Annotated in this window: 46 protein-coding genes and 1 tRNA gene (2 of these 47 cut by a window edge); 17 read left to right on the plus strand and 30 right to left on the minus strand. The window is 51.6% G+C overall.

Going from position 1 to position 57,671, the window contains the following annotated elements; all coding sequences use genetic code 11:
* The 9 genes from CBE72_RS06635 to CBE72_RS06675 all read right to left on the minus strand — a co-directional run.
* On the minus strand, window positions 1–124 hold the 5' end (the start) of the coding sequence (locus CBE72_RS06635; protein WP_100142860.1) for a DUF5694 domain-containing protein. Its footprint begins 1,052 nt before the window's first position; 124 of the gene's 1,176 nt are visible here — the first part of the coding sequence; the start codon lies at window positions 122–124; the stop codon falls past the left edge of the window.
* Window positions 125–943: 819 nt separating this feature from the next.
* Window positions 944–1,600: a CoA transferase subunit B gene (locus CBE72_RS06640; RefSeq protein ID WP_025009400.1), complete on the minus strand. Its 657-nt coding sequence runs from the start codon at window positions 1,598–1,600 to the stop codon at window positions 944–946.
* Window positions 1,601–1,615: 15 nt separating this feature from the next.
* Complete coding sequence (locus tag CBE72_RS06645) at window positions 1,616–2,317, minus strand: CoA transferase subunit A (protein ID WP_071476287.1); 702 nt, start codon at window positions 2,315–2,317, stop codon at window positions 1,616–1,618.
* Window positions 2,318–2,381: 64 nt separating this feature from the next.
* Window positions 2,382–3,272: a hydroxymethylglutaryl-CoA lyase gene (locus CBE72_RS06650; RefSeq protein ID WP_100142861.1), complete on the minus strand. Its 891-nt coding sequence runs from the start codon at window positions 3,270–3,272 to the stop codon at window positions 2,382–2,384.
* 2 nt (window positions 3,273–3,274) lie between these two features.
* Entirely contained in the window at window positions 3,275–5,332 is a 2,058-nt protein-coding gene (locus CBE72_RS06655; RefSeq protein WP_100142862.1) for an acetyl/propionyl/methylcrotonyl-CoA carboxylase subunit alpha, read from the minus strand.
* A gap of 13 nt (window positions 5,333–5,345) precedes the next feature.
* Complete coding sequence (locus tag CBE72_RS06660; RefSeq protein WP_229671902.1) at window positions 5,346–6,200, minus strand: enoyl-CoA hydratase-related protein; 855 nt, start codon at window positions 6,198–6,200, stop codon at window positions 5,346–5,348.
* Between the two features lie 11 nt (window positions 6,201–6,211).
* Window positions 6,212–7,819: a carboxyl transferase domain-containing protein gene (locus tag CBE72_RS06665; protein ID WP_100142864.1), complete on the minus strand. Its 1,608-nt coding sequence runs from the start codon at window positions 7,817–7,819 to the stop codon at window positions 6,212–6,214.
* Between the two features lie 68 nt (window positions 7,820–7,887).
* A complete protein-coding gene (locus CBE72_RS06670) occupies window positions 7,888–9,057 on the minus strand; it encodes an isovaleryl-CoA dehydrogenase (RefSeq protein WP_025889846.1) in 1,170 nt (389 codons plus the stop codon).
* 60 nt (window positions 9,058–9,117) lie between these two features.
* Window positions 9,118–9,525 (minus strand): MerR family transcriptional regulator, encoded by a 408-nt coding sequence (locus CBE72_RS06675; RefSeq protein WP_100142865.1) that lies wholly within the window; start codon window positions 9,523–9,525, stop codon window positions 9,118–9,120.
* A 381-nt stretch (window positions 9,526–9,906) separates the two neighbouring features.
* Between CBE72_RS06675 and CBE72_RS06680 the strand changes: the two genes are divergently transcribed.
* Window positions 9,907–11,823, plus strand: coding sequence for a propionyl-CoA synthetase (locus tag CBE72_RS06680; protein ID WP_100142866.1), 1,917 nt, complete (start codon window positions 9,907–9,909; stop codon window positions 11,821–11,823).
* Between the two features lie 241 nt (window positions 11,824–12,064).
* Complete coding sequence (gene sugE / locus CBE72_RS06685; RefSeq protein WP_100142867.1) at window positions 12,065–12,379, plus strand: quaternary ammonium compound efflux SMR transporter SugE; 315 nt, start codon at window positions 12,065–12,067, stop codon at window positions 12,377–12,379.
* Window positions 12,380–12,459: 80 nt separating this feature from the next.
* Here sugE and CBE72_RS06690 read toward each other — a convergent pair whose 3' ends face one another.
* Window positions 12,460–13,335 (minus strand): 1,4-dihydroxy-2-naphthoate polyprenyltransferase, encoded by an 876-nt coding sequence (locus CBE72_RS06690; protein WP_100142868.1) that lies wholly within the window; start codon window positions 13,333–13,335, stop codon window positions 12,460–12,462.
* A gap of 233 nt (window positions 13,336–13,568) precedes the next feature.
* Between CBE72_RS06690 and CBE72_RS06695 the strand changes: the two genes are divergently transcribed.
* The 3 genes from CBE72_RS06695 (at window position 13,569) to CBE72_RS06705 (ending at window position 15,813) form a co-directional block, all read left to right on the plus strand.
* Window positions 13,569–14,453 (plus strand): SDR family NAD(P)-dependent oxidoreductase, encoded by an 885-nt coding sequence (locus tag CBE72_RS06695; protein WP_100142869.1) that lies wholly within the window; start codon window positions 13,569–13,571, stop codon window positions 14,451–14,453.
* Window positions 14,454–14,523: 70 nt separating this feature from the next.
* On the plus strand, window positions 14,524–15,387 hold the full coding sequence (gene tesB / locus CBE72_RS06700) for an acyl-CoA thioesterase II (RefSeq protein ID WP_100142870.1): 864 nt from the start codon (window positions 14,524–14,526) through the stop codon (window positions 15,385–15,387).
* Window positions 15,388–15,399: 12 nt separating this feature from the next.
* Entirely contained in the window at window positions 15,400–15,813 is a 414-nt protein-coding gene (locus tag CBE72_RS06705; protein ID WP_100142871.1) for a YbaY family lipoprotein, read from the plus strand.
* Between the two features lie 50 nt (window positions 15,814–15,863).
* Here CBE72_RS06705 and CBE72_RS06710 read toward each other — a convergent pair whose 3' ends face one another.
* The 3 genes from CBE72_RS06710 to CBE72_RS06720 form a co-directional block, all read right to left on the minus strand.
* Entirely contained in the window at window positions 15,864–17,870 is a 2,007-nt protein-coding gene (locus tag CBE72_RS06710; RefSeq protein ID WP_100142872.1) for a methyl-accepting chemotaxis protein, read from the minus strand.
* 325 nt (window positions 17,871–18,195) lie between these two features.
* Window positions 18,196–21,279, minus strand: coding sequence for an efflux RND transporter permease subunit (locus CBE72_RS06715; protein ID WP_100142873.1), 3,084 nt, complete (start codon window positions 21,277–21,279; stop codon window positions 18,196–18,198).
* Window positions 21,276–22,361: an efflux RND transporter periplasmic adaptor subunit gene (locus CBE72_RS06720; RefSeq protein WP_100142927.1), complete on the minus strand. Its 1,086-nt coding sequence runs from the start codon at window positions 22,359–22,361 to the stop codon at window positions 21,276–21,278. The genes CBE72_RS06715 and CBE72_RS06720 overlap by 4 nt, the downstream gene beginning before the upstream one ends.
* A 239-nt stretch (window positions 22,362–22,600) precedes the next feature.
* Between CBE72_RS06720 and CBE72_RS06725 the strand changes: the two genes are divergently transcribed.
* Complete coding sequence (locus CBE72_RS06725) at window positions 22,601–23,215, plus strand: TetR/AcrR family transcriptional regulator (protein WP_100142874.1); 615 nt, start codon at window positions 22,601–22,603, stop codon at window positions 23,213–23,215.
* A 43-nt stretch (window positions 23,216–23,258) separates the two neighbouring features.
* Window positions 23,259–24,149: a DUF6268 family outer membrane beta-barrel protein gene (locus CBE72_RS06730; RefSeq protein WP_100142875.1), complete on the plus strand. Its 891-nt coding sequence runs from the start codon at window positions 23,259–23,261 to the stop codon at window positions 24,147–24,149.
* A gap of 90 nt (window positions 24,150–24,239) precedes the next feature.
* Here CBE72_RS06730 and CBE72_RS06735 read toward each other — a convergent pair whose 3' ends face one another.
* The 3 genes from CBE72_RS06735 to CBE72_RS06745 form a co-directional block, all read right to left on the minus strand.
* Window positions 24,240–24,803, minus strand: a complete 564-nt coding sequence (locus CBE72_RS06735; RefSeq protein WP_100142876.1) for a chalcone isomerase family protein — start codon at window positions 24,801–24,803, stop codon at window positions 24,240–24,242.
* An 81-nt stretch (window positions 24,804–24,884) separates the two neighbouring features.
* Window positions 24,885–25,364 (minus strand): DUF2947 domain-containing protein, encoded by a 480-nt coding sequence (locus CBE72_RS06740; RefSeq protein WP_100142877.1) that lies wholly within the window; start codon window positions 25,362–25,364, stop codon window positions 24,885–24,887.
* A 185-nt stretch (window positions 25,365–25,549) separates the two neighbouring features.
* Window positions 25,550–28,003 carry a 6-hydroxymethylpterin diphosphokinase MptE-like protein gene (locus tag CBE72_RS06745; RefSeq protein ID WP_100142878.1) on the minus strand — a complete coding sequence of 818 codons (2,454 nt, stop codon included), beginning with the start codon at window positions 28,001–28,003 and terminating at the stop codon, window positions 25,550–25,552.
* A gap of 386 nt (window positions 28,004–28,389) precedes the next feature.
* On the opposite strand from CBE72_RS06745, the gene pseB reads away from it, so the two are divergent.
* Complete coding sequence (gene pseB / locus CBE72_RS06750) at window positions 28,390–29,385, plus strand: UDP-N-acetylglucosamine 4,6-dehydratase (inverting) (protein ID WP_100142879.1); 996 nt, start codon at window positions 28,390–28,392, stop codon at window positions 29,383–29,385.
* Window positions 29,382–30,545 carry a UDP-4-amino-4,6-dideoxy-N-acetyl-beta-L-altrosamine transaminase gene (gene pseC / locus CBE72_RS06755; protein WP_100142880.1) on the plus strand — a complete coding sequence of 388 codons (1,164 nt, stop codon included), beginning with the start codon at window positions 29,382–29,384 and terminating at the stop codon, window positions 30,543–30,545. Before pseB ends, pseC begins: the two co-directional genes overlap by 4 nt.
* A gap of 89 nt (window positions 30,546–30,634) precedes the next feature.
* Here the strand turns inward: pseC and CBE72_RS06760 are convergent, their stop codons facing one another.
* The 10 genes from CBE72_RS06760 to CBE72_RS06805 all read right to left on the minus strand — a co-directional run bounded on the left by CBE72_RS06760 (window position 30,635) and on the right by CBE72_RS06805 (window position 42,924).
* A complete protein-coding gene (locus CBE72_RS06760; RefSeq protein WP_100142881.1) occupies window positions 30,635–32,344 on the minus strand; it encodes a cytidylyltransferase domain-containing protein in 1,710 nt (569 codons plus the stop codon).
* Window positions 32,341–34,296, minus strand: coding sequence for a glycoside hydrolase (locus tag CBE72_RS06765; protein ID WP_100142882.1), 1,956 nt, complete (start codon window positions 34,294–34,296; stop codon window positions 32,341–32,343). The genes CBE72_RS06760 and CBE72_RS06765 overlap by 4 nt, the downstream gene beginning before the upstream one ends.
* Window positions 34,297–34,336: 40 nt before the next feature.
* On the minus strand, window positions 34,337–35,233 hold the full coding sequence (locus CBE72_RS06770; protein ID WP_100142883.1) for a class I SAM-dependent methyltransferase: 897 nt from the start codon (window positions 35,231–35,233) through the stop codon (window positions 34,337–34,339).
* A 13-nt stretch (window positions 35,234–35,246) separates the two neighbouring features.
* Complete coding sequence (locus CBE72_RS06775; protein WP_167387649.1) at window positions 35,247–36,545, minus strand: ATP-grasp domain-containing protein; 1,299 nt, start codon at window positions 36,543–36,545, stop codon at window positions 35,247–35,249.
* On the minus strand, window positions 36,542–38,350 hold the full coding sequence (locus CBE72_RS06780) for a 1-deoxy-D-xylulose-5-phosphate synthase (RefSeq protein ID WP_100142885.1): 1,809 nt from the start codon (window positions 38,348–38,350) through the stop codon (window positions 36,542–36,544). The genes CBE72_RS06775 and CBE72_RS06780 overlap by 4 nt, the downstream gene beginning before the upstream one ends.
* Window positions 38,351–38,388: 38 nt before the next feature.
* Window positions 38,389–39,138 (minus strand): SDR family NAD(P)-dependent oxidoreductase, encoded by a 750-nt coding sequence (locus tag CBE72_RS06785; protein WP_229671905.1) that lies wholly within the window; start codon window positions 39,136–39,138, stop codon window positions 38,389–38,391.
* Window positions 39,139–39,147: 9 nt separating this feature from the next.
* Window positions 39,148–40,374, minus strand: a complete 1,227-nt coding sequence (locus tag CBE72_RS06790; RefSeq protein WP_100142887.1) for a polysaccharide pyruvyl transferase family protein — start codon at window positions 40,372–40,374, stop codon at window positions 39,148–39,150.
* A 68-nt stretch (window positions 40,375–40,442) separates the two neighbouring features.
* A complete protein-coding gene (locus tag CBE72_RS06795) occupies window positions 40,443–41,288 on the minus strand; it encodes an N-acetylneuraminate synthase family protein (RefSeq protein ID WP_167387650.1) in 846 nt (281 codons plus the stop codon).
* 62 nt (window positions 41,289–41,350) lie between these two features.
* On the minus strand, window positions 41,351–41,596 hold the full coding sequence (locus CBE72_RS06800; RefSeq protein ID WP_100142889.1) for a hypothetical protein: 246 nt from the start codon (window positions 41,594–41,596) through the stop codon (window positions 41,351–41,353).
* The gene (locus CBE72_RS06805; protein WP_100142890.1) at window positions 41,593–42,924 is read right to left on the minus strand and encodes a motility associated factor glycosyltransferase family protein; all 1,332 of its coding nucleotides are present in this window, start codon (window positions 42,922–42,924) and stop codon (window positions 41,593–41,595) included. The genes CBE72_RS06800 and CBE72_RS06805 overlap by 4 nt, the downstream gene beginning before the upstream one ends.
* 639 nt (window positions 42,925–43,563) lie before the next feature.
* Here CBE72_RS06805 and CBE72_RS06810 point away from each other — a divergent pair.
* From CBE72_RS06810 to CBE72_RS06825, 4 genes are read left to right on the plus strand one after another with little or no spacing between them, the layout of a single operon-like run.
* Window positions 43,564–44,394, plus strand: coding sequence for a phosphate ABC transporter substrate-binding protein (locus tag CBE72_RS06810; protein ID WP_100142891.1), 831 nt, complete (start codon window positions 43,564–43,566; stop codon window positions 44,392–44,394).
* Between the two features lie 6 nt (window positions 44,395–44,400).
* A complete protein-coding gene (locus CBE72_RS06815) occupies window positions 44,401–45,267 on the plus strand; it encodes a PstC family ABC transporter permease (protein WP_039034380.1) in 867 nt (288 codons plus the stop codon).
* The gene (locus CBE72_RS06820; RefSeq protein WP_229671907.1) at window positions 45,264–46,124 is read left to right on the plus strand and encodes a PstA family ABC transporter permease; all 861 of its coding nucleotides are present in this window, start codon (window positions 45,264–45,266) and stop codon (window positions 46,122–46,124) included. Before CBE72_RS06815 ends, CBE72_RS06820 begins: the two co-directional genes overlap by 4 nt.
* Before the next feature lies 1 nt (window position 46,125).
* The gene (locus CBE72_RS06825) at window positions 46,126–46,848 is read left to right on the plus strand and encodes a phosphate ABC transporter ATP-binding protein (protein ID WP_100142893.1); all 723 of its coding nucleotides are present in this window, start codon (window positions 46,126–46,128) and stop codon (window positions 46,846–46,848) included.
* Between the two features lie 69 nt (window positions 46,849–46,917).
* Here the strand turns inward: CBE72_RS06825 and CBE72_RS06830 are convergent, their stop codons facing one another.
* Window positions 46,918–49,254 (minus strand): leucine-rich repeat domain-containing protein, encoded by a 2,337-nt coding sequence (locus CBE72_RS06830; protein WP_100142894.1) that lies wholly within the window; start codon window positions 49,252–49,254, stop codon window positions 46,918–46,920.
* Between the two features lie 574 nt (window positions 49,255–49,828).
* Window positions 49,829–50,311 carry a hypothetical protein gene (locus tag CBE72_RS06835; RefSeq protein ID WP_157929045.1) on the minus strand — a complete coding sequence of 161 codons (483 nt, stop codon included), beginning with the start codon at window positions 50,309–50,311 and terminating at the stop codon, window positions 49,829–49,831.
* An 898-nt stretch (window positions 50,312–51,209) separates the two neighbouring features.
* Between CBE72_RS06835 and CBE72_RS06845 the strand changes: the two genes are divergently transcribed.
* Genes CBE72_RS06845 through CBE72_RS06855 form a run of 3 tightly spaced genes read left to right on the plus strand, consistent with a single transcriptional unit; the run spans window position 51,210 to window position 54,387 of the window.
* On the plus strand, window positions 51,210–52,424 hold the full coding sequence (locus CBE72_RS06845) for a DUF262 domain-containing protein (protein ID WP_100142896.1): 1,215 nt from the start codon (window positions 51,210–51,212) through the stop codon (window positions 52,422–52,424).
* 9 nt (window positions 52,425–52,433) lie between these two features.
* The gene (locus tag CBE72_RS06850; protein WP_100142897.1) at window positions 52,434–53,507 is read left to right on the plus strand and encodes an AAA family ATPase; all 1,074 of its coding nucleotides are present in this window, start codon (window positions 52,434–52,436) and stop codon (window positions 53,505–53,507) included.
* A gap of 1 nt (window position 53,508) precedes the next feature.
* A complete protein-coding gene (locus CBE72_RS06855) occupies window positions 53,509–54,387 on the plus strand; it encodes a type II toxin-antitoxin system RelE/ParE family toxin (protein WP_100142898.1) in 879 nt (292 codons plus the stop codon).
* Between the two features lie 1,005 nt (window positions 54,388–55,392).
* On the opposite strand, the gene CBE72_RS06860 is transcribed toward CBE72_RS06855, so the two are convergent.
* Window positions 55,393–55,468 (minus strand) — tRNA-Arg (locus tag CBE72_RS06860).
* Window positions 55,469–55,523: 55 nt separating this feature from the next.
* Complete coding sequence (locus tag CBE72_RS06865; protein WP_100142899.1) at window positions 55,524–56,681, minus strand: flagellar assembly protein T N-terminal domain-containing protein; 1,158 nt, start codon at window positions 56,679–56,681, stop codon at window positions 55,524–55,526.
* A gap of 766 nt (window positions 56,682–57,447) precedes the next feature.
* Here CBE72_RS06865 and CBE72_RS06870 point away from each other — a divergent pair.
* Window positions 57,448–57,671, plus strand: partial view of a FlgO family outer membrane protein gene (locus CBE72_RS06870; protein WP_100142928.1) — the 5' end (the start) only. 382 nt of this gene lie beyond the right edge of the window; the window shows 224 of its 606 coding nt (coding positions 1–224); the start codon lies at window positions 57,448–57,450; its stop codon lies beyond the right edge, outside the window.

The raw sequence follows: 57,671 nt of genomic DNA on the forward strand, positions 1-57,671 counted from the left end.
GTTGTTGCAGTGCACTTTTTGTACTCTCTATGCCTAAAGCGGCAGCTTCTGTGGCGGTTGCATGAACTTGGGCAATACTCGATGCCGCCAGGCAGGCAAGAAGAAGCAGTACTTTAGTGGCCAAATTGAGTCTCCAAATTATGATTATTTTTTTACCCTATACCCGTGTTGGATACGAGCGGCGCCGGACTAAGGGGCTTTGCAATATCGGCTGGGCAGTATTTTGGGGTTTCACTAAGAGGGGAGAGAGCCCGACTTTCCCTGTCGCATGCAGCTGCCTGAAGTAACAGGCAGAGAATTGAGCCATAGTCGTGAGCATCCAAGTACTAAAACATAAAGGCGTTAGCCGCTCTTGACTGGCGTCAGACTCGCGTCAAGCCATCCATTGCCAATGCCGTTTCAGGTTAATGGATAGCCACTGTGTATACAAGAGGGGAATACAAGAGGGGAATACAAGAGGGGGGATACAAGAAGATATAAAAACTATGGATGCTGGTGGGACAGAACAGTGAAGCTATAAGACTCTTTAGTTAGTGCATTTATTTTCTAAGCACAGTTGGAACTATGCCCCTCCGAGGCATGGAGAGTAACGCATTGCGTTGGCTACGAACGAGAGGCATGGACGCCGAACTGACTCATACCCGGGGAAGTGTATGGCCGAGGCAGGGCCTTGAGGGATAATGGGCCAGCTTCCCCTTCTTGGTTCACGCTCGAAAGCACCTTGCTACGTAACTAGCTATGTAACTCACTATGCAACTCGCTATGTAACTCGCGCCGCGTCACAGATGTGCCTGTGCGAAAATTTGCGGCAGGTAATAGGAAAATCCACTGCCGTAAGCCCTGCAAGTGTTGGTGGGGGAGTTGTCCCTGTTGACTGAATACAAAAACACCCGCAACGGCGGGTGTTTGGGATATCACATCTCTGCGGGGCAAAGGGTCTGATTTACAGTGCCATCTCTGGCACATGTTCCGGGACGATAAGCTTGCCGGCGGTTTTGGCAACTATCTCCTCGACACTCACACCAGGTGCCCGCTCCAGCAGGTGGAAGGCGCCGTCCTTGATTTCGATAAAGGCCAGGTCTGTCAGTACCCGCTTGATGCAGCCGTAACCTGTGAGCGGCAACTCGCATTTGCTCAGCAGTTTGGAGTTGCCGTGTTTGTCGGCGTGCATCATGGTGACTATGATATTGTCGGCGCCGGCCACCAAGTCCATGGCGCCGCCCATGCCTTTAACCAGCTTGCCGGGGATCATCCATGAGGCGATAGAGCCTTCGACATCCACCTCGAACGCGCCCAGTACCGTGAGATCCACATGCCCGCCACGGATCATGGCGAAGCTCTCGGCGCTGGAGAAGAAAGACGCGCCTTTGACGGCGGTAACGGTTTGCTTGCCGGCGTTGATCAGATCCGGATCTATAGTGTCTTCGGTGGGGAATTCACCCATGCCCAAGAGGCCGTTTTCCGATTGCAGCATCACCTGCATGCCCTCGGGGATATAGTTGGCCACCAGAGTCGGGATACCTATCCCCAGGTTGACGTAGTAACCGTCTTTGAGTTCCTTGGCGACGCGTTGGGCCAGTTGTTCTCTTGAAAGTGCCATTTTGCTCTCCTGCCCTTATGCCTGTTTGACTGTGCGCTGTTCGATACGCTTCTCGAACACACCCTTGATGACGCGATCCACATAGATGCCCGGGGTGTGGATATGATCCGGGTCCAGTTCACCCGGCTCGACTATCTCTTCCACTTCCACCACAGTGATCTTGCCGGCGGTGGCCATCATGGGGTTGAAGTTGGCGGCTGTCTTGCGAAATACCAGGTTACCCATGGTATCGGCCTTCCAGGCGCGGATCAGCGCGAAGTCGGCTGTCAGTGCCTCTTCCAGCACATAGTGGCGGCCATTGATTTCGCGGGTCTCTTTGCCCTCGGCCACCGGGGTGCCGTAGCCGGTGGCGGTAAAGAAGGCGGGGATCCCGGCGCCGCCGGCGCGGATCTTCTCCGCCAGAGTGCCTTGTGGGGTAAGGATTACATTGAGTTCGCCGCTGAGCATCTGCCGCTCAAAGGTGGCGTTTTCACCCACATAGGAGGCGATCATTGTGCTTATCTGCTTATGTTGCAGCAGCAGCCCCAGTCCGAAGTCGTCCACCCCGGCGTTATTGGAGATGGCGGTCAGGCCGCTGACGCCCAGCTTGACCATTTGATTGATAAGGCCTTCGGGAATGCCGCAAAGGCCAAAACCTCCCACCATGACTGTCATATCATTGGTGAGACCTGCGAGCGCTTCGTCGTAGCTGCCGACGACTTTATTGAGTCCTGCCATAGTGATGTCCTTGCTGTTTATTATCTGTCGTTTTACTGCTTATCTGTTGTGCCACCTGGAGGCCTTAAGCTCCCAGGGCTCTGGCTACTTTTGAACCGGTTTCCCGGCCAAGCTGCTGGCTTATCTGCCGTCCGGCCCGGGCCAGTTTGTTGAGATCTATGCCTGTGTCTATACCCATACCATGCAGCATATAGACAAGATCTTCACTGGCCAGATTACCGGATGCGCCTTTGGCATAGGGGCAGCCACCGAGTCCGGCGACCGAGGTATCTATTACACTGACGCCGGTTTCCAGGCAGGCGAGAATGTTGGCCAGCGCCTGACCATAGGTATCATGGAAGTGTAGCGCCAAGCGCTCTACCGGTACGCGCTCGGCCACGGTTTCCAGCATTTTGCGGGCCTTGAGCGGTGTACCTACGCCTATGGTGTCGCCGAGGGATATTTCATAGCAGCCCAATTGATGCAGAATGTCGGCGACCCGAGCCACTTCTGCCGGGGCGATTTCACCATCATAGGGGCAACCCAATACGCAGGAAACATAGCCGCGAACCCGAATGCCTTGCTCCTTGGCCCGGCTCAGCAGGGGCTCGAAGCGGGCGATGGACTCTTCGATGGAGCAGTTGATGTTCTTCTGGCTGAAGCCTTCGGAGGCGGCGGCAAATACCGCCACTTCATCGGCGCCGGCAGCCAGCGCCAACTCCAGGCCCTTGAGATTGGGAGTCAGGGCGCTGTAGCAGACGCCGGCGCGGCGTGAAATGCCACGCAGTACCTCGCCCGAGTCTGCCATTTGCGGCACCCACTTGGGCGACACAAAGCTGGCGGCTTCGATGCGCTTCACCCCGGCATCGGCCAAGGCTTCAATTAGGGCTATCTTGGCTTGAGTGCTGACCGAGGTTTCATTTTGCAGGCCGTCTCTTGGGCCCACTTCAAACAGGCTTACCTTGGGAGGCAGCATTTTTAAGCCTCCTTGAGTTGTTCGCTGAGCTCCAGCAACTGGGCGCCATCGCTGACCAGTTCGCCGGGCTGGAAGAAAAACTCACTCACAGTGCCATCGAAAGGCGCGGCTATGGTGTATTCCATCTTCATCGCTTCCATCACCATCAGCCCTTGGCCGGCCTTAACGTTATCGCCTACAGCCACCAGGTGAGTGACTATGGTGCCGTTCATCGGCGCCTTGAGCAGATCGGCATGGTTGGCCTGCTCCTCTTCCAGCTCATTCTGAATGGCGCGGAAATGACAGGCGCTAAGCTCGCCGGAGCGGCCAAGCAGGGTAAAGTCCATGCCCTGGCGGCTGATTCGCTGGCTGCTGATATGCCCATCGACCACACAGCGAAGCGTGTCACCACCGGCCTCATCTGTGCTCAGCTCGCCTTCGATAACCAGGGTTTGGCCATCCAGTGTCAGTTGCCAGCTATCGGCCTTGGCCAGCTCAGTCAGCTGCAGGTGATGAATATGGTGTTCATCGTCCATCAGGGCGATATCGTGGCGCTTGGCGCTGTTGAGTCTAAAGCCACTGGCGCTGCCCCAAGGCGAGGAAGGGTCCTGACTGTTTGTCTGTTTGGCCCGGGAGTCGCGTTTGCGCCACAGCATTTCATACAGTGCGGCTTTGGCCAGCAGCGGCAAGGGCAGAGTGCTGTCTTTCGCTTGAGGCAGCAGCTGTGCTTGATAACGCTCAATAAAATTTGTGCTGAAGTCGGCGCTGGCAAAGGCCGGGTGAGCGGCGATTTTACCCAGGAAACCGATATTGTGTTTCAGGCCGGTGAGCTGGAAGTCATCCAGAGCCCTTTGCAGGCGCTGCAGCGCTCTTGGGCGTGATTCATCCCAGACGATCAGCTTGGCTATCATGGGGTCGTAGAAGTTGGAGATTTCATCGCCTTCACGAACCCCTGAGTCGATGCGCACATGGCGAGATGGCTTGGGCTCGCGCAGGAAGTTGAGCTTGCCGCTGGCGGGCAGGAAGTCGTTATCCGGATCTTCGGCATAAATTCGCACTTCAAAGGCATGGCCATTAATGGCAACTTGCTCCTGAGTGAGGGGCAGAGGCTCTCCGGCAGCGACCAGCAGTTGCCAGTGCACCAGATCTGTCTCTGTCACCAGTTCGGTAACCGGATGCTCTACCTGCAAACGGGTATTCATCTCCATAAAGAAGAAGCTGCCGTCTTCTTCTGTGGCATGGGTGTCCAGCAAAAACTCGACCGTGCCAGCGCCCACATAATCGATGGCGCGGGCGGCGGCCACGGCGGCTTCACCCATGCGGCGGCGCAGGGCGTCGCTGAGGCCGGGGGCCGGCGCTTCCTCCACCACTTTCTGGTGGCGGCGCTGAATCGAGCAGTCCCTGTCTGACAGATAGATGGCATTGCCTTGGGTGTCGGCAAATACCTGCACCTCCACATGGCGCGGCTGCTCCAGGTAACGCTCCATCAACAGCTTGTCATTGCCAAAACTGGAGGCGGCTTCACGGCGGGCCGAGTCGATGGCCGACTTGACTTCCGTCAGGCTGCGGACAATCCGCATTCCCTTGCCGCCGCCACCGAAGGCGGCCTTGATCAGCAGCGGGAAACCGATTTTTTCGGCTTCACTGAGCAGCAACTCATCGCTCTGGTCATCACCGTGATAGCCGGGTACCAGCGGCACTCCGGCGCGGCCCATGATGAGTTTGGCGGCGCTCTTGCTGCCCATGGCTTCTATGGAATCGGCCTTGGGGCCGATAAAGGCGATATTGGCCCGTTCACAGGCGGCGGCAAAACCGGCGTTTTCCGACAGAAAACCATAACCCGGGTGGATCGCCTCGGCGCCACAGGCCTTGGCGATATCGATGATGGCATCGCCCCTGAGGTAGGAGTCGGCCGGCGCCGAGCCCCCCAGATAAAAGGCTTCATCGGCCATAGCCACGTGGGCGGCATGGCGATCGGCATCCGAGAACAGTGCGACAGTGCGCACTCCCAATGACCTGGCGGTACGTATGATGCGACAGGCAATTTCGCCGCGGTTGGCAATCAGAATCTTGTTGAACATCTTACATCCTTCCTTAGTCACGGCGCTGTGGCGGGTTTGAGCTATTGCCTGGATGGCAACTGGAGTTATTGCCCGGATTGTCACTTGAGCCTTGCCAGCTCGGCGGGCGTTTTTCGAAAAAGGCGTTCAGCCCTTCCTGGCCTTCAGCAGACACCCGGATCCGGGCGATGGCCTCGCCGGTGAGCGCCAGCGTCTGTTCATCTATCAGTCCGTGGCGGATATCGCTTATCAGCTGTTTGCACCAGTTGAGCGCCTGCGGACTGTTGCCCAGCAGCGATTCGATAAGGGGCGCGGCGGCGGCCTCGAGATCGTCTGCTACCTGATGCACCAGTTGCAAAGTCTTGGCGGCTTCGGCATCGAAACGCTCTGCGGTCAACATATAGCGTCTCGCCTGACGCTCGCCCATGGCGCGGCGCACATAGGGGCTGATAACCGCCGGGATCAGGCCAAGCTTCACCTCTGACAGGCAAAAGCTGGCCTTGGGCTTTGCTATGGCGATATCGCAGCAACACACCAGCCCAAGTGCCCCGCCAAAGGCCGCGCCCTGTACCAGTGCCAACGACGGCTTGGGGAATTGATCCAGAGTGGCCATCAACCGGGCCAGCTCGGCGGCGTCTTTGAGGTTGTCGTCAAAGTCCATCGCCGCCTGTTTGCGCATCCAGTTCAGGTCGGCGCCGGCGCTGAAATGTTTACCGTTGGCTTTCAGCAGCAGCACCCGGCAGGCAGGATCCCGGGCCAGGGACTCCAGCGCATCAATGAGCTCGGCAATCATCACCTCATCGAAGGCGTTGGCCAGCTGCGGGCGATTCATCACCAGGGATGAAACGCCGCGGGAGTCGGTGGTTAAGGTCAGATATTGATAATCCATACCGGCCTCCATTACATGCGGAACACGCCGAAACGTGTGTCCTCAATGGGCGCATTCAGCGCCGCCGACAATGCCAGGCCGACTACATCCCGGGTCTGGGCCGGGTCGATAATGCCGTCGTCCCACAAACGGGCGCTGGCATGGTAGGGATGCCCCTCTTTATCGTACTGGGCTATCACCGGAGCCTTGAAGGCGGCTTCTTCCTCGGCGCTCATGGTCTGCCCCTTGCGGGCCAGGCCGTCTTTACGCACTGTGGCCAGCACTCCGGCGGCTTGTTCACCCCCCATGACTGAGATGCGGGCGTTGGGCCACATCCACATCATGGTGGGGTCAAAGGCGCGACCGCACATGCCGTAGTTACCGGCGCCGTAGGAGCCGCCGATGATCACGGTAAACTTGGGCACAGTGGCGCAGGATACTGCGGTCACCATTTTGGCGCCGTGTTTGGCTATGCCTTCATGCTCATATTTCTTGCCGACCATAAAGCCGGTAATGTTTTGCAAAAACAGCAGCGGGATCTTGCGCTGGCAGCAAAGCTCGATGAAGTGAGCGCCTTTTTGTGCCGACTCGGAAAACAGAATGCCGTTGTTGGCCACTATGCCTACCGGGTAGCCATGAATACGGGCAAAACCGCACACCAGAGTGGCACCGTAACCGGCCTTGAACTCGTCGAAGTCTGAGTCATCGACGATGCGGGCAATCACTTCTTTGACATCGAAGGGCTTTTTCAAGTCGGTGCCGACTATGCCGTAGAGCTCATGAATATCGTACTTGGGTGGCTTTACCTGGCTCAGTGTCTGGGCAATCTGCTTTTGGTGATTGAGGCGGGAGACGGCATTGCGGGCCAGCTCCAGCGCGTGGTCGTCGTTTTGCGCCAGATGATCGGCCACACCGCTTATCTTGGTGTGTACCTCGGCGCCGCCGAGCTCTTCGGCACTGACCTCTTCACCTGTGGCGGCTTTCACCAGCGGCGGGCCGGCCAAAAAGATGGTGCCCTGTTCACGGACAATAATCGATTCATCCGCCATCGCCGGCACATAGGCGCCACCTGCGGTGCACAGGCCCATGACCACGGCGATTTGCGGGATCCCTTTGGAGGACATGCGGGCCTGATTGAAGAAGATGCGGCCGAAGTGATCCCTGTCCGGGAACACTTCATCCTGGCGCGGCAGGTTGGCACCGCCCGAGTCCACCAGATAGATGCAGGGTAGGTGACAGCGCTCGGCTATCTCCTGAGCCCGCAGGTGTTTTTTCACCGTCAACGGGTAGTAAGTGCCGCCTTTGACCGTGGCGTCGTTGGCGATAATCATGCACTCGACTCCGCTGACCCGGCCGATCCCGGCTATGATGCCGGCGGCGGGCACTTCTTCGTCATAGACTTCGAAGGCAGCAAACTGGCTCAGTTCCAGAAATGGCGAGCCGGGATCCAGAAGTTTCTCTACCCGGGTGCGCGGCGCCAGTTTACCGCGAGACAGATGGCGCTCCATGGCCACAGGGCCACCGCCTTCGACTATCTTGTTGAGCTTTTGTTGGACATCGGCCACCAGGTGGGACATGGCGGCTTGTTTTTCCCTGAATTCATCGCTGCGGGCGTTGATTCTACTGCTGATTTGAGGCACGGCTTGTCATCCTTTTCGACTGAATGGGGGAGCGTGAAGGGCCGCTTGAACGGCCCCGGCATTCGCCATTACTTGGTTTCGTTGAACAGCTCGCGGCCGATGAGCATGCGGCGGATTTCCGAAGTACCGGCGCCGATTTCATAGAGCTTGGCATCGCGTAGTAGGCGACCTGTAGCGTATTCATTGATATAGCCGTTGCCGCCCAGCAGCTGAATGGCGTCCAGTGCCATCTTGGTGGCGAGCTCGGCGCTGTAGAGAATGGCTCCGGCGGCATCTTTACGTGTGGTTTCGCCGCGATCGCAGGACTTGGCGACGTTATAGATATAGGACTTGGCGGCATTCATGCCTGTGTACATGTCGGCCAGTTTGCCCTGCACCAGTTGGAATTCGCCGATGGATTTGCCGAACTGCACCCGCTCGTGCATATAGGGCATCACTATGTCCATGCAGGCGGTCATTATCCCAAGAGGGCCGCCGCTGAGCACCACCCGCTCGTAGTCGAGGCCGCTCATCAGTACCTTCACACCCTGGTTGAGGCCGCCGAGAATATTCTCTTCCGGGACTTCGCAGTCTTCGAATACCAGTTCACAGGTGTTGGAGCCGCGCATTCCCAGCTTGTCGAGCTTCTGTGCCTGGGAGAAGCCTTTGAAGCCGCGCTCGACGATAAAGGCAGTGATCCCGTGCGGGCCCTTGTCCAAGTCGGTTTTGGCATAAATCACATAGGTGTGGGCATCCGGGCCATTGGTGATCCACATCTTGTTGCCGTTGAGAATGTAACGGTCGCCTTCCTTGCGGGCATGCAGCTTCATGGAAACCACGTCCGAACCTGCGTTGGGTTCACTCATCGCCAGTGCGCCTATATGTTCGCCGCTGACCAGCTTGGGCAGGTATTTTTCCTTCTGGGCCTGATTGCCGTTGCGGTTGATCTGGTTGACGCACAGGTTGGAGTGGGCGCCGTAGGACAAACCTATGGACGCCGACGCGCGGGAGATCTCTTCCATGGCGACGACGTGCGCCAGATAACCCATGTTGGCACCGCCGAACTCTTCTGGGACTGTGATCCCAAGCAGCCCCATGTCGCCGAACTGAGGCCAAAGCTCATTGGGGAAGGCGTTGTCCTGATCCACCTTGGCGGCAATGGGGGCAATTTCATTGGCGGCGAAACCGTTGACTGCATCCCGCAGCATATCGATTTCTTCACCGAGTCCAAAGTTGAGGCTTGAGTAGAGAGAGTTCATTGGCTTGATGTCCTGTAAGTTAATATTTTTATTTTATTATTATGGTGTTTGGTCAATGGCTCAGGCTTTTTCCTGCTCCATGTCATCCAGCGCCTGACGGCACTGAAGTTCGGCAGAATTGAGTTCCATCAACACCACCTTGATATCGTCCATCTGCTGTTGCAGTGAGGTCTTTTTTTCCTCAATCAGGGCCAACATGGTATTGAGTTGTGCATGGCTGCTCTTGTCGGCATCGTAGAGTTCAAACAGTCGGCGGGTTTCCGCCAGGGAAAAGCCCAGACGCTTGCCGCGCAGAATAAGTTTCAGTCTGACTCTGTCCTTGAGACTGTAGATACGGGTCTGGCCACGACGCCTGGGTTTGAGCAGCCCCTGATCTTCATAGAAGCGGATGCTGCGGGTGGTGATATCAAATTCCTTTGATAGATCACTGATGGAGTATGTGGTTTGTGGATTGTGATTTGTGTTCATCGATAACACCATAAAATAGAACTTGTTTTGCAAGATATATGAAGTTTACGTAAAGGTAAAGTTTGTTGTGTGTTTTTGCGACTGTGTGGGTGTCAATCGCTGCTGCCATCGGCCTTTGCCCGTATTGAAACGCTAGTTTCAGTTATCAATAAATTTGTCTTTCCTTGGGGACCTGGTCAATAACGTCTTTGAATATGCGCTTCAATTATTTGTTTGACCCAACAGCAGAAGTGCGAATTGGCGGGAAGCTCTAAGGCTAGGTCAGTGCAGGGTTTTAGGCTAACGTCTAATTGGGGAGCGGGCCAAAAAGGACTTTAATTGTCCCAGGAAGGAAGGGAACGCAGTGCCGTCGCAGAACGGCGTCCTTTGGGAGGAAAGATAATGATAGATCCGGGTTTAGCCATGCATAAGGCGTCACTCGAGGACAAGACACAGTTTTGGGGTGAGTGTGCCCGCGCCATAGATTGGCAACAGCCCTGGGAGCAGGTGCTGGATGAGAGTGAAGCGCCATTTTATCACTGGTTTCGCGGTGGCATGCTCAACACCTGCTACAACGCGGTGGATAGACATGTGGCCGCCGGGCGCGGCGAACAGACCGCCATTCAATATGTCAGTCCGGTAACCGATACCGAGTACGGCATCAGCTATAACGAATTACAGCAGCAGGTGAGTCGCCTGGCGGGCTGGATGCAATCTGTCGGCATCAATAAGGGCGACAGAGTCGTTATCTATATGCCCATGGTACCGGAAACCCTCTTCGCCATGCTGGCCTGTGCCCGCATAGGGGCGATACATTCTGTGGTGTTTGGCGGCTTTGCTGCCAATGAACTGGCAACCCGGATCAACGATGCCAAACCCAGAATGGTGTTGTCTGCCTCCTGCGGCATAGAACCCTCAGGTGTTGTGCCTTATAAGCCCCTGCTGGACAAGGCGCTGGAACAGTCTGAGCATAAGGTGGAAAACTGTCTTATTCTCGGTCGCAGTCAGTATCAGGCCGAGTTGCAGCCAGGGCGTGATCATGACTGGCAGAGTGCTATCTGTCAGGCGACTCCTGCCGATTGTGTGGCGGTCGAAGCCACTCATCCCTTGTACATTCTCTATACCTCAGGCACCACAGGGCAGCCAAAGGGGGTGGTGCGTGATAACGGTGGCCATGCCGTGGCGCTGGCCTGGTCGATGAAGGCCATTTACGACATAGAACCAGGTGATGTCTTCTGGGCCGCCTCGGATGTGGGTTGGGTAGTGGGTCACTCCTATATTGTCTATGCACCGCTGCTGGTGGGTGCCACCACCTTGCTGTTTGAAGGCAAACCTGTGGGCACCCCGGATCCCGGCACTTTTTGGCGCACCATAGCCAAGTACAAGGTCAAGAGTTTCTTTACCGCACCGACAGCGATTCGCGCTATCAAACGTGAGGACCCGGAGGCAAGCTACGTGGCTCAAAGCGATCTCTCTTGTCTGAAAAACGTGTTTCTGGCTGGCGAGCGTTGTGACCCGGACACCCTGAAGTGGGCGGCTGAGAAGCTGGCCAAGCCAGTAATAGATCACTGGTGGCAAACTGAAACCGGATGGGCGATTGCCGCCAACTTGATGGGGGTGGCCCCTATTCAGGTCAAAGCCGGGTCACCGGCCAGAGCCGTGCCCGGTTATCAGGTGGAAGTACTGGATGAAATGGGGGAGCAGGTGGCTCCCGGGCAGTCGGGCAATGTGGTTATCAAACTGCCTCTGCCGCCAGGAACCCTGACTACGCTGTGGCAAAACGATAAGCGCTACCATGACAGCTATCTGGCCATGTATCCCGGCTATTATCTCACCGGAGATGCCGGCTATATGGATGAAGAGGGCTATCTCTACATCATGAGTCGCATTGATGACATCATTAATGTGGCTGGTCACAGATTATCGACCGGGCGCTTTGAAGAGGTGCTTTGTCAGCACCCGGCGGTGGCTGAAGCGGCGGTTATCGGTGTGGAAGATAAGCTCAAGGGCCAGGTGCCGCTGGGGTTGGTGGTGCTCAAGATGGGCAATACCCTGAGCGAAGAGCAGCTACACAAGGAGCTGGTGGCTCTGGTGCGCCAGGAAATAGGCCCGGTGGCAGCGTTCCGTTTGGTGAGCGCTGTGCCCAAGTTGCCCAAGACCCGCTCCGGCAAGATACTGCGCGGCACCATGCGTAAAATTGCCGACAATCAGGAGTTCAAGGCGCCGGCGACCATAGAAGATCCCGCTACTCTGGATCTGGTGCGCACCGCACTGACCCGTATGGGCTATGCTGATTCTCTGGTGAAAGAGCACGCCTGAGGCTGACTTTCTCCTTTTGCGCCTGCCGTCGGCAGGCGTTTTTTTAACTGTTTCAAGCTGTCTTTCATTTTGTGCATAAGTGCCGACAACGCTTTGCCCGTCGAGACGGCCTTTGCTAAGATGTTGCCGCTCCGTTCGGAACACTCTTAAAGTTTAAGCTCATCACTCTGGCCGCAGGGACGACCCTGCAAGCGCCTTATCTATTACCGGGGACGACCCCTCTTAAAAAAGGGATGAGTCCATGAACTGGTTGCTCTTAATCCTCGCTGGTTTGTTCGAAATAGCTTGGGCCATAGGCCTTAAATATACCCAGGGCTTTACTAAGTTGGTTCCCAGTCTATTGACCTTGGGCGCTATGGCCATCAGTGTCGGTTTGCTTGGGCTGGCGACCAAGTCATTGCCCATAGGCACGGCTTACGGTGTTTGGGTTGGCATTGGCGCCATGGGCACGGCAATGGTGGGGATCTGGCTATTCGGCGAGAGCGCCAGCCTGTTTAAAATCGGTAGTTTGCTGTTGATTTTTATCGGCGTTCTGGGGCTGAAACTGGCCGAATGAGCCCGGGCTTGATTAGCGTCAGGCTGAACCAAGGCCTCCCGATAGGATTACCGGGAGGCCTTGATGAGATTGGGCAGGAATTAAAGGGTAAACACTAAGCCTAAGCTGAACAGGGCACTGAACATCATGGTCAGTTTAGCTGTGCGTCCCAGTAAGGGATTTAGTGCCGCACCTGACACTTGGGTGAAATCGCTGGACAGCTTACGAGCCATTAGTAACGCAAGGCCCGTCAGCAGCACCGGCAGGCCAGGCAGCAGGCCCAGCAGGAAACCCGCAATAATCAGGCCGAAGGGTAAGTAAACCAGCGCTTGGTACAGCACCTTGGACTGGGCTTCACCTATGCGTACCGCCAGAGTGCGCTTGCCAGCCTTTTCATCGGTATAGATATCGCGGGTGTTGTTTACCAAGCAGATGGCTGCATTGAGCAGACCCACGGCGCTGCCCAAAATCCAGGCCGCAGTGTTAGTTTCGCCAGCCTGCAGATAATAGCTGCCGACAACGGCTACCAGACCAAAGAAGATGAAGGCAGCTACTTCGCCAAGTCCGTGTGAGGCAAGCGGGTAAGGGCCGCCGCTGTACCCCAGGGCACCCATAATGGAGGCCGCCGCCAGGATAGCAATTGGCCAACCACCGTGCCAGATGAGGAAAGAGCCCACCACCAATGCCAGCAAGAGGCAAAAAATCATCGCATTACGTACTTTCAGCGGGTCGAGTAAGCCGCTCTGGGTGACTCTTATCGGCCCTAATCGTTCTTCGGTATCTATGCCGTTTTTAAAATCAAAGTAGTCATTGGCCAGGTTAACGGCAATCTGCAGCAACAGGGCGCAGGCCATGGACGCCACTGCGATGGCCCAACTGAAACTCTCCAATTGCAGAGCCAGTATGTTGCCTATCAGCAAGGGTCCTATCGCCGCAGGCAAAGTGCGCGGCCGCGAGGCTAAAATCCAGGGATTCATCTTGTCAATTCTTCAGCGTTAAAGATGGGAAAACATGCTAAGGATACCAATTTTCCCGTTGAAAGTTAGCACAATCGGATAAATGCATTTAACAGAGTTTGAGTCAGCGCACATTTGTACCCGCGCGGATTGGAAAAATGCAGCCATAATCAAATAACCCTCGGGGGTTATGTGCTCTTATTGTTAAAGAAAACTCTATATTTCATGGAATTATTGCTAAGGCAGGGGTTAATATGATGGGGTTTGGGGGTAGGACAGCCCTAGTCAGTGGTGCGGCGTCCGGTTTGGGACGGGCCTTTGCCATAGGTTTGGCTCAGCGCGGTGCCAGCCTGGCATTGCTGGACATAGACAGCTGCAAAGACACCTTGAATGCACTCACGGCTCTAGGGGCCGATGCCAAAGCCTGGCACTGCGATGTGAGTGATGAAACCTGTGTCGCCAAGGTGTTGCAGGAAGCTTGTGACCACTTTGGTACCATAGAGTTGCTGGTGGCCTGTGCCGGTATCCACACTTCAAGTCCATTTGAAAAGTTAACCTTCAAGCAGTGGCGGCAACAGCTACAGGTAGATCTCGATGGTAGTTTTTTACTGTGTCACGGCCTCTGGTCGCGAATGAAGGCACAGGAATATGGCCGTATTTTGTTGCTGACCGGTGTTAGCGGCTTATTTGGCGATCCATTCGAATCAGCCTGGGCCAGTGCCAAAATGGCCTTGCTTGGGTTAACCAATAGTCTCAGTCGTGAAGGCAGTAATACCAATATCCGCGTCAACAGCCTCTGCCCCATGGCCACCACTCCTATGACGGAAAAACATCTGGCGTTGTCGGTGCAACCCCTGTTTGGATTGGATGCGCCGCTGGCCGCCGGGCTGTTTTTACTCAGTGAGCAGGCGCCCAATGGTCAACATCTGATGGCGGCGGCCGGCAGTATCAGTCGAGTGAGAGTCGCAGAATCTGAACCCGGGTATTTCAATGCCTGTGCCTGTAGCCCCGAGCTATTGGCCAAAGCTTGGCCCGAGTTGAGTCAGGCTGTCCCGTCTGGTCTCTGTGACAGTGGTGAGGCCCAAATCGTCAAATGGGCCAGGCAGGCTGCCGAAGAGCATAATATCGAGATAGAGTAAAGGATTCTGGTCACAGGGGCCGGTTCTAGGTTAATCTTTGCGGTATATGTCAGCCAGTTAACAGAGTTTTATGAGCCAGGTTTTAGACGATCTCTTAGCACTGCTCGCGCTTGAACAGATAGAAATTGGACTTTATCGGGGCCAGAGTCAGGATCTGGGCTTTGGTCATGTATTTGGTGGTCAGGTCATGGGCCAGGCACTCAGTGCCGCCCGTCGCACTGTGCCGCAAGATCGCCAGGTGCACTCACTGCATTCCTATTTTTTACGGGCTGGTGATGAAAAGCTGCCGATAGTCTACGAAGTTGAAAATATGCGTGATGGCGGCAGTTTCAGCGCCCGTCAGGTGAAGGCAATTCAAAAAGGACGGCCTATTTTCTACATGACCTGTTCCTTCCAGGAGCCGGAAGCGGGATTCAGCCACCAGGCAGAAATGCCACAGGTGCCGGGTCCTGAGGGAATACTCAATCAGCAGGAGCTGGCGATGACCATGAGAGACAAGGTGCCCGCCAGAATGCTGGAAAAGTTTATGGCCGATGCTCCCATCGAGATGCGCCTGGTCAATCCGCTTAACCCTGTGGCACCGGCCGCCACCGAGCCTGTACGCCATGTATGGATGCGAGCCAATGGCGCCTTGCCGCCCGAGCATGAAATGCATGATTACTTGTTGGCGTATGCTTCGGATTTCAATTTTTTGGTGACGGCGGCTCAGCCCCACGGGGTGTCATTCCTGACTCCCGGGATGCGGATGGCCACCATAGATCACTCACTCTGGTTCCATCGTCCGGTCAATATGGGCGAGTGGTTGCTTTATGCCATAGAGAGCCCCAACGCCAGCGGCGGCCGTGGGTATGTGAGAGGGCAATTCTTCAACCAACAGGGCGAGTTGGTGGCTTCGGCCACTCAGGAAGGCCTGATGAGAATGACCGCCAAATAAGGGTATAGCAAGATGATTAAGTATGTAAGAGGACTGGCCGTGGCCGCGGGGATAGCATTGCTCGGAGCCTGTGTTACGGTTGACCCCAAAGCACCCGTTATCGTCAATGGAGCGGCGGGTTACCTGGAAAGAATAGCCTTGCCTCAAGGCTCCAGCATCACCATTGCCATCATAGACTTGGATACTCCCGGGGTAATCGTGGCACAAAAGAGCTTTGATATTGCCAGGGCGCCAGTGCCGTTCAAGTTTATCTTGCCGGCAGAAACCCTTGAGTCCAATGTCAATTACGGTGTGGTGGCCATGATCCAATATCAGGGACGGGTGATATTCCAGACCTATGACAGATACCCGGTGATCAACAATGACAAGTTTACCACCGAAGTGCTGATGAAGGCGGTGCCTTTACCGCAACTGGAGCAGCGTTAAGCGTTGCCGCTGGATATGAACAAGGCGCCACTTGGGCGCCTTTTTAATGGTTACACTCTGAAAATACTTATCTGTTTCTTCAAGGCGGCGGCCAGCTCAGTCAACTCTTTGGCGGAGTTGACCGTTTCTGTGGCGCGGATATCGCCTTCGCGAGCCAGATCGGTTATCTGATGCAGGTTACGGGTCACTTCATCGGCCACGGCGCTTTGCTGCTCAGTGGCGCTGGCAATACTGCTGACAGATATCGCCAGATCGGCAATCCGCTGGGCAATGGCGGTCAACTGATTGTTGGCTTCTTTGCCTTGATCGGCTGAGCGGTTACCCAACTGATGGCTCTGGTCCATGCGCGTAGCCGTGTCCTTGACCTTGGCCTGCAGTGAGGTGATGGTCTGACCGATTTCCGAAATAGAGGACTGAGTGCGACTCGCCAGAGTGCGCACTTCATCGGCCACCACGGCGAAACCACGTCCCTGCTCACCAGCGCGGGCCGCTTCGATGGCGGCGTTCAGTGCCAACAAGTTAGTTTGTTCGGCAATGCTGTTGATGACCTCGGTTATGGTGTTGATGGCATCACTCTCTTTTGCCACCCCTTCAACGGCGGTATGGCTCTCGCTCAGCTGTCTACTGAGGGTTTCCAGCCCTTGCACCACCTGGGTCAGTTGCTGGTGTCCGGCGCGGGAAGCTTCATCCACCTGCTGGCTCTGGTTGGCACTCTCTCCGGCGTGGTTGGCCACATCGCGTATTGACGTGGACATCTCCTCGATAGCGGTTGCTATCTGATCGGTTTGTGCCATCAATGCCTGGGCTTCATCACCGTTGAGACGAGCGACCTCCTGGGCCTGTTCGGCTTGATACTCCAGGGTTTGCACCGAGCCCTGCAATGCTTGGATCAGTTGCTTCAGTTCGCGGGTCATTTCGGTGACGCTGTTGCTGATCCTGATGACCTCATTCTGGCTGCGGCTGTCGAGCTTGGGTAGGTCATGACTAAAATCACCTTTGCCCAGGTTCTCCATGTGGCGCTGCAAGGTTTGCAGTGGTTTAACTGTGCGTACCAGTACGATAGAGAGTAGGGCAGTGATCACCAGTATGCCAACCACGGCAACCATGGCATTGATAAGCAGCAGCGTTTGGCTTTCTTCGTTTAATTCGGCGGCCTTGACCTGACCGATAAGTTCCCAGTTCCAGCCAGGAATGGTGGCACTGTAGGCGATCATCGCGACACCTTGGCCATTGGTGTAGCTCTTGATCGCTTCACTCTTCATCAGTTCATCGAGTGGCAGGCCATCGAGTTCTGAGTCTGTCATGACATGGCCTTGTGAGAGCGAGGGGTGAGCAACCACAACTTTGTCGGTACGACTGAGCAGTAGATAGTTACCACTCTCTTCCAGGCGCAATTGCTCAACCGATTTCTGTAGTTGTACCAGGGAGTCGCTGATGTCAAAACCTATGTAGAGAATGCCTATCACCTTACCCTGAACATCTTTGACCGGGCGGTAAACCGTCATATAGTCACGGCCAAATAGTTTGGCGTAACCTTCATAGTCCTGGCCTTGGATCATTTTCTGATAGGCAGGGTGTTTACTGCCAAGGTAAGTCCCCAATGCCCGGCTACCATCGGCCTTTTTCAATGAGGTTGCGATACGCAAAAAGTCATCACCATCGCGAACGAACACTGTGGCATTACCGCCGGTGAGGTTGGCATATCGGTCGACTTTACTGCGGGAGGAGTTGAGCTGCTCCTTTTCATGCATCAATGCCGGAGTATCCATGCCGAACACCCGGACGGTTTTATTTTCTGGTTTATGGAATTGGCCTGGGTACATGGCGCGAAACACATCGGCATTCCGACGGGCCAATGACAATAGGCTTTGATATTGCAGTGCCAGTAAGTCATCAACACCGTGAACCTGTTGCTTCAGGGCGGTAATCGCTTTTTCTTTGAGGGTCGAGGAAGCTGTCAGGTAGGAGATACTGCTTAAGATGCCAAACACCAAAATCGTTAATATGAAAGCCAGAGTGCCGATTTGCTTGGCGATAGGCCAGTTGCGGTAATTCATTATCATTATTCCTATGTAACCGGTTTTTAGGACTTTATCTCATTATCATTAAATAAATTTTGACCTGAATCTAACTATCGGACTCATCTTGTTGTTTTAGATGATATTAATTTACCGATTTTGTGTTGTAAAAGTTAACTCTTTATATTTTATGCAGAAATGCGGAAGCTGGCAGGCAGATATCTTGATTCAAGCGGCGGTTGGGGCTCGATAGTGATACTGTGATGTTGAGTTTGCCGCGAGAGCAGAGCTGGCAGTTGTGGAGCGGTCACAACTGCATATCGGGATTCATGGTTCATTTCTCTGGCTGCAAGGGAATGTTGTGTTATTCCGTCTGGGGGGATTGGTTTACAAAAAGAGTCTTGGGCTTGTTAAGCCACAGAGAATAAACCACAGGCACCCAAACCAAAGACAATAGGGTCGTCAGCGCCGTGCCCCCGGCAATGGCGATGGCAAAGGGCGGCCAAAAACCCCCGCCAGCCAGGATCAAAGGCAGAAAGCCGCCCACTGTGGTGATTGTGGTTGAAGCGATATGACGACTGCAACGCGTGACGCCGGCGAGAATGACTTCGGTGTCGCCCAAGCGCGCCAGAGGCTCAGACTCGAGTTCGGCCAAGATCACTATGGCGGCATTGATAGCCAGGCCCATCAAGCCCAGCAGACCTATTATCACCGTAAAGCCAAAGGGATAACCCAGAGCCCAGACCGCCAGCAGCCCGAGCCCCGCCGATTGCAGGGCGCTGAGCAGAATGATCCCCGTCAGTCTGAACGAGTTGAAAGAGAGCACCAGCACGGTCAGCAATGCGGTCAGTACCAAGACGATATTGGAGAGCAGATTACCCACTGCTTCATCACGTTTGGCGCTCTCACCGCCTATCTCTATTCGATAGGAGGCGGGCAGTTTAAGCTCGGCCAGTTTGAGTTTGACTCGCTCCAGCACTTTTTGCGGCAGCACGCCCGAGGCGATGTAGGCTTCGAGAATATTAACCCGCTGGCCATTATAGTGAGGAATGGCGCCGCGACTGGCATTGACATGGCTTTGACTCACGGCCGAAAGCGGAATCGACTCACCATTGGGCGACAGCAGGCTTATTTGTGACAGCCTGGATTGCTGCTCGCCGACATCGGCACCGAGCTTGACCCTCACCGGCAGCGATTCGGTTTGCTCCAGCAAGCTGCCGCCTGTGATGCCTGTGGTGGACATCTGGATTTGTGAGGCGATCTCACTCAGACTCAGGCCTGCCATCAGGCTGGCATCTTCATCGAGCTGCAGCCACACTTTGGGCGCCCCCGGGCTCAGGGTCGCCCGTGTGTGGATCACATCCCGGGTCTCGGCCAGCAATCGCCGCACCTCATCTCCAAGCTCGGCCAGGCGGTCGAGATTGGGGCCATAGAGCCTTAGCTCCACAGGGGCGTTGAAGGGCGGGCCCTGTTCCAGTTTACGCACCAGGATCTGCGCATCCGGATAGTCTCTATCCAGCTGCTGTTGCAACTCGGGAATTAAGCGGTTAGCGGTGCGAAAGTCGCGGGTTGTTATCATTGCCTGGGCGTATTGGTTAGCGCCCTGCTGTTTTTGAGTCAGGTTGTAGTAGAAGGATGGCACGTTCCCACCTATGACCCAATTGACGCTTTCTATGCCGTCAGTGCTGCGCAGCTCTCTATCGAGTTGTTTGACTCTCTGCTCTGTCCTCGCCAGGCTGGCATGGGGCGAAAGATAGAGCTCCAGCTGGAACATGTTTCTATCCGATGGCGGGAAAAACTGCTCTGTCATCTGCCCGGAGGCCACAAAGCCTGTCAGTGGCAAGATACCGATCAGCAGCGCGGCAGTTTTCGGGTAGTTGAGCGCCAGTTGCAGAGTCTGGCGATAGGTTCTGGCAAGCCTTGGCAGGTTTACCCCGTGGTGATACCAGCGATTGTCGTCCTTGGCGCGGCTGAAACGCCCGGCGAGACCGGCTATCAGGGTGTGGGAGATGAGGTAAGAGCCGAGCAGGGCAAAGATCACTGAAATAGCGATACCGCTGACAAACTCGCCGGCGGCGCCAGGCATCAGCACTATCGGCGCGAATGCCAGCATGGTGGTGATGGTGGAACCGGCGAGCGGCAGCCACAGGTGCCTGATGGTGGTGTTGACCGCCTGCAGCTTACTCATACCCTCGCGGCGGCGCTGGGCAATGGCATCGACAATCACAATGGCGTTATCCACCATGATCCCCAGCGCCACCACCAAGCCGGTGACCGACATTTGATGAATGGGCAGGCCGGTAAACTTCATGCAGGCCAGGGTGAACAGCGCCGTCAACGGCAGTGACAAGGCGACGATAAGCGCATTGCGCATGCCGACAGTCACCAGCAGCACCAGAAGAATGAGCACAAACCCCTGCAGCAGGTTGAGGAGCAACTCTTGCAGGCGCTCCTTGGTGTAGCCTTCCTGTTCAAATAGCCATTGCATGCGGATATTGGCAGGGAAGCCCTGTTCCAGCTCGGTAGCAACCCGGCGGACTTGTTCACTCCAAATATCCACCCGGGTGTTGTTGAGCATGCGGGCGGCTACCATGATGCCGGGCTCTCCATCCAGCAGTGCCAGATTATCGGGCGGATCCTTGGGCTGGCGGCTGATAACGGCGATATCGCCAAGGCGGATCAGTTGCCCGAAACTGTCGGTCTTCAGCGGCACCTGGCGGATACGCTCCAGCGAGTCCAGTTCACCGGAAACTTCCACCAATGCCCGGAAGCTCTGGTTGTTGATTTCACCGGCCGACACCTTGGTATCGGCGCGATTGAGAATGTCGGCAACGGCTCCCGGTGTCAGCCCGAGCCGATTGATACGTTCGCCATCCAGCGTGACCAGAATTTCCTCCGTCGGCGCGCCATAGAGTTTGACAAAGTCAGTGCCGCTCAAGAGCCGCAGTTTGCTTTGCAACTCTTTGGCGTAACGGCTGAGAATGTCGGGGCGCGCTTCACCGCCGCCGTGCCATTCCAGGCCTATGATGGCGGTATAGGCGTAACCCAACTGATCGTCCAGTACCGGCGGATTGACATTCTGTGGCAGGCGGCCGCCGCTATCGGCCAGCAGATCTCTGGCTCTCGACCAGACCGGCTCGGTTTCTATGACGTTATCTTTGAGCTCGAGTTGAATCACCGAGACCCCGGGTCTTGAGGTGGACTGGATAAGCTTGAGTTCCTCAAGTCGCCTAAGCTCATTCTCCAGTACTTCTGTCACCAGTGCCTCGACCCGTTCGGCCGAAGCGCCCGGATAGCTGGTGATCACAGAGGCAAAGCGGTTGGTGATATGGGGGTCTTCGGTGCGTGGCAGGCTGGAAATGGCGCCGAGCCCGGCAACCAGCAACAGGGCTATCAACAGGCTGGCGAGGCGGCCATTCTCGACGAAAGCCTTGATGAGAGGGTTCATTGACCACCTCTAACCGCCAATGCGGCGCTTGGCGCGACTCTTTGCCCGGCAACCAGTTTATGCAGGCCTGTGGTGACAAACGGTTCTCCCGGGCTGATGGCGCCGGTAATAAAGGCGTTGTCGCCCTCGGTATAGATAATTTCCACATCGCGGCGCTGCAGTTTAAACCCATCGGCATCTTGCTTGAGCACATACAGATTCCAGAGACCGCGAATACCATCGGTGAGCGCCGATACCGGGACCCAGTAGCCTTCACGGGGAACTTCACGGCGGTATTGCAAATAAGCCAGTTCGCCATTGATAGGTGTCGTTTCCGATGTGGGGGTGATGCTGAACCTGAGCTGCACTGTGCGGGTGACGGGATTGATCTGGCCGCTGATCCCTTGCAGTTGGGCCTGATAATAGTGTTCGGCGACTCTGAGGCTGAGCATGGCTCCCGGTTGTAACTGCTCGGCAATATTCAACGGCACACCTATCAGTGCCTGCAGATTGTCGCTCTGCACCAGGGTAAATACCGGGCTGCCCAGGGCGATGACTTCGCCGAGGTTGTGCTCTCTGGCGGCTATCACTCCGGCAAAGGGGGCGATAAGAAGCGATTTCTGCCGCTTAAGTTCATTGGCCTTCAGTGAGGCTTCCAGCCTGGCATGCCCGGCTTTCAGACTGGCCAGCTTGCCTTTGAGCTCATCGAGTTGCTGCTCGGAAAGGTATTGTTTGGCACTGAGCTCCAGTGAGCGTTTCAACGTTGCCCGGGCCAGTGTGATATCGGCATTATTCTGATCCAGTGCCGCTTGTAATTCGGTCTGCTCTGCTTCCAGCAAGCTGGTATCCAACTGTGCCAGCAATTGTCCTCGCTCGACTCTATCGCCGGTATCTACCAGGATTTTTTGCAACTTACCGGCGAGCTCGAAACCTATGCCTGTGGTATTGCCGGCGCGCACGCTGCCACTGAATTGCTGCAGCTTGGTGTAACTTGGCTTGAGTACAAGAGCGGCACTGCTGACCACTGCGGGTTTGGTTTCAATGGGCTCAGAAGACTGCGGCTGGCAGGCGGATAGGCACAACAACAAGCTGAGAGTAGCCAACGGCGCGCCGCGACCTAAACCTCGGTGACGGGAGTGTTCAATGTCAGGCTCTGGTGCCTTTGGTTTTCCGACTTCCTTGATGCGCTGTTGCAACGGCTTCTCCCTGCTCTGCTTGCTGATTGTTAATAACGAGTTAAACTGGACTTGCTAGTCTAATTTGGCTGAACTGGACTGTCTAGTCTATTTTGTGCTCTAATGCCTTCCAAGACGTTGCCGAACAAGGTGTAAGTCATAAGGTTATGAATAATCAGCAATTAACTCGTAGCGAACAGAAGAAGGCTCAGATATTGGAGGCCGCTATCGAACTCTTCTGCGCCCAGGGGTTTCCCCATACCAGCATGGATGAAGTGGCTAAGAGGGCCGGGGTATCGAAACAAACGGTTTACGCTCATTTTGGCTGTAAGGATGAGCTGTTTGTGGCGGCTATCGAGTCCAAGTGTGTGGTGCGTCAGGTTGCCGAAGAACTGTTGGCCGACGCTGTACGGCCGGAGCAGGCGCTGGCGGTGTTTGCCGAGTATTTCGGCGAGCTGATCGTCAGTGAAGATGCCATTACCGTTTATCGCGCCTGTGTTTCCCAGGTCGATACTCATCCGGAACCGGCGCAGCTTTATTTCGATGCCGGACCCGAGTATATGTTGAGGTTGCTGGTGGATTTCTTTACTCAGGTTGAGCGTCATGGCGGTTATCACTTCGGCAACAAGCGTCAAGCCGCGGTGAGACTGAGTCTGATGCTATTTGGTGAGCTACGGCTCAGGAAAGAGCTGGGGCTGGATACCGGACAACTCGAGGCGCAACACAGGGATTATTGCATTGAAACGGCGGGATTGTTTCTCAAAGCGCATAGGTTGGAATAGCGTATGGTTATAATTGGGCATTTTCAAAGCAAAGGGACATGAAATGAAAAAAACGGCCGCATTTATCTTACTGGGCGCTATGAGTGCCAGCACCGGCTTATTGGCCGCAGAGGCTCCACCCTCCCGTTATAGCCTGAGCCTGGCGACGATTGAAAATGCCGATACGGATATTGACGGTGGCGGAGAGCTGGGACGCCGCAGCTATCTTCTGGGCGCGCGGGCAGACTGGCAACTGAATGAGCGTTGGGGGCTGGGTGTCAGCCTAGGTTATGACAAATTGAACTGGGATTTCTCTGCTTTGCCAACCTATGGCGCCAGTGATATTGCTTTTGCCGCCAGTCAGTTCGACTCGGCCCAGCGTTACTCGGCTTCTGTCAGCTTGAGATATACCCTGAACCGGCATTGGAGTCTGATGTTGGCGCCTCAGTTGCAGTATGCCTACAGTGATAACGTCTCCTCATCGGACGCTGAAAGTTATGGTGTGATTGCCGGTGCAGTTCACAGGTTTGATTCGGGTAATATGTTGGGCTTTGGAGTGGCTTATCTCAATGATATCAGTGAGGTAAGAACAGTTCCTTACTTGCTTATCGATTGGCAACTCAGTGATAGATGGCGGGTGGGTAACCCCTTTCAGGCAGGTTTTACCGGTCCGGCCGGGATAGAGTTCAGTTATCGGATTTCGTCTGAGGTGGAACTGGGACTGGGATCATCTCATCGCACTGAGCGGATCTTGGTGGGGGAAAACGAACAGACACTGGAGCTGACGGAAATCAGCAGCTTCGCCCGTTTGGGTTGGCAGCTGGGACAAGGATTCAATCTCAACGCCTATTTGGGTTACTTCATCAACCCGGAACTTGAGTTGAGCGAGCCGGAGATCAAGCGGGAGCTGGATAACTATTTGGCCGGCGCCGTTCATCTCAGCTATCGTTTTTGATTAATTTGCCCGCAGGAGCGGGCAAGTTAGTTTCATCGATTAAACCGGGTCATTCGCTAAGCGATTGGCCCGGGAAATTCATTCAGAGGCTCAGTTAGCCAGCATCGCCTTTTTCAGGCTGCCCTGCGCCGGTCCATCGCCGAGCCAAATGTTCAGCAGCGCGCGGCGAAAGTTTTCTCCGGCGATAGTGTCCTGCAATTCACCGTTCTTGTAGGCACTGACACCATTTTCCTGGCTGGTATACAGGAGAAAGGTATCGCCTTGTTTGATCTCTTCCTGAAACAGGCTCATAAATCGGTCGATATCGGCCTGTATGGCCTCAGTTTTACCGCCTGTGGCGTCATCGAAGCCTTCAGTAATCGCCGAGCGCATCTTATCTGCGGTGATAAGACCCGAGACTATCTTCAAGCTGACTGCTGCCTGTGGCTGGGCCAATACCTCGGCTGTGGTAGTCGCCTTAGCAGGCAGATAGAGCCCCCCAATATATAGATCCATAAAGAACTTGCTGCGTACCCCGGCACCATTGAGATTAAGCGGGGTTGCTGCCTGAATGCTGAGGGTTTCCGGGATATTTTCACCGGCGATTTCACGGGCATCGACCGCAGTGGTCAGTGACAACCCCAGTAACATAGCCGCTAAGGTGATCTTATTCATCTTGTTCTCTTTAGTCTTGGCCGTTGGCGCGTTAATGACGCGATTATGCCTTGGTTATTTATTGAGTGTTTTCAAAAATGCTCAGCCTCGCAGGCCCATTTTGAAGTTGCCATCCTGACTGAACCAGACGGCTTGCTTGTGTTTAGGGCTTATCAGCAGAGGGCCATCATCGAAAAACAGAAAGCATTTCCAGTTACGGGCAAAGACTTCCCAGCGTGTTTGGATCACCTGATACTTTTCATAACAGAAATACACTGTGGCATCCGCTGGCCAATCGATAAATTCGACCAGGGTTTCCGGCAAGCTGTTGTCTTCGCTGTCCCAATGGCTTTGCCAGTATTCGGTCTGATGCCAAGTAGAACTGCGGCTGGCCCAGTCGCCCTTGGTAAAGTCTTCGGCGCAGCTGCTTTTGTTGCTTATCCAGCGATTCCACACTTCCATGGCACTCTTCTGATCCAGCGGTAAAATGGCTGCCTTATCCAGGTCAGTGACCGGCAGATCCTTGTGGTTGAAGATCCATTTGCGACGATACTGATCGAGTGGAATATAGCTGTGATTCAAGTTTGTTCTCCGGGGCTGCGCTTATTTGCCGGGGCATTATAACGGTGGCGAAAGGGGAAAAGAAAGGCCGCATGCGGCGGCGAGGGCAAGGCGAGTCTATTGTATAGGACTTGAGTCATTTGCTGCGAACCACGCCTTGCATCTAAGCATGTAAGCCACATACAAGTGGCTTGCTTGCACCATCTTTATTTCTGGGTTTGTAGTTCGGCTAATCCCTGCTTGGCGCTGAGATTATCCGGATCCAGCTCCAGGACTCTGGAAAATGCGGTGATGGCAGCATCATTTTGTTGTACTGCTCGCATGAACTGCGCCAATTTTAACCATACCTGCAAGTCTTGCGGGTACTTTCCCAGGTAATCCAGATAGGTTTCCAGTGCTTGTTGCCCGTTACCGCCGAGGCGCAATATGTGCGCATATTGCGGTAGAAAACTGTCGTTCAAGCGGCTTAACTCCGCCAGAGTGGTTTCGGCTAGGGAGGGCATATTGAGCTGCAGAGCCAGTATGGAAATCATTCTGAGCTCGGTTTCGGTTGTTTGGTCCTGGGCTATCTGTTGCAGGGCTTGCAGTGCCGCTTCTGGAGCTTGCTGGAGCATATGAAGATTGGCTTTGGCCAACCAGTAGAGGCGTTGATATTCGGGTTTTTCAATTAGTATGGACTCCAAGTATAGTGTCATTTGTTGTAAGCCGTAACTATGTTGCTGACTTTTAAGCAACATTATCTTGTCAAAAACCCTGTCTTGAGTATTTCTGGCTGCGAGCACTTGGCGATATACGGGGCGTGCTTCCGTCAGCATTTGCTGAAAACGGCTCTCGAGTTCATCCACAATCGGTTGCTCTTCAGCTAAGAGTCTATGATGTTGCTGCCAAATCAGGACTCTGCCGGGAGTGTTATCTTTGTGCCACTGTTTAGCCAGCGACTCGAGTTGGCTTTGGGGAGCCTGTTCAAGTAAACGGGACTCTACCCGAGTCAAGGCGTCGGCAATCAGTCCCCCCAAGTGTTTGGCGATGACACTATAGGCTTGATAATAATCCAGGTTCATCTGTTGCATCTGTGCCTGGGTCCACTCATCACTGCTGCGAGCGGTTAAAAATGCCGAAAATTCCTTGAAACCGTAGAATTTAATCAATTGGGCCATGTCATTGTAGTCTTTGTTGAGTTTGGCCTCAGTGGTTTTCAGTAGCTTAAGTAGTTTATTCGAAGGGGTGTGTGAATGGACTTCAGCCTGACAGGCTTTGAATGCCTTATGGGTTAGGCTTTCTACTCGAGTCAGCTTCTGCTTGGCCTGTTCGAGTTGTTGCCGACACTCTAGCAAGTCGGCCTCCTTGTCCGCTGGGTTGAGATTGTGGCCTGAAAGCAACTCTGACAGAGGTTTTTTGCTGTGTGGTAGCGTTATCGCTTCGCTACTACAGTAGTTGATGCCCGCTATTTTGGCGGCATCTTCAGACAGATTGATGTATTCGAGTTGCGGATGCTTGGCAATATCGTTTTCGATTGCTTGGCGGGCATGAAGCAATTGGATGGGGGTTTCCGCCAGGTAACCGCTGTAGGTTTCAACCCATTCACAAATGCCGCCAATATTTGGACCTCGCTTGGCTTCCAGGGTGCCGGATGCATGAGATACACCTTGCTTGGAGAAGCAGAGATCCATACCGGTAAACAGAATGCGGCTGAAACCCATCTCAATTGCCAGCAACAATGAGCTGTTGGTGACAGTAGGGCCTTGAGTGATGATATTGCTGTGTTGGGTTTGCCAAGGGAATCGGTCGCCCAAATAGAGGCTTTTCCCGGCCCACTGGCCAACGATCCAGGGATGGGCATGATAGGAATGAACCAAGAGAAAATCTTTGGGGTATTGCATCATCTCTTTGCTGACATCGAAGCTGAAGGCTTGCGGGTCGACGGTAACCACTATATCTGGGGTGATCCCGTTGGACATGAGTTTGGCGGCAATTCGGGAAACCGCGAATATAGTCAGTCTGTGCTGGTTAGCTTTGAGCCAATCGAGCTGCTGATCCATAGATGGCCCACCTGCCACTATGATAGCGGTTTCACCCTTAAAGGTTCCCCGCAGCAATTCGGCCTTTGTATGATTGTCGCAGACATTTTCCAACTGACGTTGAACAAACTCTTTTTGGCCAAAGTTGACCGCCTGATTAAAGCGTTCGTGATCCAAGGCTTGGGCGATAGCGCTTTTCAGTAAGACATATTCGGGAAGTGTCTCGGCAGCCGCGGCCAGAGAGTGATAATGTTGATAGTGACCCTTGGCGATACAGATATCATTGCCCGCCAGCTTGAGTATCTCGGGTAACTCGGTTTCAGTGGTGATCCACAACTTGCCCTTGAGTGAATCAGGCAGGTCAATATTGAGTAGGGCCAACACTTCGGCAAGCTCGACGAAGATAAAGCGACTTCCGGCCGGAAATGTCATGGATAAGATATAGTTGGCCAACAGCCCCGAGTCCATACCGGTGAAAACATACAAGGTATCTTCAGCATCGAGTTGTTTGGCAAACTTATTGCGATACTGGCTTGCCGAGTCGAGTTGCTCGAACATCTGTCGGTTAACCGCTGGTAGATAGGTCTCGTTAAAACGACTAACGGCAAAGGTATTGAGCATGGCTGACGGAGTGCTTTGCATCTGGGCCCCTGATGGCTTTCACGCCAATTGTCTGACGCGCGATTGTACTTGAGTCCATAATCTCAAGATATGTGCCAGTTTTCAAAGAGAGTGAAGTGATCTCTGTATTGAAAATCGGCTTTTGACTTTCTGTCCTAAGTTTTTGTTATACAATGAAACCTATACTGTGCATACTTTAAGTTATCGGTTAATGGCTTGGTTTGGCTCAAATTTTGTATATTGATCGAGATGAAAAGATGGCGCTNCAATGAAACCTATACTGTGCATACTTTAAGTTATCGGTTAATGGCTTGGTTTGGCTCAAATTTTGTATATTGATCGAGATGAAAAGATGGCGCTTCCCATCAAGGGGAATGCAGGCATGAAAGCAGAGGGCTGAATAATATATGTTCAATAACCAAACGATACTCATTACTGGTGGGACAGGTTCCTTCGGACAGAAATACACCAGAACTCTGCTGGCTCGTTATAAGCCCAAGCGTTTAATTATCTTTTCTCGTGATGAGCTCAAGCAGTTCGAAATGCAGCAGCAGTTTAACGACCCCTGTATGCGCTATTTTATCGGCGATGTGCGCGATAGCGATCGCTTGATGCAGGCGATGCAGGATGTGGACTATGTGATCCACGCCGCGGCAATGAAACAGGTGCCGGCTGCTGAATACAATCCAATGGAGTGTATTAAAACCAATATTCACGGTGCCGAGAACGTAATTAAGGCGGCGATCAGCAATAAGGTGAAGAAGGTGATCGCGCTATCGACCGATAAAGCGGCCAGCCCGATTAATCTTTATGGCGCCACCAAGCTGGCCTCCGATAAGTTGTTTATTGCCGCCAACAACATAGTCGGCAGCGGTAAGACACGTTTTGCAGCGGTGCGTTATGGCAATGTGGTGGGCTCCCGCGGCTCTGTGGTGCCTTTTTTCAAGAAGTTGATTGCCGATGGCGCCGAGTCCTTGCCGATAACCCACCCGGAGATGACCCGCTTTTGGATCACCTTGCAGCAAGGGGTGGACTTTGTGCTGAAGAATTTTGAACGGATGCAGGGAGGGGAGATCTTTGTCCCCAAGATCCCTTCGGTGCGTATTACCGATCTGGCCAAGGCTTATGCACCACATCTGGAGCATGAGATTATTGGTATCCGCCCCGGCGAGAAAATGCACGAAATCATGTGCCCTGCCGATGACTCTCATCATACCCTGGAGTTTGACGATCACTTTGTTATCACGCCGAGTATCCGTTTCTTCGGCCGGGAAACCGACTTTTGTACCAATGCCTTGGGAGAAAAGGGGCAGACGGTAGCAATGGGATTTGAATATAACTCGGGAACCAACCCTCATTTTCTATCCGGGGATGAGATAGTCAAACTGGATGCCGATGTATGATCCCTTACGGTAAGCAGGATATCAGCCCAGACGATATTGATGCTGTCGTTGAAGTTTTGCAATCCGACTGGCTGACTCAGGGTCCCAAGGTGCCGGCGTTTGAACAGGCGATATGTGACTATACTGGTGGCAAATTCGCCGTTGCCGTAAACAGCGCCACCTCGGCTTTGCATATTGCTTGCCTGGCACTCGATGTCGGCCCTGGCGACAGGGTGTGGACATCCCCCATTACCTTTGTGGCTTCTGCCAATTGTGCCTTGTACTGCGGCGCGAAAGTGGATTTTGTCGATATCAATCCCGAGTCCGGTAACCTGTGCCCTGAGGCGTTAAAGGCCAAGCTGGAGCAGGCTAAACGAGAAGGTACTCTACCCAAGGTGGTTATTCCGGTTCACCTCTGTGGTCACAGCTGTGATATGGCGGCTATCGCCGAGCTGGGTAAAGCCTATGGATTCAAGATCATCGAAGATGCTTCCCATGGTATCGGTGGCAGCTATCAGGAGCATAAGCTTGGTAGCTGTGAGTTTTCGGATATCACGGTTTTCAGCTTTCATCCGGTCAAAATTATTACTTGTGCCGAGGGGGGCATCGCACAGACGAATGATCCCGAATTGGCGTTTAGGCTTGGGTTATATCGAAGCCATGGGATTACTAAAGAGCCGCTCAAAATGCTGCGCCCAGACGAAGGCGACTGGTACTACGAGCAACATGCCCTGGGCTTCAATTACCGTATGACAGATCTGCAGGCGGCGCTGGGGCTTTCGCAACTTAAGCGCTTGGATGAATTTGTCTGCAAGCGCAACCAACTGGCCGCTTATTACAGCCAAGCACTGGTCAAGTTGCCGGTTGTGAGCGTGGAGCCTTTACCCGGTAGTGTGAGTGCTCGTCATCTTTATATGATACGTCTCAAGGAGGCCGGGCGGCGCCGGGCGGTGTTCGATACCATGCGAGAGCGGGGCGTTCAGGTGCACGTGCATTACTTCCCTGTGCACTTGCAACCCTATTACCTGTCTCTTGGCTTCAAAGAAGGTGATTTCCCGGCTGCCGAGCAGTTTTATCATGAGATATTGACTCTGCCTCTTTATCCGAACCTGGATGAAACTGCCCAGCAAAAGGTGCTTGATGAGTTGACCGCCAGCCTAAATACCAGGGCGACGCCTTAAGCTTTTGAATGTAAGCTCGAAAATGTCAGCTTGGGACGGTCAGACTGCCGTGCCGTTGTTTGCTTTACTCTTTGCTATTAGCTTTGTCGCTATTTTAGCAGCGAACTGATTTCAGCCATCAACTGCTTGATGCCGCCATGGTTGGCAAAGACCCTGGCGGCTTCTGTTTGCAATTTTTCGCGCTCTTTGGCATCACTGAGCAACCATTCAAGTTTGTCAATGGCATCCGAGAGCGAGTCGCTGATAAGGCAAGATTGCGTTTTTTCCAGCATCGCCAACTCGGCGTCATCGCACAGATGCCTTGGCGGCAGCAGCAAAGTCGCCGCCCTTGCATAGATGGATTCAAACAGCGACAAGCCATAACAGCTCAGCACTACTTCGGATTCGGCAATCCATTGCTTGAGATTTTCCGGATTTTTCAGCACTTGGATATTACACCCTGCAGGTAATACAGGCCTAGGCGCCAATGGCCCCTGGATCCAGACTATTGGCCAATCGGTATGCAGTTGACTCAGTAACCCAGGCAACGCTTGGCCATACCCCAGGGCATCGCTGCCGCCGGTCAATACCAAAATTTGAGGCTTCTTCGGCCTTTGGGGAAGGGGACTGAACAGGTAGTTTTGCCAGCCGGAAGATACCTTGGGATGTTGCAGTGAGGTATTGAAGCTGGGAATGAACAGCCAATCCAACTCAGGTAACAACGGTGCCAGTTTATCTATGCCGACAAGTTTACATCCCTTGTGTCTTAAGTTTTGCAGCGACTGCTTGATGGCAGGTAGAGCGATAAAGTCCGGGTGGAGATCCAGTATGATCAGCGGGTTGGCATCGGCCTTCAACGCGGTAAGCCATTCCGCCGGCGTTTGATACCAAGTGACTTTTGCCGATGATGTCTGGGCGAGTAAGTTAGGTGTCGAGCCTTCGTAGAGCGCATGAACTCGGGCACCTATGGCCAGATACTCCTGCAAGGCATCGGCGATTAACTCGGCGCGCTTGAAGTGTCCCAGGCCGATATCCGCTCCCAAGTGACAATAGATACTGGCCTTGGCGTATTGACGATCGGCGGCTTTTTGCTGCACATGGGCGTTGATGGCGCTCAAGGCCGGGTCGCTGAGCAGTTGCTCCTGAACCCAGGCGAGGCTAACGATAGAGTCTGCCGGATGCTCGGCGTACCAGCGGCGGTAGACCTCGGCCATGAAGCGGTAATCGGCCTGGGTATCGACAGAAATTCGCTGCTGGACTTTTGAATAGTCGCCGCTGTCGGGAATGCTCAAACGTTCGAGTATCGGGGTTAACTTATCCCCATAGCCTACGTGCTCTCTGGACATGGCGCATTGACTGACCGACTTCAATTTGTCCCAGCCCCGGCGGCTATAGAAGGCCATGCCTTCATGCATAGAAACAACGCCTGGATTCAGTTTAATGCTGTCTTTCCCCGATGCCTTGAGCGCTTTCAGCCCATGGTCGATAAAGCCGGGATCTATCAGCGGACAATCACCGCAGACGTAGAGAATATAATCCGGATCTTGCCTTTGGATTATGCTATCAAGCCTTGCCATCAGGTCGTTGACATCGCCTTCATAGGGATGACATTCAACGCTATGCTCAGCAGCCCAATCCAGCAGTGGGCGGTTAAAGTCATCTGCGGTTGTGGCCAGTTCACTGTCATTTACTTCTTGGCATTGCATCAGTCTGCGCCAAATATGGCTAATCATGGGTTTGCCGGCCAGTGGCAATAAGTGTTTTCCCGCCAGACGACTTGAGTTGAGCCTGGCCCCGACAATGGCAAGTGTCTTGGTCATAGCGGCTGTTCCTCTGTTTTGGGTGTTTCTGTTGCCGAAGGGTGAGAGGTTTGGCTATCGGGACTGATGCACAGCTCAAGGCTCAACAGTTGCCCGCCGGGTTTGAGGGTTTCATCGGCCTCAGCCAGCGAGAACCACAGCCGATTCAGATACTGTTCATCGATTTTTTTGCTGGAAATCATCGGCAAGGCGGCACAAAGCGCGGGGTTCCAGTCAATGCGAATGCCTCTTGCCCGGGTGCCAAAACAGATGGAGCCCGCGGTTGCCCCCAAGGCGCTGGATGAAGAGACTATCGAGGAGATTGGCGCGCCTTGGTCCATGTCATGGGTTATTTGGAAATATTCATCCCTGTGACCACCGAGACGGGTCTGATACCAGGCCCGCTGCTCACAATCGAGTAGGGTCATAAAGCCTAAACGTACCGAGGCTTCGGGGCGGCAGCTCTCTTCGAAATGAAAACCGCTAAAGAGGCGCTCACCTTCGAGCCGATACCATTTTAATATCGCGCCGCTCTTGAGCGCTTGGCGGCAATAGATGACCAGGCAGCCGTCTTGCTCCCCTAGCTGGTATTCCACTCGATTGAGATCGGCCACTCTGTCGCGGTCGCGAAAACGCTCCAGCAGGAGGTGATTGCTGTAAAAATCGACGCCATAGCTGATATGGTCGAAGTAGCCGTGTGATAGGGTACCGACAACCGCTTCAAAGTCATGGCTGGCAAAGGCCAGCGTATCAATTGCCAGACCGCGATTGCCGTTGAGTGTCAGCTTGATGTCCGGAGTTTGCACCTCCAGCCTACGCCTGGCCTCATCATAATGAACGTGGATGTCTTTACGGGCTTGCCAGGGCGCAAATGTTGGTGCGGCCGAAGCGCTCTTGGTCAATGCCAGCGCCTCGTAGCGTGCTTGGGTCAGGTGGGTTCTGAGATCGCTGGCCCAGAGGCGGCACAAGTCTCGCCAACTCGTATCGTCTGTATCGGGCTGCGCCTTAAGCTCGGCCAGCCTTTGGTAACAAAGGCTATTGAGGTGGAGATCATTGCGGCCACTTAGCCCCCAACGGGTAATGTTGTATTTGGCCTGTTTCTTGACCGAAACCGGGTGCTGGGCATTGGTGAGCACCATAGGCTCTAAGTCTTGCCAATGTTGCAGCAGTTTAGTGGGGAGGCTCCACTGGTAGCCGTCCAGGTCATTGAGGGTCATGAACAGCTGCGCTATGCGCTGCCATTCGCCGCTTATTGGCTCGGCTTCTGTATGGTAGCGCCCGGGACGGAAGTCAAACACTTCGGCATCGCTGCCATAAACCGGAAATGCCACAGAGCCGGGTTTCAACACCTTGCGCAGATATTGCAGATAATCTTCCAGAGTTAGCTCGCCGTGAACATAGCGCTGGAATTTTTGAAAGGCGATGGCATGGTTCCAGATGACCTTGATCTGTCGGCCGCTGGCGCTCTTTAACGATTGCGGCCGCATTAGCCGCTCTCGTTGCCACTCTGGGTTATGGGAAAAGGGATTGTCCCACTCCACCACCACGGCTTCGAAGCCTTTATCTATGTAGATATCAAGCAAGCCGGCTGAAACCGCTTGTTCATTGAGATAGGCGAGTCTGGGGCTTATACCCAACAGGCGCTGATAAGCCTCTTGACCCAACCTCAGGTTGGCACAGTTGACCTCGGCCGGGATCAGCGGCCCTATGATTTGGCTGTCGCCGCTGGCAACCAACTCGCATTTTTGTTGCTTCAACAGTTGTTTGAAGCGAATGACCCAGGCCGGGTCTACCGCGTTGATACACTCGAGTGTATAAGCGGTTAGCTCAAGACCAACAGGTATGCCCCCCTCAGCTAATTGCAATAATGGCCAGTAGCAGCGTTTTACCACCTCAGAGTGCTGCTCTGTTTCAATGGAGGAAAACGCCAGGTTGAGGTGAAAAACTGTATATAATTTGCAATTGGCTGGCATCTTGTGGCCCGATAATGACTGGATATTGATATTGTCTTGATTATTTTTGAGCGTAGATACAGATCTCTCTACCGAGCTCCAGTTCTGCTAGAGCTTGATAGAGGCGGCGTTTCAAATCGTTTTTCCCAGCCGCGGCAAGCTTGGTCTCAAACCTGACCCGTTTATGATGACACGCTCGTCCCAAGGTATTGTTGCCAACATAGTTATCGCCCATAAGCAGAAACATATCCAAAGGAAAGCTAGTTTCTTTTTGTATGATATTAAATCCCTGCTTTTCCAGTAAGCCTTGAAGGCTACTTGGAGAAAAATAGTTCAGGTGATGATCCGGGCAAACCCACCAAGGTTGATAATTGTCCTCGTCCCTCAACGTTTGCTGGAACGGGTTGTAATCATTGGGGGCGGTAATACAGATTATTCCTCCCTCGGCCAACATGCCGTACATAATTTGAATGAGTTCAATGGGGTTGGGCACATGTTCCAGTACCAAGCTGGCATGTATGACGTCAAAGGTTCCCAATTGTTGGGCTGTATCCTGGGTCAGGTAACCTACTTCTTGGTCAACTCCCATACTCTGAGCATAGGCAACGGCCTGCGGAGAAGGTTCAACGCCTTTGACTGTCCAGCCCCTGTTTTGACCGTATTTTAGGAAATAACCGGCACCGGCGCCCACATCCAATAGATTTCTGCGATCTATAGGAAGATGTTGCTCAAAGGTGTCGTATCTGTCGGCATATTGCAGATTAAGCCAAGGCTCATCTTGTTGTTTTTGAACGAAATGAGTAGGTCTTTCGGTAACGTAAAAGGCTTCTTTGTAGAACTTATCCAGTTCTTCGAAAGAGGGCAGTGGCGACACATGGGTAAAACCGCAGACTTCACACTCTATGATGTCGTAGCCCGCTTTAGCGTCTATTTTTTTGCCGTAATGTGATGAAGTCATGAGGTATCCTTTTTCAGTCCCGGGGTTGAATCGATAATAGATGTTCTTGCATGGAAGTCGGGCGCCCAGAATACCAATAGCCGTTGACTTTAAAGCGGGTGTGACTATAAGCCAATTCTATCTGCTGTGTTAGCGCTTCCTGTGATGGGGCTGCCAATACAAAAACACCGCTGCGATTGGCATGAGATAGTATTTCCGGCAGTTGAGATCCTATTTGAGGGTAGAACTCCAGTTTGCGACAGAATGCTTGGGACTCGAGCCACTCCAGCCCTTCAATTTCCTGCAGCTGTCCTGGCGGCAGAAAGAAATAACGGTTGGCAACCCAAAGCCGATGTTTTGGGGTCAGTTCTTTAAGGTTTACTGAATTACTCAATGCAATATCAATGACAGTTTCAACGTAGTTTATGCCGCAGGACAGCGGAACCAAGCTGGCGGAAAAATCTCCACCACTGAGGCGAGCTGCCATTTCTATTACCATGGGACCACGGCGTGGACAGATGACTATGTCTCCCTTTGCCACGCCGGAGGTTATTCCAAGGGCCCTGGCGGCACGTTCTGCCAAGGAAGATATCTGAGCTTGCGCTTCAATGGATTGACGACTGGGCAACCATCCGCCGTTTTCCATGATATTTGGCCAAAAGCACTCCATACCTTCATAGGCTCTATCGGCAAAACCGGGCGTTGCAGCCTGAGCGCCGTCGATAATACTTTCAGTGCTTATTTGTGGCCCTTCAATAAACTCTTCCAGCAGAATCTCATTGTTGAGCGAGAAGGACCTGGCATGAGCCAACGCTGATGCCACCTCTGCTGTATCTTGAATGATCCTCACCCCGCGAGAGCCAGCCCTGTCTGTCGGTTTAATGATCAGTTTGTCACAGCCCCACTGTTGCCAGAGTGCCAAGATGGCAGCTTCGCTGTCGACCAGTGCATAGTTGGGAACCGGGATCCCCATCTGTTCAAAGCGTTGTTTCATGGCGAACTTGTGGGATGCCCAGAGGCCTGTTTGCTGACTGGGACCTGGCCAACCAAAGTGCTTGGCGATAGCGGCTACCAAGTGGGGGATATCGCTGCCCATGGTGGATACACCTGCCAGATTAACCCCGTTTGACAGTAATTGTTCACAGTAGTGGATTACCCGGTCAACATTTGAAAAGTCGATGGGTTGTGAATAATCGGCTATCTGGAGTCCGGGTGCATCGGGATTGGCATCCACGGCAACAGTGATATAGCCCATACGCTGGGCCGTTTGGATCATGAATAGTTGATCAGAGCCTGCACCTAGGACCAACAGGGCCTTTGCTGGTTGGGTCATAGTGCAATATTCCATCTGGCCAGGACTTGCCGGTAGACACTATCGGCGTCTATTTGGGTCATTTTTGCCAGTGACTGTTTGTCGCCGGCAGGCAATATGCCTTGCTCCAGCGCATTGACCAAAAGGTCACAATTGAGGCGCTGATCTCTGATGACCTGATTGATGGCCACACCGATACCGTTGTCTTTTTGCCCTTCTTCAAGGCTGATGACTTTGTCGTGTTGCTCCAGTAGCGGTAGTAGACTGGGCAGTGGCAGGGGTTTCAACCAGCGTAAATTGACTACCTGGAATTGCAGCTGCTGCTCATTAGCCAGCTTGTCCCTGAGAGCCACGGCCGTTTGCAATTGGTTGGCTACGGCAATGATCAGGCCATCTTTACCTTGGCAGATCACCTCCACTTCGTCCAGAGGAGTGAGATTGGCCGGCAGGTAATCGGATTCATTATCAGGCACGGTTTCGTAGGGATGTAGCACAATCATGGGCCCTTCAGCATGCTGAGCTCTGGCGTTTATAATCGCTTCCAGATCTCGGCCAGTGCCGGCATAGAAGATTTTCACGTCAGGCAGGCTGCGTAGCAGGCCGAAATCATAGATGCCGTGGTGGGTAGGGCCATCAAACCCGGCAAAACCCGAGCGGGCACTGACTACAGTCACAGGGTGCTGCGGAAAACACAGATCATGGAACAGTTGGTCCCATGCCCTTTGCATAAAGGTGGATTGGAAGCACATGAAGACTTTGTTGCCGGCCATGGCTAATCCGGCAGCCATACCGACTGCATGCTGCTCTGCCATACCGACATCGATGGCCCTATCAGGAAAGGCTTTCATCAGCGCCTCGACGCCTGAGGCATAAGGGGTGGCTGGTGTTAGGGCATAGAGACTATCATCGGTAGCCATTTTTTCCATCAATGTATCGCCCACTATCCCCTGGAATGTTTTGCCAGTGAGGGTTGCGGCAACGCCAGCGCCGGTTTCAGGATCAAAGGGCATAGAGAAGTGCAGTTTATAGGGGTGGTTATCTGCCAGCGCCAGTCCACGTCCTTTCTCAGTCTTTACATGGATAACTACTGGAGTGGAATGACCTGCCTTAGTCCCTTTTTGCTTGGCTTCATCCATGCCTTGTAAAAGCTTGGATAGGTCATGGCCATCGTCAATGGCGACGTAGCCAAATCCCATACCTTCAAACCAAGCGCGGCTGCGTTGTTGCCAATCGGGTGCCGAGAACAGTTTATGCAGTGCTCCCAGATTGGGAGGAATACTCATGCCGTTATCATTGATGACAATGTAGAGTGGTAACGGATATTCGGCCGAAAAATTCAGACCCTCAAAGGCCATACCTTCTACCATGGAGCCGTCACCAATAAAGGCAATGACGCGGCCTCCCTGTCGCTGTTTCATCTTGCTATATGCCAAACCACAGGCAATGGGAATTGCCGTGCCTGCATGAGAGGCTTCCATCAAGTCAAAGTCGCTTTCATGGTGGGAGACAAAGCGCGACATGCCGCCCATTTGGTTGAGGCTGGCAAAGGATGACATTCTGCCGGTTAGCAGTTTATGGGTATAGCCCTGATGACCGACATCAAACAGAATCGCGTCACCGTCTTTGTCTTCGAGGGGGCTAATATCGAAGGCGTGATGCAGGGCGATAGTCAGCTCAATGACCCCCAGATTGGCACCTATATGACCACCGGTTTTGCTGATGTTGGATATCAGAAATTGCCGTATTTCTGTTGCTAAAGATTCTAACTCATTCAGTCCCAAATCTTTTATATCGGCAGGCACTCTTAGTGTTTCCAGAATAGCCATGATGTTAGTTTCTCCCTTAGATTTGAAATAGTTGCGAGTTAGCCTAGATAAGCGCCGCCGCTTACACTGAGTACTTGTCCGGTAATATAGTTTTGTTCATCAGAAGCCAGAAACACGCAAGTAGCAGCAACATCTTTGAGCTCTCCGGCACGTTTAACCAGCGTCATATCGATAATTTTTTGTCCAGCCGGACTGGCCAGCTCATCAGCTGTTTGTTCGGTCAACATTATTCCAGGTGCAATCGCATTAACCATAATATTGTGTTCCGCACCATAACGAGCCAAAACCTTGGTTAGGCTATTCAGCCCGGCTTTAGACACCGCATAATGAACAGTTTTGGGGCCATGATACTGACCCGCCACTGAGGAAATATTAATGATACGGCCGAAATTCTGGGACTTCATATGAGGAAAAACCTCTTGGCAACAGATAAATGGCCCCTTTAAGTTGGTGTCCATTATCAGGTCCCAGTCATCGTCTGTAATTTCGTCAAACCAACCTCGCTTGTTTATACCTGCATTATTTACCAAGATATCTATTTTGCCGAAGGCGTCCAAGGTGGAGGAAAACAGCCTTTGAATATCAGCTCGTTTAGATACATCTGCTTGTATAACAATAGCTTGAGCACCGATAGACTCTACTTGTTCTTTGACTTCTTGTGCTGCCTGGAAGTTGTCCCGGTAGTTGATCACAACATGGGCTCCTTCTTTGGCAAACTGAACGGCGATAGCTCGCCCAATCCCACGAGAGCTACCGGTAATGATGGCAACTTGATTTTTTAACCGCATAATTTTCCCTTAAGATGAAGCTTCCAAACAATCAACCGCCAACTCTGAGTAGGTGAGGATATCTTTACACCCTTGCGCGACTTTTGTGATTCGGTTTTGCTTAATCTTTTGCTGATTTTCAACTAATTGATTGGTTAGCTTTTTAAGATTCTGGAGGCTCATTTGATTTGGTGCCAACACATATTCCTCCTCATTCAAGTATTCCATAAATGAGGCTACTTTGGGGTTATAGTCAATGGCAATGGAAGGTACTCCCTGAATAGCACTGCAAACATTGGCATGCAGGCGGGTCGCTATAGCAAAGTTGGCCCCAACATAGGCTGCACAAGTTTGATAAACATCTAGTGCTTGTTCAACTAAAACAACCTTGGTTTGATGGGTCATAAGAGCGTGAATCTGCCTGGCAACAACACGATCGTCTTCCTGTGGATTCCCGTGTTGGTAAATTTGCTGTGGAATGAATACCACTGTTTTGCCAAGCTCTTCCACCAAATAGTCGGCAAATGCCGCGAGCGTTTGCTGGTAAAGGAGATTGTCTTCTGGTGACTGAGGTAGATAGCGGACACTGATGGCAACAAATCCAGGTTCAATAGCCAGAGGGTTATTGGCGATTTGTTCTTTCGCATTGAATAAGCCCATTACGGCATCTGGCAGTACCTTGGCTTCACCTTTGTAGCCGAGAGCTTTGAGGTTATGTAAGCTCAAGGGATCTCTCAAGGTAATACAATCGGCAATAGTTGAGGAAAAGTAGCTTAATTTTTGTCCGTAACAACTACTGAGTGGCCCTACAGAAATACCGTACCACATTACGGGGACGGCATTCATTCTTGCCATTATTGAAAGCACGCTGAAATAAGGTACTGGTCCTCGAAAGAGTTCAATGGCGTAATCTACCAAGAAGTTTCCGGCACCCAGAACCAGTAAGTCAGCGGTTGCTATCTCGCCAAATAGTTCATTCAATACCTGGGTATCATCATCATAATTAAATCCTTGAAACCATTTCCCTAAGCTTTCTGCCTTGGTTTCATACTCAAGATTTTTTACGCTGCGAAGCCCGTAAATACTATAATCCTGATCTAAGTGGCGGCTTAGTACTACTCCCTCAAAATCTCCAAATTGCTGACGTAGCTGGTCTATCAATACCACCAAGGCTGCATCATCGCCGTGACTGTAGATACCATAGGCTCCGGCAAAAATGATTTTTTTGCGACGAGATGTAGTGGAGTGGGGGTTCATATGGGTTTCCTATATCAACAAGAGGCTGCACCTAAGTGGTTTAATCCTGTAGGTAACAATTGCGTTAGTTATCTAAGGTGTTTTAGCGGCCGCAAACCATCGCTGGGGTCGGCGCGCCAGTCGCGATCCGGCGCTTCGCTGGGTGCCAGGAGTTTGCTGCTCTGACCATCGATAAGCTCGGCTTCGCGGCATTCGGCGATCACCGGCTGCATCTGCTGGGGTAGCCAACAGTGCCCCGCAGCGTATTCGGCGCCCTGTTCATCCAGGTCGATATGAAATTCCACGCAATCGGCTTGCCAGCGGCCTACGGCGCGGCGAATCACCGCCGCTGATACGCTGTGATCAGACCAACCTACTTTAACTCCATAGCGCTCCCGAAAAGCGCCAATTACCGCCAGGTTGCAATCGGATTTAGGTGTCGGGTAGGCCGATACGCAGTGCAGCAGGGTAATATCGCGGCAACCCGAGTCTTTCAACACAGAGATAGCGTGATCTATCTCATCGAAGTTGGCCATGCCGGCAGAAATGACCACGGGTTTTCCTGTCTTGGCACAGGCTATCAGCAGTTCATCCCATAGCAGTTCATAAGAGGCGATTTTGTAGAAATCGACATAGGGCTCAAGCTCTTTGACGGCATCGAGATAAAAAGGCGTGCAGGAAAATGCAATGCCGTGGCTATCGCAGCAGCGTTTCAACTGTGGCAGAAAACTGACCGGCAGTTCCCAATCCTTGCGTTTTCTGTGCATTTCGCTCTTTTCGAGGATCTCGGGGGCGAACAGCTGATCAATTTTAAAGAGCTGAAACTTGACGGCATCACAGCCGATGGCCGCCGCAGACGCAATAAAATCAAAGCAGCGTTCCAGATCCCTATGATGATTGCTGGAGACTTCGGCAATAAAAAGCGTATGTTTCATCAGTTTCTTCCGCTTGGGTGATTCAAGTGCTTTATCGGCACTGAAAGAGTATTCCTGAGTGCTTAGGCCAATAAAGGCACGAGTTCATATTCCAGGGTGTCGGCCAGCCCCAGCCAGTCATGGCGTTGTTGCGAGGCCAACATGCCGGGGACCAGTTGCAACGCTTCGCTTGGCAGCTGTTGCTGTTCCAGTCGGGTTTGCATCTGCTCGATGCAATCTTTCAGCCGCCCGGAGGCCTCGGCTTCTTTGCCAAGCCTGAACGCGGTGGCCGTGTCGAGTAGCTGTTGTGGCAATGAATCTTGGATCATGGTTTCAACTCCTTGTATTGGCAACCTTTAATTCGGGCGCCTGAGAGGCTGGTTTGATAAAACCTGACATGGGGCCGCTTGGCTATGTAGGTTTCCAGGTTTCGCAGGTAAGCCCTGAGGTTGAGATCGGTTGCCACCCTTTGACCATGGCCATCCAGTACCCAGTGGCTGGCATTTAGCACTTTTTGGGTGGTGCATTTTACCCAGGTTTGGGTCATCTCGTCCTGAGTGGTCTTGGCAAAGTCATCCCAAAAGGCGTGGCTCTTGTTGTGGCAATAGCAAAAGTCGCAGCCCAGCAGGGTAATTTCCCGTCCGCCCAGTAGTACTGCCAGATCTATCGCCGGGTGGATCACGCTGCCATTGGTATAAAGGCGAGTCTTGGGTATCTCTTTGCCCAGCGCATCATAAAGTGGACTATTGCCATAGGCGTTAAACCTGGGGCCTTTCCAACCATTGAGGATCTCGGGAGCGACCCTGGGATAATAAGCCAGTGCAATGCCTTCGCTGAGTGCCAGGGGCAGGTGGTATTCGCCGATAAGTCCGTCGATGCAAACCACTATGTCGGGGCGAATATTGTGGTGCAGTAAGCCTTTCATGGCGGTGTCGGCGCAGATAATGACAGGCCTTTGCGGTTGTGTTTGCAACTTGGCTAGGTAATCGTAATGTTCTTCCAGCGAAGGCCCGGCACCTATGACCAGGGCCTTATGGCTATGGATCTGCCGCTTAAGCTCAATCACATCGGGGTCATGCAGCAGAAAAGGGCGATTATCCTGCAAACGCTGGATTATCGCAGGGTCGGTCGCCTGATGGCGACGGTTGATATAAGGCAGATTTTGCTCGAGCACCAAGAGATCCCTGAGCCTGGCATTTTCATCACTGCAGAGTTCCAGGTCGGCTATCAGGGCGATATAAGGTTCGGTCACCTTAAGTTGTCCCGGTTGCAACTCCAGAGTGACGGCCGGATGGCTCAACCACTCGGATTGATCTGTGTAGCTGAGCACCAGAGCGAAAATGGCCGGGTTGAGAACATTTACCGCCAGCTTGGTTATGGCAGGATTATCCAACAATACACTGGGCACATCGCCCATCCCTACGCCATAGAGACTGACCTCGGTCGAGTCGGCTGGCAGAGTATCAATATACAGTCTGGCTTCTGCCAAACGGTTGTGACGGCTGCTGAGCTGAATGCCATCGACACTGATGGTCTGATTTTGCCCTGTCACCAAGGCCGCATCCAGGCTGCCGGGCGCTTGTTGTTTGAGTATCGCCCCCGCCAGTGGCCATCTGGACTGGATGATTTGCAAATTGGCTGCAAATAGCTCTGTCATGGAGGTTTCCTCGTTGAAGATAGATTAGTGTCACAACCCTGATTGTTACCTACCGCTTGGTAGGCGATAGGGTTCTGACTTTAAAGTTTAAATAATACAGTATCTTGGTACTTAGCGTTTACCAAAGTCTTAATCGGTGCCTGAGAGCATAAGTTTCCAATATCCGACTCATTTTAGGGTGGTACGCACCTTGTTGTATGCCAAGAAGCTGGAAGTTCAATGGCCTTGAACAAACGGGATTTCCCCTCAATCTGTTGATAAGTGCATGGCACAACATCTGGCGGCTCAATGCTCAGGCCTTCGGGTCTCGGCTGCAGTCTCTTGCGCTGTACTCACCTGGTAACCCGCTTGTCAAAAAAATGGCTTTGTTGACTCCATGGCTATGTCCGCTTCAGTGCAGCAAATCGCGTTCCAGTTTGTAAATCTTTTACGAGTTTAACTATGACGAGGCCGCAGAGCGGCTCTGTTTAATCGACCTAACAAATGTAAGTTACGTTTTTAGCGGTTTATTTGTGATTTGAGTCAAAAGGTTGATTTGGTGTGATTGTTATCATTGCGCGCCGTGTGGCTCGGCACCGAACCATACCTATTTTATTTGGGCTGACTGTTTCGGCTCATGTGCATTCCCAAGGAAATGACATGCGACTTAAATTCAGATTTATCAAGTTGTTATTATGCTCTGTGCTGGCGGTTCCTGCTGTTGGCATGGCGTCTGAGCTCGATCGCTTTGAAAACTTGTCCGGTACCTTGAACATTGCCGGTGGTACCGCGCATATCCCTGTGATGAAGCAGGCGGCAAAAACCATTATGTCTGCCAATAACGATATTCGCATTACTATTGCCGGTGGCGGCAGTGGCGTGGGTGCTCAGCAGGTTGCCAAGGGACTGGTTGAAATCGGTAATACCGGCCGCCCTCTGAAGCCGGGTGAATTGAAATACGGTCTGCTTTCTTTCCCATTTGCCATCGATGGCGTTGCGGTTATCGTCAATCCGACCAACCCCATTCAACAGCTGAGCTCGCAACAGGTGATGGATATCTATTCCGGTAAAATAACCAACTGGAAGAGCCTGGGCGGTGACGATCGGCAGATCAATATTTTCACCCGTGATGAAGCCAGCGGTACTCGCTCGGTATTCGTTAAAAAGTTGCTGAATAAGTCGCCTGTTTCGGCTCAGGCCAATGTTGTACCTTCCAATGGTGCGATGAAAACTGCGATTGCCCGCGATCCCGGTGCCATTGGTTACAGCAGTGTCGGTTATATCGATCAGACAGTGAAAGCGCCGATATTGGACAATGTGCTGCCCACCAATGAAGCCTGTGCTTCTGGTGAATACCCTGTAGTGCGTAAGCTGTATATGAATACCAAGGGACAACCTAAGGGGCTGACCCAGGCGTTTATTGACTATATCTATGGTCCAGACGGCGCTGAATTTATCCGTGAAGCCGGATATATTCCTGTCGGACATTAATGACTCATGACCACACAGATCTCCGCTGAGCGGATACTGCAACTTCTGGCCGCATCAGTATTGTTGCTGATCGTGCTGCTGTTTGGGTTTCTGATGTGGTTTGCATTGCCGGTGTTTTTCAACCCGCAAACCAGCGTGTTGTCGTTACACTGGCAACCGGAGCAGGGGCAATTTGGCATAGTTGCCATGATTGCCGGCTCCGGTTTGTTGGGACTGCTGGCCTTACTGTTGGCATTTCCTATCGCCCTTGGCATCACAGGGTTTTGTTTATTACCTCGCTATCGAAGGCCTGCGCGTTTTATCCGGGCGCTGATCCGCTTGATGGCCGGGATCCCGACCGTGGTGTATGGGTTGGCCGCTGTGTTTTTGCTGGTGCCGCTGATCCGGGAAACCTTTCGAACCGGTTCGGGGTTCAGCCTCATCAGTGCCACTCTGGTGATAGTGCTGTTGATCTTGCCTGTGATGGTGATGATGTTGGACAGTCAATGTCGCCCTTTGGCCAAAGAACTCAGAATGGTGTCTGCTTCTCTGGGGTTCAGCGATCTCCAAACCCTGTATCATCTGGTATTACCCAATGCCCGCCGCGCCATGGCCAGCGCCGCCTTACTCGGTTTTGGCAGGGCCATAGGCGATACCTTGCTGCCTTTGATGCTGGCCGGCAATGCGCCGCAGCTTCCGGACAGTGTATTTGATTCGGTTCGCACCCTGACGGCGCATATTGGCTTGGTGCTGGCCACGGAAAATGATAGCGCCATGTACAACTCACTGTTTGCCGCCGGTTTGTTGCTGCTCACTATCAGTGTGCTGGTGACTCTGTTGATCCGCTATATGACCTCGTCTGCCAAGGCCACCACCGAGGGTTCTGGGTCTTGAAAGCCAAGTGTTTCCATTATTGGTGTTTATTCTGCAGCGCCATGCTGTTGCTGTGTCTCTTGTCACTGCTGGGATTTATTCTATATCGAGGCGTTCCCACGCTCAGCCTGTCGCTCTATTTTGGTGATACTGAACCCTTAAAAGGTTTCTTGGGACAGGCGCCTATCTGGGATGGGATTTGGCCTGCCTGTGTTGGAACTCTGGCGGTGGTTGCCAGTGCTTTGATGATCGCCTTGCTGCCCGGGCTGGCAACCGGAATTTGGCTGGCAACGGCGAAAACATCCAAGGCAAAGGTGCTATTGGAGCTGGCGGTCGATATCCTGGCCGGCGTTCCCTCGATATTGATGGGCTTGTTTGGCTTTACCCTTATTCTGTTACTGCGCAACACCTTGCTGCCTTCTGCCAACACCTGTCTGGTACTGTCGGCATTTTGCCTGGCGATGTTGATCATTCCCTATCTGGCCGTTTCTACCCGCACGGCGCTGCAGGCGCTGCCTGTGTCTTTGAGTTTAACCGCACTCTCACTCGGCATGACACAGTGGCAAGCTTTGCGCTTTGTATTGTTGCCCCAGGCCGAGCGCGGGATCCGCGGTGGCATCATGTTGGCCATCGGCCGAGCCGCAGAAGATACCGCGGTGATCATGCTGACCGGCGCAGTTGCCAATGCGGGGTTACCTGGCGGGATCTTTGAACGGTTTGAAGCCCTGCCTTTTACGATTTTTTATTACAGTGCCCAGTATCAGAGCGAGGCCGAATTGCAGATGGCGTTTGGTGCCGCGCTGACACTCCTGTGTTTAACTGCCACGGTATTTTCCATGGCCAACTGGGTGACACGTTTTCCCGGAAGGAATCATTAGTATGGCGTTATCAAAGGCTGCGGATGTCGCGGGCACTGTGTCTAACCTCAGTGTGTATTTTGGTCAACAAGCGGCACTCGAAAACATCAACATGCAGATCCATCGGCGGCGGATCAATGTGCTCAGCGGGCCGTCAGGCTCGGGGAAAACCACCCTGTTACGGGCGCTCAATCGCCTCAATGACGAATATCAATATAGTCGTACCCGGGGTGAGATAACGCTTTGCGTAGCAGATAAGCCGCTTTCGGTTAATCAACTGAAAACCACAGAGTTACCCTATTTGCGCCGTAAAGTCGGTATGGTGTTTCAACATCCGCAACTGCTTCCCGGCAGTGTGGCGCAAAACCTGTTACTTCCCTTGAAAGTGGTCGGTAACCTGCAGGGGGAGGCCGCGCTGAAACAGATGCAGCAAGCTTTTGAGCAGGCGGCGTTGTGGGATGAGGTCAAAGATCGCCTGTCGGCACCGGCCTCAACCTTATCCGGCGGGCAACAGCAGCGCCTTTGCCTGGCCCGCACCCTGGTTTTTGAGCCGGATATCTTATTGCTCGATGAGCCTACCTCTTCACTCGATCCCGAAGCTACTGCACAAATTGAAGCCTTGATAAAACGCCTCGCCGGTCATTGTACCCTGGTGATGGTTTCTCACTGTGAACATCAAACAGCCAGATTGGCCGATCATCTCTATCGTTTTGAGTACGGGAGATTACGACCTGAGTCGGCATGAGTGCGCCGAATCACTCTTTGTCTGGCTTAACCAAAGAGAGATTCAGACACGCTTTTGCAATTGCTCGGCTTAATCGTCGAGATACTTGGTCTGCTCGGTGTAATTCGGGGTCAGCAAGTTTTGATACAGCTTGGGGTTCATGTTGAAACCGCTGAATTTGCTTATGGTGTAACAAAGGACTTTCAGCTTGAGCTTTCTGAAGCTGGGAGGGATGGGTTTAAGGAATTTGCAGCAATCGATACTCAAGCGTTCCAGCTTCTCAAGCGCCAACATGGACTCGGGTAGAGACTCAGTGACAAAATCCTCCAGAGATAAGGTATCCAACTCGGTAAACTCACCGATAAAATCAGGGATAACCTTGATATCGCCGCCTCTCAGAGAAAGCCGTTTTAACGGTAGTGCTTTAAGCTCCATGGGGAAATGATCCAGGCTCTTGTGCATTCCCATCAGTTTAAGGTGATGCAAGCGGGTATATTTCACCAAGGCCTTGGTGGCTTCCAGACCAAACTCATAACACAGGGCCAGTTTCAAGGTTTCCAATGCCGGCGCATCGAGTGAGGCCAGGGTTTTAAGATCACTGCGTGAAATCAACAGGGTTTTCAGCCGTGGCAGCGAAACATTGGCGGGGAAATCGTCGAATTTGTTGAGTTTAACTGTCTCAAGCTTGGGGCTACTCGTTAGCAATGGGCCAAGGGTAACGACGTCTGTATGGTGCAGTTCCAGCGAGGTCAACTGGGTAACGGCGGGGCAATTCAAACTAGGTAAAGTCTCCCTTGGGTCTGCGTATCCATCCTCACGCTCAGTCTCAGTCTCAACTTGGGCCGGGTCAATATTGAGCGACGCTAGATTGGGACAGTGCATTAATAGATCGGCGATTTTAGCTGTTGCCAGTCTAGTGGTGAAGGAGGTGAGTCGCTCTGGCTGAGGCAGGTATTGAGACAGCGCTTCCCCCGCGTCCGGCGTGTCATCGTCAGGGTAGTATTTCATCACAGCTGTAGAAATATTGCTGAACAGCTGCCGTTCGTTGTCCACCGGGCAATGGCTTAGAATGAGTTCATCCAGGGTTAGTAGCCTGGTCGGCGCAATAAGGCGATGACAGCGGTCGATTTCCAACTTTTTGATGTTTCGTGGCAACAATGACGCATCTATGGTGAGTTTTTGGCCGTTTATTATGCTGAGGCTGTCCAGCGCCGCTATCTTTTTAAACGACTCGGGGATGGTTTCCGAGTTGGTCGAATTAAAACTAAGATTTTTAAGGCTTTGACATAGAGGTAGTTCATCCCAGAAGCCGTCGTCGCCGAAATCTGCCCCCCAGATGCTCTCCAGTTGCGAAAACGCCCCAAAAGGGAAGCGAATGCCGGTTAAGTCTCTGGCATAACCTAGGTGCAACTCTTTGAGATGAGGAAAACATGCAGCATGCTCACAGACCAATGCCAGCAGTTTCTTTTCTTGGATTTTAAGCCGGGTTATATCTTCATATATCTTTGGGGCAAAGCGGATATCTATGTCATTAGTGAAAGATGTTTTTTGATTGCCAAGCACCGTATTGGCATGGATTGAACTCAATAACGGGTTCTTCCATAGTGTCAGCTTATTGAGGTTGGCTAAGGTCAGTTGCTCATCAATAGATGCAAGTTGGGGACAGCATGAGATTTTTAAGTGTTGCAGCTGTGGCAGCTTATCCAAGTTAGTGCCAAGGCGTTGTAAATCCGGGACTAACGCCAAATCAATCTTGGTCAATCCCGCCGGTAAATCAAACAGCTCGGCGCCGCAGATAGGGGTATCGTACCAGGTTAGGCTGCTGAGGTTTGTCAGTTGGCGAAAATCAAGGTCCAGACTTTCCAGCGGCACAGAGTCAATTTTAAACTCTTGCAGTTTCTTTAGCTTTTCAATGCTCTTGGGCAGTGTCTTGTAATCGCCTTCAATGTTGAGCTTTTCAAGCAGTGGCAGACTACCGATACTTTCCGGCAACTGTTGTCCACAAAAGGGCACTTCTTCGATGGCCAGAAAAGTCACCGAGGGGAAACGCGCCAACAGCTCGGGTTGCTCGCAGAGTGCCTCCAGTGGCTGACTGGCTCGAATATCTATGATGGTATGTCCAAGCCTGGCATAGAGGTAATCGACATCCAGCTCGGCCGATAGGCTGGCATATTCGCAAAGGACACAGAAGACATCTCTCATATCAGGCTCTTTCTCGCCTTTAATCAGTTTCTTGCGGCACTTGAAGGCATTTTGAATATCCTGGTTCGCATGCTGTTTCAGCAGTTGGCGGATCTCTTTCACGCAGTCGGTATCGGCGCTGCATTTGCCAATCAAGAAAAGGTCGTTGATGAATTTCTCAGGAAAGCCGTCACTGTTTTTAACAGCATTAAAGTAGTCGGGGAGGGATTCTATAAATTGGGACATAATATAAACAACTTATTGTAGGGTATGGTTATTAGCCAGTTGGCCGCTGCAGATGCTTAACGCCGTAGTTTTATCGTTCTGATTTAGCTGAGTTTAGGGGGACAAAAGCCCTGGATTTGGCTAGATTTACTGTCGATAGTGCGCCGGAAGGTGTGGAACGAGATGGATTGCAAGATGCCCGGTAAAGTGCATCGAAAAGTGCACCGAATATGACATTAAAATTTACAGATGGAGGCGCAGCATAAGATGCCGCGCAATGCGAAGAGCTGATTAATTCCATTTACCGATTTTCCTTCCAGTGACCACAAAAGTGGCCCGCACTCAAGCTTGCTACCGGATTTTACAAGAGTTGAAGGCCCCGTACAATCAATGGGATAGATATCTGCAGTGAGCTCATTGAACTTGTTGTAATTGTGGCAGCCACAATCCACTTTGGGCTGCTCGCTAAAGATGGGGGGGAGCGTGTCTTTGCACTGACTTGATAAATCGACCGCTAGGATACAGCAGGCTCAGTGAATATTGTCAAAATCACTTCGCGCTCAAATACGAATCGGAAGACTTCAGCGAAGGATGACTACTCTGCCTTTTTAACCGCAGGCGCTATCCCTTTAGGTGCCGTTTCGGATATATCAATGACTTTGCCGGAGGCATCATAGTGGTAGTACATAACTGTCCCATTAATAGATTGATAGATGGGCTTTTGAAATCCATCATATGTAATCTCTCTTGTGATACCGAAACTATTGCTGAGAAGAATGGTATTGCCGATGTTATCGAATACCCGAACCCCTTCGAGCCCCTCTGGGTCTTGATAATAGGCTTTGTTGAAAGTTAACACTTCATACTGTTTGGCCTGATAGATTAAGTTGAGTGCAACACCAGAGGTTAAAGCCGGGCACTTATCGGCGACCTGTTTAAGGCCGGTGATTATTTTGTTATCAGTCGTCATCAAAGTAACTTGGCCATCGGCAACCAATAAGCGTACTCCATTGTTCCAGAACGATAGTGAGTTTTCAGGGACCTGCTCACCACAAACTTCAATCGGAATATCAACCATTTATTACCTCACCTGTTACTTTTTATCGAACTACAACCTTGAAAACAGCGCCAACAGGGTAGATGTTAATTTTCGGGGGAATGCCCATCCCTGGGTTGTTAAGCTTTTTCATTTGGCAAAATCACCCGGCGCCGCTCAAGATTAGATGGGGCGGAAGCGCATAAGGCGTGCACAAAGGACTAACATGATCTTAGGCCGCTCATTGGCTGGATAAATGTGATGGGCCGCACTCTCAAAGGGTTTACATTGTAAAATCAAAATAAATCAGCATCTTGCTTAGGTAATCCCCCCCGAAAAATCTAGTCAGGGCAGCTTCTGGCACCGGCCTTATTTAGGACAAGAAAGGACAGGGCAGGCCTACGGGGCGAAAGTAAGGGCGAAAGCTTCACTATTCATGACCTCAGGCGAACTATAGCCAGTTGGAGCGTGATGCGCGGTGGCTGATGTTGAAACCACGGGCAAACCACCAGTAATCTGCTAGGCCACAGTGACATCAGTTTCACCGCCAGCACCTATGCCCACTTGGAAATAGAGCAGGTAAGAAGAGAGCTTGGGATCACCACAGCGGCCTTGCTGGGGGTGGGGGGGTGAGGCTGGTCAAGTCGTGCAGCCAGCAGAGCAGGAAAGCAGAGTAGAGCGGCTGGTCAGGGAGATTGAACAGCTCTCGCCAGAGGAAAGGCGAGAGTTGATGGGAAGATTGTCCGCTGTTCACTAATGTAGCTAGGCTGTTTATGGCGAGCTTTGCTATTTTTACCATTCAATGGCTTTTGATGAAAAGGTTTTATATTGTGCTGTAACTGTTTGAGACCGTAGTGTTAAGTTACTGTTGATATGGACTAAACATCAGACAAACGGTAAGATACTGAAATCTCGATATATATGGTTAAGGCAGTAGCTTATGAAAGATAACTTGTCAGAATTCAAAGAGGAATTATCTGAATCTGGTGAAAGAATCGGAATTGAGGCTGAAGAAGATAACGAAACTATAGAGCCTTTTGATCCAGAGGAAATATCAATCCAGCAAAAAATTGTATCTATGGATGTAATTGTTCGGCGTTTAAATCAAGGCTCTATTATCTTATCTCCGTCATTTCAAAGAAAGGAGGTTTGGGATAGAACTCGTAGAAGTCGATTGATTGAGTCTCTGATGCTGAATATCCCGTTGCCAATGTTCTATGTTGCTGCTGACGAAAATGGAGATTGGGAAGTTGTTGATGGGCTGCAGCGATTGTCTGCTATAAGGGATTTTTTGATTGGCAATAAAGATGGAATGCCTTTGCAGCTAACTAATCTAGAATTTTTAGGTGAAAGATATGGCAATAAAACATGGAAAGTTATCGAGTCTGATAAAGATTCCCAGAAGCTTGTGAATAGTATATATGAGACAGAGTTACGGTTTACTGTTATTAATCCTGGAACGCCAGATGCGGTAAAAAGAAATATATTCAAGAGAATCAATACTGGTGGCATGCCTCTAACATCTCAAGAGATTAGACACGCACTTTATGAAGGCTCCTCATCAAATTTATTACGTCGGTTGGTTGATTCTCAAGAGTTTGTAAGAGCTATGGGTAAGAAAATTGATGATAGTAGAATGGGGGCAAGTGAATTGGTGTTGAGGCTTATATCATTTATGATATTTGATCGTTCTAGCTATTCACATAGTATGGATTCTTGGCTAAGTAATGCCATGCGAGTTATGAACCTATTCCCAAATATTGAAAGTGAAGATGTTGATAAAATATTTGGAGATGCGAAGGCTCCAGCTATAACAGTTGGGACGCTTGAAGAGGTAGAGGCGCGGTTTTTCTTGGCAATGAGTCGAGGTTATGAAATTTTTGGTGGTCATGCCTTTAGGAAATCTTTACCTAGCAGTGACAGAAAAAGCCCAATTAACAAGTCTCTATTTGAAGTATGGGGAAATATTCTTTCTGATCTATCTGATAATGAATACAATAAATTAAAGAAAAATAAATGTAATATGCTTAAAGAGTACGGCTCTATACTTTACGATAATGAGTTTAGTAATGCTATTAGTAGATTTTCATCTACTTCGAAAGGTATTTCAGAAAGTCACTCAACAATTTTTGGATTGGTGAATAATCATATTTAAGGAATTTTTATGTGTGTGGGCAATATATATCTAAACGGTTTTAAGTCGTTTGTTAGTGAAGCTGTTGCATTAAAAAGCTTAACTCTTTTAACTGGCTTGAATAATAGTGGCAAAAGTTCAGTTATACAAGCCGTAAGAATGTTGCAATTAGCGTATAAAGGGAGTTCACCACTAATTGCTGGGCATGGAAATGTACATGACCTTAGGTCTAAGAACGTTAGCGCAAGTGATTCTATATCTATTGCATTGAACTATAAAGATGGTCGGAATGGAACAGTTGAGCTTTGTGAGGGTTCTAATACAAAGCCATCGCTTTGTCCTGAGCTTATATATGTTGGAGCAAACAGAGTTGGGCCGCATGCATATTTGCCAGTGAACACATCATTGGAACCTTATCCTTTCATAGGTGATCACTGTGAATATATTTATGATTTCATCAATAAATATGAATCGATGGGATATTTAGTTCCTGAAAGGCTTAAGCATGAGAAAGCTCAAGGCAATACATTTTTATATGCTCTTGAGGGTTGGTTGCATGAAATAGCTCCCGGTATTGACTTTACATTTTCTACGAACTTAAAAGCAGATGTGTCCTACGGTGAGTTTAATAAATACAGACCTGCTAATGTCGGTTTTGGATTAAGTTATACACTGCCAATTATAGCTGCGACATTGGCAGCAGTAGCGAAGCCAAAATCTCAAGACTTAGAGTGGATTATGGATTGGGAAAGTCTTAAAAATAGCAATGGCAATTTTTTGATTTTAGAAAACCCTGAGGCTCATCTTCATCCAAAAGGACAAACTGCTATGGGTGAAATGATAGCTAGAGCAGCAGCATGTGGAGTTCAAGTGATTGTAGAAACTCATAGTGAGCATGTTATGGATGGGATAAGAATTGCGGTAAAAAATGGTGTTTTACCTTGTGAAGAAGTCCTCTTTCATTATTTTTCATCGTCGACAGAGGGTGTAACAAAAATTGAAACTCCCCAAATTGATGAGAATGGTAAAGTCGAGTTTTGGCCTGATGGTTTTTTTGATCAGACTTTGAAGAATAGAGCATATTTGGCAAAAAGGAATCGCTAGTATGGATCATATAGTTTGCATCAATGAAAATAGCTTTCCTGCACCAGATAAATTAACTGCTAATGATTTATTTCTTGATGCGATACATGGAGCGTTAGAGTTATTTGAAATAGGCGATAGATATGCTTTTTATTTGGATGTGTCTAGCGGTTCATTGCTTGATTTTGAAATTTTTCCTGATTACTCAATTGATGATTTTTTGAGTGAAGTTGATGATGTAGATATATCGACATTTATTTATGAAGTAGAGGATAAAAGTCCTGCAATTGACCATTTAACTGAAGGGCAGCTAGATGAGGTTACCGAGTTTACCTATTACATGGCTGATTTCGCAGCAGATAAGAAACCAGAAGTTTTTGCAATAGCATGTGTGCTTGGTGCATATTTGTTAAGTATAAAATCAGAAAATCGTTGGTGTGATAACAAAATTGAGGTTTCAAGACTTGATGCAAATAGTCAGTTTGTTGAAGGCACTATTGATATTAAGAATTTGAGCTGTTACGAGCATGGTGCTTTTTATTCAGAATTGCTTTCAAAACTAGATGTTAGGAGCGTGTTAGACGATCATCTATGTACTGATGAATTTGTAGGGTGGTTTGACTCTCTAAACTCTTTAAACAAATGGTCGGTATATCAAAAAATGAAGCTTGCTTGCTCGCGTTCATTCGGTGGTGGTAGACCATTAATTGATACATTGGATGATGCAGATGGACTTAAGGAAATAAGAATAAAAACTCCCCAAAACGCGATTAGAGTGCTTTTTAAAAACCATAGAGATGATAAGCAAGCAATTCTTATTGGTTTTACAAAAAAAGCGAATAACGAAGGGTACGACGATGCTATCAAAAAGGCTAACGAACTTTATAAAGCTCTTGGTTGAATTTTGATCACCCATATAGGCTTCATCTTTGTAATGCTTAAATTTTTTACTAGGTGACTGGCATTAAGCTTTTGAACAATTTTTTGTCAATTCATATTTATAATGATGGCTCAAGCATCAAGGCTTTTTATTTGGTAAGTTGCTTAGAACATTTGCTGTGTACACTTATTGATAGCACTCCACGGGAAAGCGGTCTGTGCTCTCTGCCTGATACTCTTTATGGATTTCTCGTTGAGAAATGGCCCATTGGTGGACTCGGGTGATGACTTCACCCCCAAAGCTGGCAATGCCTCTTAGGCGGGTTAGGGTTTCATCGCCGTAGCGGTTGGTTTTGATTGCAGGAATACCCGAAGCACAACTGAGTTGCTAAATATATACACCTAATTCCCAGGCACAGGCGGAACTGTGACCTTCCGAGGCATGGATGCCGAGGCAGAGCTTACAAGGATGTACTTGCAGCCAGTCACAGGATCGCCTGTGCGAAAAGGACTGTTCTCGGACGTCCTGTCCTTCACGGCGTACCCATTCGCGCCGCAGGTGATGGTGAACTGGCAGCTAAGCTCAAGTTTATTGGTGAGTTCTGGCTTAAAGCCATGATAGCCGCTGTGCCAGCGGCCTATTGTTGTTGAACAAATGCATCCATGTACAACGAGCCAGCTCGACATCCCTGACTCGCGCTCGAAAGCATGTTGCAACGCAACTCTCGCCATGTCACAGGAGAGCCTGTGCGAAAAGGACCGTTCTCGGACGTCCTGTCCTTCACGGCATTCGAGCTTCCTGCCCATCTGCGCCGCAGGTGATAGGTTGTTGCTTAGCGGGAAGTTAAATCCAAGTTGGTTGGCTATTTAAGGCTTTAAAGCCACGATGGTCACATCGCTAACTCAATGTTTTCCTAAGAGAAAACTATCAGAGAACAAAATCACTAATTTGAAGCGCCTGGATCGGCAGGTGGATGGTTCTAAAAGAAGCTTGAGACTTGTGCAAGCAGGCACAAGAAGAAAATGCTGGTCTCCCCACAGGGACTCGAACCCCGATCGGTCGCTTAGGAGGCGACTGCTCTATCCTGTTGAGCTATAGGGAGACGCCAGTGATTATACTGGTTTTCACCCGGATGAAAAGGCTTAAGATTTAATTGCTTAAATCTTAATCGCGATGTCATTCACCTGAATGTTGAGAGCGGCATTTTCACCGCTGAGCACTGCGATGGCACTTTCCTCTGTGACTTGATCTATGGTGATTTTCGCCCGGGTTTCTCCGGCCACGGCACGCATTTGGTTCATGCGGTCGGGCAGGTTTTGTTGCAGCACGATTTGGAACTGATCGCCAACGCGGATGCCGTTGCGTCGCCCCAGGTTGAGTATCACTCTATCTTGTTGGCGCACGACTATCTGTGCCAGCAGCGGTCTACAGGCCAGTGCCATATCGATATCTTTACTGGCATTGGCCAGCACCTTATCTATGGCTTGCCCGTAACTGGCACGCCAGAATCTGTCGCTGTTGGGAGGGACGGATTCATTTTTGGCAAACTCCCAGGGGGCGGAAATGCTGTAGTTCTGATACCAGATCTGCTCGCCGCTGATCCCATGGTAGAGGCTGAGCTGCAGCTGAAACAGTCGCTGAGGCTCGCTGTCCCATAGGCCCATAAAGCCGGACTCGGCCGGTTCGGTGGAGATATCTATGATTTGCGGTAGCAACAGATACTGGCTGTCGGTTATTTCACTTATCCAGGTCGGCAGGCGGTAGCCGCGGATATTGATAAGCTCTTCTTTGATATCCAGCCGCTCTTTGGCATGTAAGTGGGCAAAACTGGTGGAGGATTGTTTATCCAGCGTTGCCGCTATCCGCTCTGACAGGATTTGCTGGAAGTTTTCCAACTGACCATAGCGTAGCTGGCCTCTGTCCTTAATGCTGGCCTGGGGGACCAGGATAGCGGCCTTGATGGCCGAGCTTTGACACTTGTTGTCTGGGCCATCGAGAATATCGAGCCGCATGACTACCTTGAGCATATCACCCTGGCGCAGTTCGCTGACCAGTTCGACACTGCTTATCTGCGCCTGGCTGGAGAGGCTGAAATCGTTTTGGGTCAAGCGCCCCTGGCTGACACTCTGGGTCGATTGAAAACTGCCGCCACGGGAGAGCAGAGCCATGTTGATGGCGTTGTCCATTGCCGCTTCCCGTGCCTGGGTCAGATTGCCATTGATTATTTTGGCTTCACCTCGGGCCTCGGTCCACTCTGCCATGGCGTTGAGGCTGATACTCAGCAGCGGCAGCAAGAGCAAGGGGGGCAATCTCATAAGACGGTTCCTCAAAATAGGAGTCAGGGTGACGGAATTTTGCCACCACTTAAACTGGTATTGCTTGGCATTCAAATTTTATGCCAGTGAGACGGAGGGCTTATGGTGTTGTTTGTGAGAGCCAAGCTGTTGTTTGAAAGAGCCAAGCTAAAGAGCGGCAAGAATTTGCCGATAAGGCATGAGAGGCTCAACCCAAGCCGGTGGTTGGGATTGGGACAGTGCTACATCACTAAGGTTGAATCATAAGGGTTGCATTCCTGTGATTGCATAGTTGGGGTCGTCTCAATCTGGTCATACTGAGATGGTCGTTCTGCGCTGATAAGTGTCATTGGCGGATATTGATATTTTAAGCCACCTAATGTCGGTGCTACTCACTTGACATGCTTAAACCGGCGCCGGGTAGCTCTGAAGCAAGAAGATTCAAAAACGACTAAGCATAAAGGCTTGCCGTTAGAGGTCATCCGAATTGAGCTCTATTTTTACATAACCCTTGGTTGGTATTTTATTTGCATAGCTTTAGCCAAGGAATATGGAGCCCGGCCAATCGACTTTGATGAGCTGCCTTGGCGGGGGATTGCGTATCCCAATGAAGCGGTGGGAATGGATTAGTGCCCTTGTTAATTCGGTAAATACCGCCGTTAAAGAGTGGCTCAATACTCAGTGTCAAGCGCCGCCTAATATGGCCGTTAAGCCAGGTAGAATAAGGTTTACGCCGGACTCCAAAATAAAGTTAACTGCCCGCTCGGGCGTCAGTGGGATGGATATTATGTATAAAGCCCTGTGTATACTGCCTTTACTCTTGTTGCCGGCTTGCAGCATGACTGCGCCGCAACCGCGAGCCGACATTGCGCAACCTGTGCCAGTCAATCTATTGGCGCAGCAGTTGGTTGATGAATTGGTAGCTCACAATGATGCCCTTAAGCCGACCCAGCCGTTACTGGTGATGACGCCTGTGATGGTGGAGGACATGCAGAGCAGCAATGCACTGGC

The organism is Shewanella carassii, assembly GCF_002777975.1.
Taxonomy (GTDB): domain Bacteria; phylum Pseudomonadota; class Gammaproteobacteria; order Enterobacterales; family Shewanellaceae; genus Shewanella; species Shewanella carassii.

Bases quoted from the DNA above. Each gene is read 5' to 3' on its own strand.
- CBE72_RS06765 (WP_100142882.1), bottom strand. From the start codon at position 34,296: ATGCCAGCCAATTGCAAATTATATACAGTTTTTCACCTCAACCTGGCG.
- CBE72_RS06810 (WP_100142891.1), top strand. From the start codon at position 43,564: ATGCGACTTAAATTCAGATTTATCAAGTTGTTATTATGCTCTGTGCTG.
- CBE72_RS06680 (WP_100142866.1), top strand. From the start codon at position 9,907: ATGATAGATCCGGGTTTAGCCATGCATAAGGCGTCACTCGAGGACAAG.
- CBE72_RS06805 (WP_100142890.1), bottom strand. From the start codon at position 42,924: ATGACAGAGCTATTTGCAGCCAATTTGCAAATCATCCAGTCCAGATGG.
- CBE72_RS06655 (WP_100142862.1), bottom strand. From the start codon at position 5,332: ATGTTCAACAAGATTCTGATTGCCAACCGCGGCGAAATTGCCTGTCGC.
- CBE72_RS06845 (WP_100142896.1), top strand. From the start codon at position 51,210: ATGAAAGATAACTTGTCAGAATTCAAAGAGGAATTATCTGAATCTGGT.
- CBE72_RS06850 (WP_100142897.1), top strand. From the start codon at position 52,434: ATGTGTGTGGGCAATATATATCTAAACGGTTTTAAGTCGTTTGTTAGT.
- CBE72_RS06775 (WP_167387649.1), bottom strand. From the start codon at position 36,545: ATGACCCAACCAGCAAAGGCCCTGTTGGTCCTAGGTGCAGGCTCTGAT.
- tesB (WP_100142870.1), top strand. From the start codon at position 14,524: ATGAGCCAGGTTTTAGACGATCTCTTAGCACTGCTCGCGCTTGAACAG.
- CBE72_RS06785 (WP_229671905.1), bottom strand. From the start codon at position 39,138: ATGCGGTTAAAAAATCAAGTTGCCATCATTACCGGTAGCTCTCGTGGG.
- CBE72_RS06730 (WP_100142875.1), top strand. From the start codon at position 23,259: ATGAAAAAAACGGCCGCATTTATCTTACTGGGCGCTATGAGTGCCAGC.
- CBE72_RS06790 (WP_100142887.1), bottom strand. From the start codon at position 40,374: ATGAACCCCCACTCCACTACATCTCGTCGCAAAAAAATCATTTTTGCC.
- CBE72_RS06645 (WP_071476287.1), bottom strand. From the start codon at position 2,317: ATGGCAGGACTCAATAAAGTCGTCGGCAGCTACGACGAAGCGCTCGCA.
- CBE72_RS06835 (WP_157929045.1), bottom strand. From the start codon at position 50,311: ATGGTTGATATTCCGATTGAAGTTTGTGGTGAGCAGGTCCCTGAAAAC.
- CBE72_RS06670 (WP_025889846.1), bottom strand. From the start codon at position 9,057: ATGAACTCTCTCTACTCAAGCCTCAACTTTGGACTCGGTGAAGAAATC.
- CBE72_RS06735 (WP_100142876.1), bottom strand. From the start codon at position 24,803: ATGAATAAGATCACCTTAGCGGCTATGTTACTGGGGTTGTCACTGACC.
- CBE72_RS06675 (WP_100142865.1), bottom strand. From the start codon at position 9,525: ATGAACACAAATCACAATCCACAAACCACATACTCCATCAGTGATCTA.
- CBE72_RS06640 (WP_025009400.1), bottom strand. From the start codon at position 1,600: ATGGCACTTTCAAGAGAACAACTGGCCCAACGCGTCGCCAAGGAACTC.
- pseB (WP_100142879.1), top strand. From the start codon at position 28,390: ATGTTCAATAACCAAACGATACTCATTACTGGTGGGACAGGTTCCTTC.
- CBE72_RS06865 (WP_100142899.1), bottom strand. From the start codon at position 56,681: ATGAGATTGCCCCCCTTGCTCTTGCTGCCGCTGCTGAGTATCAGCCTC.
- CBE72_RS06800 (WP_100142889.1), bottom strand. From the start codon at position 41,596: ATGATCCAAGATTCATTGCCACAACAGCTACTCGACACGGCCACCGCG.
- pseC (WP_100142880.1), top strand. From the start codon at position 29,382: ATGATCCCTTACGGTAAGCAGGATATCAGCCCAGACGATATTGATGCT.
- CBE72_RS06660 (WP_229671902.1), bottom strand. From the start codon at position 6,200: ATGGATTATCAATATCTGACCTTAACCACCGACTCCCGCGGCGTTTCA.
- CBE72_RS06795 (WP_167387650.1), bottom strand. From the start codon at position 41,288: ATGAAACATACGCTTTTTATTGCCGAAGTCTCCAGCAATCATCATAGG.
- CBE72_RS06650 (WP_100142861.1), bottom strand. From the start codon at position 3,272: ATGCTGCCTCCCAAGGTAAGCCTGTTTGAAGTGGGCCCAAGAGACGGC.
- CBE72_RS06770 (WP_100142883.1), bottom strand. From the start codon at position 35,233: ATGACTTCATCACATTACGGCAAAAAAATAGACGCTAAAGCGGGCTAC.
- CBE72_RS06825 (WP_100142893.1), top strand. From the start codon at position 46,126: ATGGCGTTATCAAAGGCTGCGGATGTCGCGGGCACTGTGTCTAACCTC.
- CBE72_RS06830 (WP_100142894.1), bottom strand. From the start codon at position 49,254: ATGTCCCAATTTATAGAATCCCTCCCCGACTACTTTAATGCTGTTAAA.
- CBE72_RS06725 (WP_100142874.1), top strand. From the start codon at position 22,601: ATGAATAATCAGCAATTAACTCGTAGCGAACAGAAGAAGGCTCAGATA.
- CBE72_RS06695 (WP_100142869.1), top strand. From the start codon at position 13,569: ATGATGGGGTTTGGGGGTAGGACAGCCCTAGTCAGTGGTGCGGCGTCC.
- CBE72_RS06715 (WP_100142873.1), bottom strand. From the start codon at position 21,279: ATGAACCCTCTCATCAAGGCTTTCGTCGAGAATGGCCGCCTCGCCAGC.
- CBE72_RS06745 (WP_100142878.1), bottom strand. From the start codon at position 28,003: ATGCAAAGCACTCCGTCAGCCATGCTCAATACCTTTGCCGTTAGTCGT.
- CBE72_RS06780 (WP_100142885.1), bottom strand. From the start codon at position 38,350: ATGGCTATTCTGGAAACACTAAGAGTGCCTGCCGATATAAAAGATTTG.
- CBE72_RS06690 (WP_100142868.1), bottom strand. From the start codon at position 13,335: ATGAATCCCTGGATTTTAGCCTCGCGGCCGCGCACTTTGCCTGCGGCG.
- sugE (WP_100142867.1), top strand. From the start codon at position 12,065: ATGAACTGGTTGCTCTTAATCCTCGCTGGTTTGTTCGAAATAGCTTGG.
- CBE72_RS06855 (WP_100142898.1), top strand. From the start codon at position 53,509: ATGGATCATATAGTTTGCATCAATGAAAATAGCTTTCCTGCACCAGAT.
- CBE72_RS06705 (WP_100142871.1), top strand. From the start codon at position 15,400: ATGATTAAGTATGTAAGAGGACTGGCCGTGGCCGCGGGGATAGCATTG.
- CBE72_RS06710 (WP_100142872.1), bottom strand. From the start codon at position 17,870: ATGAATTACCGCAACTGGCCTATCGCCAAGCAAATCGGCACTCTGGCT.
- CBE72_RS06760 (WP_100142881.1), bottom strand. From the start codon at position 32,344: ATGACCAAGACACTTGCCATTGTCGGGGCCAGGCTCAACTCAAGTCGT.
- CBE72_RS06815 (WP_039034380.1), top strand. From the start codon at position 44,401: ATGACCACACAGATCTCCGCTGAGCGGATACTGCAACTTCTGGCCGCA.